We start from the raw sequence: 57,137 nt of genomic DNA on the forward strand, positions 1-57,137 counted from the left end.
CATATGTTCTCTGACAGGTTATCCCGGTGTAACCACAAAACCATACAAGATGTTTTACTGATAAGTTTAATTTGGAGGCTGGTAAACGAGTTTACAAGGATAACTGTATGTTTGCCAAACGTTGCTAAGCGTGTTCAGAAAGCCTATGCCTAAGCGCTACCTGATTGCTTTTTTGTTGGGATTCATTACGCCGTTGACCTGGGCGCAGTCGGTCCGGGATAGTACTGCGATTCGATATTCGGTAGAGATAGGCGGCAGCACAGCCGCTTCACAGAATCCCTTCTGGCTGCGCACCAATCAGTACAACATTGTTCCCCTTCGAGGTTCATTCGGAACGCTTCGGGTAGGTATACTACGCGATTACAAAACCCACTCCGATTCAGCCGCAAGGCGTAAATCCCGCTTCGATTGGGGATTTGGTTTATATTCAGTGGGTAATATAGGGTCACGGTCAACGTCGGATAACCCGGCCATAATACTCCCCGATGCCTTTGTTAAACTACGGTTTGGTCAGTTCGAATTGTTTGGCGGTAATCGACGGGAAGTGGCTGGCCTGGGCGATACACTCCTGACGTCAGGCTTTGTGGCCTGGTCGGGCAATGCGCAGCCTTTTCCAAAAATTCAGCTACACACCCCCGATTTCATTCCCATTGGATTTACCAAAAAACTACTGGCTTTTCGGGTTGGTTACGCACACGGCTGGCTGGTAAATTCTTATATACAAGATAGTTACCTCCATCAAAAGTATTTATATGGGCGACTTGGTAAGCCTCACTGGCGGTTTCAGTTTTATGCGGGGTTGAACCATCAGGTGCAGTGGGGAGGTCATGCCGATTACCTGATCGGAACGCCGTTGGCCGTTAATGGAAGTTTGTCCACCTCCTTTCAGGACTACCTCTCGCTCGTGACCGGACGATATCCTGATGCCTTACAAAATGATCGGTTTACAGACTTTGATGGGACCAATCGGCTGGGCAATCATGTCGGGAGCTATGATTTAGCGCTGGAATGGAAAGGGCAGACACAGAACTGGCTGTTGTACCACCAGCACATGTACGACGATGCGTCGGGACTGGCTCTGAAGAATCTGCCGGATGGATTGACAGGATTGCGTTTTTTGAATCATTCACCAGCAAAAACGACGTTTCGGTTTCAGCGGCTTGTACTCGAATGGTTGACGACGACCAACCAAAGCGGCCCAATTTTCGATCCATATGCGCGGTGGCAGGGAGCTGATAACTACTTCAATCACAGCCAGTATATTCAGGGGTGGTCGTATAAGGGGCGTACGCTTGGCACTCCGTTTATTGTACCTCGGACCGATTTCAAACCAGACGTTAACAATGCTTACACCGGCAATGGGTATTTTCCGAACAACCGGGTCGTAATGTGGTATATGGGCGCCGTGGGTTCTTTTCGGAATGGACCCTCATTGACGGCTCGCATCTCGTACAGCCGGAATTTTGGTTCGTACAAACAGCCTTTTTTAGATGTACTTCATCAGTTTTCAACCTTCCTTGGAGCGCAGTGGAGCCTAGGAAAATCGTCTCGAACGATGTTGAACACTTCTCTGGCGCTTGACCGTGGAGAGCTTCTGCCTGATTCGTTTGGAGGGTATCTGAGCCTAAAGAGATCCTGGTAAGACGACAGTCGAGATAGTTTGAAACGAAAATTTTTTAATCAATTTTTAATTTCCTTAAATCCGTTTTTGGGCCTGCATCGTATAGGCATTGACTGATTTCTCAATGTCTTTCTATTAATACGACTATGACTCATAAAACACTACTCGGACGTTTAGTTGCCCTACTGACGATTATCGGTTTAGTTACACTCAACGGTTGTCAGGACCACCGTATGGTGCCTGATCTGAACCTTCTGCCCGATGTTAACATCTACGTATTGACAGACGCCAACCAACTCTGGCGGGTAAGCGTCAGAACCCCATCGGCTCCTTCGAACTTTGTTTCTATTACCTTTCCGGCTGGTGGTCCACAGGGCGAGCGGATTCTATCGATCGATTTTCGACCGGCTACTGGTCAGTTATATGGCGTGAGTAACATGAAGCGCCTGTTTGTCATCAACCCAACCACAGGAGCAGCTCGTCCGCTGACAGATACCCCATTTACATCAAGTGATATTGGTACGGTTATGGGGCTGGATTTCAACCCGACCGTCGACCGGATTCGACTGGTAACCAACACCGGTATCGATTTGCGGCTGAATCCCGAAACAGGAACTATAGCCGCTACGGATATACCCATCAACGGTGTACCGGGCGCGGCAATTTCTGAAGTTGCCTACACCAACAACCGGGCCGGAGCCACCACGACAACATTGTATGACATAGATCCAGCTACGGACCGGCTATATATTCAAAATCCGCCGAACAATGGCACATTAGTGGACGTTGGTTCGCTGGGTCTGGACATAACCGGCGCGGCTGGGTTTGACATTGCACCTACTGGCGAAGGACTGGTGGCTGTGACTTTTAACGGTAAATCCGAATTGCAGCAGATCAATCTGTCGACCGGGCGTTTGCAAAAGCTGGGCGATTTGCAGAATAATGTCATCGGCCTGGCTATCCCAACCGAACCAGTTGCCTATGCGCTGGACGGTTCCAACAACCTGCTGATCTTCAATCCGCAAAATGCAACGGCTGTCACGTCGAAAACCTTGTCGGGTTTGCAACCGGGCGAAACGCTGCTTGGGATGGATACGCGTCCGGTCAATGGTCAGCTGTATGCCTTAGGTAGTTCGAACCGACTTTATACCATTACAGTAGCGGCTTCAAACGCCTGGAGTCTTGTTGCAGTAGGTAATGCTGGGTTATTTACGCTGTCGGGAACGGATTTCGGTTTCGACTTCAACCCAACGGTCGACCGGATTCGGGTAGTGAGCAATACGGGTCAAAATCTGCGTCTGAACCCAATCGATGGTACATTGACCGCCACCGATGGTACACTGGCCTTTTCGCCACCGGGCAGCACACCCAATGTATCGGCTGCGGCTTATACCAACAATTTTGCCGGGGCTGGCTCGACAGTGCTCTATGATATTGATGTTCGTCCGGGTGGAGCGTTTCTCTTTCAGCAAAACCCGCCCAACAACGGTGTTCTGGTGAATGTAGGAGCTTTAGGGGTGGACGTAGAAAGTACCAACGGATTTGATATTGGTGGAACCAGCGGTACGGCCTACGCTTTGTTGCGCGCTGGTGGCATGACACGCGTGTACACGATCAATCTGGCAACGGGTGCGGCCACGGCGGGTACAAGCCTTAGCGGCAATCCAACGGTACGGGGCTTTACGCTTGGCTTAGGGTTTTAATCAATCTGATATATAGCCCATCGGCCCGCTTTGCTTCACGTAAGGCGGGCCGATGGACTTTAGTGATAACTGAAACCCTATTTTATGGCCACCGTTCCAACCTTTTTGTTTCAGTATGTATCTTAATCAAAAAATTGGTATGATACATCATGAAACGGTTGAGATTATTAATGTTTATACTTTCGGTGTCTACCCTGCTGACTGGCTGCCATCCCGATGGCGTTCCGGCTGGATTAGTAGGTGATTGGCTATGGCAGGGTACTACGGGCGGTATTGCAGGAGGGGGTTATAAAGCTAAACCTGGCGAAAAAGTCACCCTGCACTTATCGACTGATAATCATTTTGCGCTGTATCGAAATGATTCTCTTCTTATAAGTGGTGCATTTCAGATAAAGCAGACAAAAAGTATTTATTCGGGTAAAGATGGCCCCGATCTTGAGCCAGTAGGACCAATTGTTTCAAATTTGAACGGAACCAACTCTGTACCCGTTGCCTTTTGGGGTATCATATCTGTGACAGCTATGAATACATTGACGATTAGCGAAAATGCTGCTGATGGGTTTACCAGTCAATTTATACGAAGATGATGAATCCGTCAAGGCTTGTTGTACTTACGTTTTTAGTTGTTGCTTCATTACTGAGCGGATGCCATAAAGACACGGCATCACCAGAATATGTAGGGAACTGGACATGGCAGCAGTCAACCGGGGGAATTGCAGGTAAAACCTATAAGCCTCAACCGGGTGAACAAGTTCTGTTACGGCTCAATGAGGTCGGAAAGCTGACAATTACACGCTCCGATACGGTCTTTTTTTCGAGTGATTATACCGTTCAGAAAGCCGCCAAGAACGATGAGTATGTATTAGTGATCAGTAACAAAAAGTCCTATACGGGATCGTATCAAAAATATGTCCCAATTCTGTATGGAAGCCAGGGAATGGTTTTTCAGACTGATAAATTGACCTTATACGACATCAAAATCACGGACGGATACAGCCATAGCTTCGTTCGCTAAGAAACAAACCGCCCCAATCGTCTGACGATTGGGGCGGTTTGTTTCTTAGCGACTCAGGTACAGATTCCGTTCGGAGTAGACCTTCTGGAAGTAATCGTCGGTGAGGTCATCGATGAAGTAGATGCCTTCGCCAGTCGATTTCATTTCGGGGCCAAGCTCCTTGTTGACGTTCGGGAATTTGCTGAACGAGAACACCGGTATTTTGATCGCGTACCCTTTTTTAACAGGTTTGAAGTTGAAATCCTTCACCTTCTTATCTCCCAGCATTACCTTGGTCGCGTAGTTGACGTACGGTTCCTGATAGGCTTTGCAAATGAACGGTACAGTCCGGCTGGCACGTGGGTTGGCTTCGATCACATATACCTGCTCATCTTTGATGGCAAACTGGATATTGATCAACCCTACGGTTTTCAGTGCCACGGCTATTTTCTTCGTGTACTCCTCAATCTGGTTGATTACGTTCTCGCTCAGATCAAATGGTGGTAGCAGCGCATATGAATCGCCTGAGTGAATGCCCGCCGGTTCGATATGCTCCATAATGCCGATGATGTACACATCTTCACCATCGCAGATGGCGTCGGCTTCGGCTTCAATCGCATTTTCGAGGAAGTGGTCGAGCAGGATGTTGTTATCAGGAATATCTTCCAGAATTTTCATCACGTGTGCCTCCAACTCGTTCTCGTTGATCACGATTTTCATGCTCTGTCCACCCAGTACATAGCTCGGGCGAACCAGCAGTGGGAAACCCAACTCACGCGACAGGTCGATAGCGGCTTCCGATTCCCGAACTGTACCAAATTTCGGATAGGGAATGTCCAGTTTGCGGAGCATTTCGGAGAAATGACCCCGATCTTCGGCCAGGTCGAGGGCTTCCCAACTTGTACCAATAATTTTGATGCCATAGCGGGTCAGCTTCTCGGCCATTTTCAGGGCCGTTTGACCACCCAACTGCACAATGACACCCTCGGGTTGCTCGTGCATGATAATGGCATGAACGTGCTCCCAGAAAACCGGCTCAAAGTAGAGCTTATCGGCAATATCGGGGTCAGTCGATACGGTTTCGGGGTTACAGTTGATCATGATGGTTTCATAACCCGCTTCTTTGGCCGCCAATACACCGTGTACACACGAATAGTCGAACTCAATACCCTGTCCAATCCGGTTCGGCCCCGATCCGAGTACAACCACTTTTTTGCGGTTGCTCCGAACCGATTCATTGCCCGGCAGATCTGAAACCGGCTCGGCATGATCGGTCGTGATGGGTACCTGGTTGTTGAAGGTTGAATAGTAGTAAGGCGTTCTGGCCTCAAACTCAGCCGCGCAGGTATCCACACACTTGTACACCCTACGAATGTTGTGTGCCTGACGATACTGATACACCTTACTTTCTTTTACCTGAAGCAGGTGAGCCAGTTGTCGGTCGGCATAGCCTTTCTGTTTGGCCGTACGCAGCAGTTCGGGCGGAAGGTCTTCCAGATCGTACTGCTGAATTTCGCGTTCCAGTTCAATCAGTTCTTCGATCTGGTGCAGGAACCACGGATCGATACGCGTCAGTTGCTGAATGGTCCGGAACGACATCCCCGCTTTAAACGCATCGTAGATATGGAATAGTCGGTTCCAGCTTGGGTGTTTCAGGCTTTCGGTCAGGGCAGCCCGGTCGGTTAGTTCGTGACCATCGGCACCCAGGCCATTACGTCGGATTTCGAGCGACTGACAGGCTTTTTGCAGCGCTTCCTGGAAGTTCCGGCCGATTCCCATCGTTTCGCCTACCGACTTCATTTGCAGACCCAGCGATCGGTCGGCACCCGGAAACTTGTCGAAGTTCCAGCGCGGTACTTTCACGATCACATAGTCGATAGCAGGCTCGAAGAACGCCGATGTAGTGCCCGTAATGGGGTTGATCAGCTCGTCGAGATTGTAGCCAATGGCCATTTTAGCCGAGATCTTGGCAATCGGATAACCCGTTGCTTTCGACGCCAATGCCGACGACCGGCTTACCCGTGGGTTTACTTCGATAACAATAATTTCGTCGGTCTGCGGATTGACCGAGAACTGGATATTACAACCACCCGCAAACTGGCCAATGCCCTCCATAACCCGAATCGACAGGTCACGCATTTCCTGATATAGCGTATCAGGCAGAGTCATGGCTGGCGCTACCGTAATGCTGTCGCCCGTATGGATGCCCATCGGGTCGAAGTTTTCGATGGAGCAGATAATGATGAAATTACCATTGCCATCGCGTAGGAGTTCCAGCTCGTACTCTTTCCAGCCCATCACGCTCTGCTCAACCAGCACTTCATGAACGGGCGAGGCATGTAAGCCGTGGGTTAGCGCCTTATCGAATTCTTCGGGAGTATTCACAAAGCCACCACCGGTTCCACCCAGGGTAAATGAAGGCCGAATAACGAGCGGGAAGCCAATTTCCTGAGCAATTTCTTTGCCTTCGAGAAACGAGCGGGCGGTACGTCCTTTACAGACACCTGCCCCTAGTTTGAGCATCAGCAGCCGGAATTTCTCACGGTCTTCGGTCGTTTCGATCGCTTTAATGTCAACACCGATGATCTGAACGCCATATTTCTGCCAGATACCGGCTTTTTCGCAGTCGATAGCCAGGTTCAGAGCGGTCTGTCCACCCATGGTTGGCAGAACAGCATCGATGGGCTTACCCATTTCCTGATGTTTTATCAGGATTTCAATGATGGACTTCTTCTCCAGCGGCAACAGGTAAACATAATCGGCATTGATCGGATCAGTCATGATCGTAGCCGGATTGGAGTTGATCAGGGCTACTTCGATGCCTTCGTCGCGGATGGAGCGTGCTGCCTGCGATCCGGCATAATCGAATTCACAAGCCTGGCCGATCACAATGGGGCCTGAGCCGATAATCAGAACTGAGCGAATGTTGGTATTTTTAGGCATTTTTCAGCAGGGCAATGAACCGCATGAGCACGTCCACCACACGGATGGGTTGGCCGGGCGGCCCCGAATGAATAATAAGCTAAGCGCAGTATCTGGCGACCCCTGGTAGGAGGGGGCGGTCAAAAATCCTGCAAAATTAGGGGTTTACCGGGGAATGGAAAAGGAGAATTTTAGAATAAAATCAGATGTAAGCATTTTTAAGCTATAAGTTCACCTATTTTACGAGCTATTAATAGCAGTCAATTGAACCGCAAAGACGCGAGGAGGCAAAGAATGTATTAGCTTTTGAGCTATTGCGTTCTAGCGGTTTAACAGAAGGTACTGATGGCTTGATTACAACCGTTTCACAAGCAATTGAATCACAAGGACAGCAATCTAATTGCGATTGGTAGCTGAAAACACTGGATAAGTTCTGTTAGAAAGCGCTGCCTATACGGTCACTTTTTACTAATTTGGATTCGAAACGTCGATACGTTATGACACGATATTATTTACTTATAGTTTGCGTTTTGGTTAGTTGCCTGGCTGTCACCTGCGTTCGGGATTATCCATCCACAGACCCACACAAAGCACCCGTGGTGACCAATCCGGCCGGAGGTGGATTGCCTTCTCAGACGCAGGAGTCATCGCAGAAACGATTGTATCTGGCCAATGATAAAGTTCGTATGGCCATTGATCTTAATGCAGGAGGGGCCATTACGTATCTGTCGGAGGCTGGTAGCAATGTAAACATAGTTAATAATAACGACCTAGGCCGACAGATACAGACCTCGATGTATGCAGGGCCTTATCCGTACAGCGTAAACGGCAAAGACCCAGTTTATCAATGGCGGAACCTGGGGTGGAATCCGGTTCAGACGGGCGACTATTTCAATCATCCTGCCAAAGTGGTTAGTTACCAGCAAGGGCAGAATACGTTGTATGTCAAGACCGTTCCCTTGATCTGGCCCCTTTTTAATGAACCCGCCGAGTGCTCGTACGAACACTGGATTGAACTGAAGGATAATACCATTCATGTCCGCTGTAAGATGACTGTTTTCCGAGCCGACACCACCCAGTATGAAGCCCGAACCCAGGAGGCTCCCTGTGTATACCTGACGGGCCCTTATTACCGGATCATTACGTATAACGGGCCGAAGCCGTTTACGAACGACGCTGTTTCTGAGTTCACCAATCAGGATGTGGTCAATCGGTTTGGTAGCGAAAACTGGATTGCCTTATTGAATACAGAAGGTCGTGGTGTGGGTCTGTATAAACCGAAAGGGGAAGTACGCTTTGGGTCGGCGGGTTTTGGGACAACCCATACCGGGGGCGAGTTCGATGTGTCGAGCGGCTACGTAACCAGCCAGCCCTACCTGCTGATCGATCACAATGGAACCTACGAATTCGAGTATACGCTGGTCGTGGGTTCATTGGCCGATATTCGGCAGTTTGCCTATAATCAGCCACGAGGTCCGTCGGCTCCTAATTTTAAGTTTGTTGCTGACCGGCAGGGATGGTATTACTATCACACTCGCGACAAAGGATGGCCTATCCAAAACGAATTGAATGTTCGCTGGGCTCGTGACGATTCATCATCGAAGGATTTTCGGATTCTTAGCCCGCTGGCGTTCTGGCAGGCATCGGATATACCCAAGCTATACATACAGGCTGCTTTTCAGACAAAGGGGAGTACGGCCCGGTTAATCTGGCGAAAATTTGGCGATCAGGATCTGCACGAAGAGCCCGGTCAGTCTGTCGATTTTCCGATTATTGGTGACGGACAGTTCAGGACTTACGAAATAAATACAAGCCAACTGAACGGCTGGAATGGCGTCATTACTCAGATTTCGTTAGGCAGTCCGTCCAGTCAATATGCTTATGAAAAAGGATCGTCCGTAAGGATACGGAGCATTACGACAATGCCTTAAAAACGACTTTTGAACCGATTTTTCGTAAACAATTACCCGTACATCAAGTTGTAAATTCGATTAATAACCAATCGAAAATCAACTATTATGATTACGAACGACGAAATTGTTGATGATCTGAACGAACTGGTCAAAATTAATAATGACCGGATTCAGGGATACGAAAAAGCAATTAAAGACAACGAAGATGCTGGGCTGGACGATCTGTTCCGCCATTATGTAGTACAAAGTCAAAATTTCCGTAGCCAACTGGCCGATCATATTGTTCGAATTGATGGTATGGCCGTATCGGATGCTACATCAACCGATGTGACGAGTAAAATTCACCGTGCCTGGATCGATATCAAGTCGGCCATAACGGGCAAGGACCGGGACTCTATCTTAAGCTCGGTTGAGTTTGGCGAAAATGCAGCCGTTGAAGCTTATCAGGATGCGATTGATAAAGACCATATTCCGGCTTACATCAAGGAGGATCTGCAGAAACAACTGACCGAATTGCAGAGTGCATTGAATCGGATTAAATCGCTTGAAAAAGCAGCGTAGTGCTAGCTTTTGTCATTCCGACGCAGGAGAAATCTCAATGGTGCTTATTAGTCAAGCTTGAGATTCCTCCTGCGTCGGAATGACAAAAAAGTTATATATCAATTTATTAGCGTGACTGAGCTGCCTTGCCCGATAGCTCTTCAAGTACCTGAGCCAGTTGCGTTAACTGACCAACCAAACCTACGTCTGACACTTCACTAGCCGCTCGCTTTGTCAATTTACTGAGTGTATGCAGCGACCCGGCAATTTTCGGGGATTTTCCTTCTTTGAGGGCCTGTTTCAACGAAAATAATTCATCGGCAACATTCTCAAGGGTCAGATTCCCTTCACCAAGGGCACCACTCCACTGATTGATCAGCTCATCGACCGGACTGATATGCTCAGCATCCTGCTGCAATCGACGCAGAGTGTTGGCCAACAACTGCTGCGGGTCTTGTTTAGTTTGAGTCAGCATATTGGTAATTGGTTATGTTTAGGATTGATGGTCTACGGTTGGCTGACGCAGGAATAGGTGAAGCATTAGCCAACAACCGTGTGCTACTTCGGCAAAGGCATATCGGCCAAGTCCTCTTCTGTTAGCTTAATGGTAGATGCTTTTACGTTCTCTTCCAAGTGCTTGACAGATGAGGTTCCGGCAATGGGGAGCATAACGGGCGAGGCTGCTAAAAGCCAAGCCAGCGCAATCTGGTAATCGGTAGCGGGTTTGCCGTCAACCTGATGGCGGGCCGCTACTTTCTGGATCACCTGTTGAGCCGACACATCACCGGCATTGAGGGGGAACCAGGGGATAAAGGCGATGCCATTTTGCTCACAGTATTTCAGCACATCGTTCCAGGTCTGATCGCCAAAATTGTACTTGTTCTGTACCGAGACCACATCAAAATACGTTTGGGCTGCTTCAATCTGATCGATACTCACTTCCGACAGGCCAATGTGCCGAACTTTCCCCTGTTGCTGGGCTTCCTGTAGAAAACTCAGATATTCGTCGGACGAGACTTTGGAATCGAAGCGGTGAAGCTGGTATAAGTCGATTCGATCCAGTTTTAACCGTTTCAGACTGCCATTCAATGCTTCTTCCAGATGCCGACGGCTGCCATCGACTGGCCACTTGTTAGGCCCTGTACGGAGTAAACCACCCTTGGTAGCAATCACTAGCCCATCAGGATAGGGGTGAAGAGCTTCGGCAATCAGTTCTTCCGATACATAGGGGCCGTAACTGTCGGCGGTATCGATGAAATTGATGCCCAGCTCCAGCGAGCGCTTTAGTACACGGATGGCTTCGTCATGGTCTTTAGGCGGTCCCCAGATGCCATCGCCCGTGATGCGCATCGCGCCATACGCCATTCGGTTGACGGTTAGGTCGCCACCGATCGTTATTGTTCCGGCTTGAGCGGCTAGTTGTGATTCAGCGGATTCAGTTGCTTGCATAGGTTTTGCAGATCATTCAGGTTCAACACTCCAGATGTGGAGGCTTTACCTTAAAACCATTTAAACCCGATTTTGTGTCAGCAACCTGATAAAGTTTTGTTTCCTTACCGTTTTTCAATGCCGTCCAGTACCCGCCGGATTACGTTAGCGCGCTGCATGAATTCGAGGGAGGTGTTGATGTCCTGCTCGTCAATGACTTCCTTGAATTTTTGTAAGAACTCAATATAAGCGGCCAGCGCATCCGAAACGTTGACTCGGTTCTGGTCGAAAATGGGGGCCCACATTTGAGGTGAGCTTTTGGCAAGACGGACCGTCGAACTGAAACCGGTGCTGGCCATGTCGAAAATTGCTTTTTCGTCTTTTTCTTTTTCCAATACCGTAAGGCCAAGGGCAAAGGCACTGATATGACTCAGGTGCGACACGTAAGCCAGATGCAGGTCGTGCTCCTGTGGAGTCATGTAAAACAGCTTCATGCCGATGTCACGGAACAGGCTTTCGGCCAACGTTACACTATCAGGATTACTTTTCTCTCGGTCGCAGATGATGAGGTTTTTACCTGGCAACAACTCCCGGAAAGCAGCTCCTGGACCAGAATTTTCGGTACCTGCCATTGGGTGAGCCGCTACGAACTGTGCCCGTTTGGCATGGGCATCGGCCACCGCACAGATGGTTTCCTTCGTTGATCCCAGATCGACAACCGTAGCACCTCTGGGCAGTAGGTCAAGTACGGTTGGTAATAAGTTGATGATGGTATTGACGGGTGTAGCCATAACCACCAATGTACTTTGCGCGACGGCCTCCGGCAGCGGCAATACATCATCGACAATGCCTTTGGCCAGCGCCAATTGGCCATTTACGGCCGATGTATCAACGCCAATGAAGCGCATTTTGGGGTATTTTTCGCGTACGGCCAGAGCAAACGACCCACCTAACAAACCAATACCTACTATAGAAACTGTCATCTGAACCGGGATTTTTATGATTGAACTGACAGACTTTGATTATTCATTTATCAATTATGAATGTTATATAATCATTATATTGCCGTTCAGTTACTTTTTAGACAATGATTAACTCGAAATACAAATACTCGGAGTTAACTGGTAAAGTAATAGGATGTGTTTTTGAAGTGCATAAGATACTGGGCAACGGATTTCAAGAAGTTATATACCAAAGAGCACTGGCGATAGAACTGGAAGAGTGTGGAATTACCTATGCTCGTGAATTTGATATGCCAATCTATTTTAAAGGTAGGCATATTGGTTCTCGCAGAGTAGACTTTCTGGTAGAAAATACCTTGTCTATTGAATTAAAGGCTATAGCTGCCCTTACTGATGATCATCTCGCGCAGGCAATTAATTATTTAGAAGCTTACAATCTTGAGATCGGAATGCTCATTAATTTTGGAAGCTCTAGCTTACAATTCAAACGCCTATTGAACAAAAAGTTCAAATAGTGAAATCAGCGCCTAAAATAGTTTCTCTTCATTAATCAAGGTCTGTCAGTTCAATCCTAAAAATCCTGGTTCAGACGGTCAACTGCTGCTGTTATTCGTTCCTTCGGCATACACAACGACACCCGTACATATCGATTACCCTTCGGACCGAAAATGAAGCCGGGCGCAATGAAAATATGCTTGTTAATAAGCAGGTCATCCACAAAGGCTTCAGCCGATTCTACACGGTCGGGGAGCTTTGCCCAGATAAATAGTCCTTCCTGATCGGTGGTGTAGGTACAACCCAGCGCATCCAGAAAGGCGTGAACCGCGTCGAGTCGTCCCTGATACACTGCATTACGTTCCTGATGCCAGGCTTCAGAATTGGTCAGGGCTTCGGTGGCTGCATCCATCAGGGGTTTGAATTGCCCGGAATCCACGTTGCTTTTGATGGTCAATACCGCATCGACATATGGTTTACTACTCGCCAGCCAGCCAATGCGCCAACCGGCCATGTTATGCGATTTGCTGAGGGAGTTTAGCTCAATGCCCACTTCGTTCGCACCATCTACGGCCAGCAGGCTAATGGGCTTCTTTTTGTTGAGAATCAGGCTGTAGGGATTGTCGTGGCAGATGAGTACCTGATGATCATGGGCAAACCGAACTGCTTTTTCGAACAGCGCATATGTTGCCGGAGCGCCTGTAGGCATGTGCGGATAATTCAGCCAGAGGATTTTTGTGCGGGAACCCTCAGGCGATGCTTTTACCAGATCGGTCATTGCTTCCCAGTCGGGTTGCCAGCCGCCCTGTTCAAGGAGTGGATACTCGCTCACCCGCGCTCCAACCATCTGACTCACGGCCCGATAGGCCGGATAACCTAATTCGGGTACCAATACGCCGTCGCCCTCATTCAGAAACGTAAGCGAAATGTGCGTGATGCCTTCTTTCGAGCCAATCAGGGGAAGTATGTCTGTTTCGGGATTTAACCCCACACCGTAGGTTGCTGCATAGAAGTTGGCTATACCCTGACGTAGGCCAGCGGTGCCTTTGTAGGGTTGATAACCATGAGACGTCGGCTGTTGGGCGGACTGAATCAGCGCATCAATGGTATTGGCCGACGGCATCAGGTCGGGGTTGCCGATACCCAAATTGATAATATCATGACCAGCTGCCTGAAGACGGCGAACTTCGGCCAGTTTAACGGAAAAATAATATTCCTGCGTCTGATCGGCGCGGTGAGCAAGAGGGATAATCACTTCTTAACCAGGATTTTTGTGATTAAATTGACTGTCCTTGATTGTATTTGACATTCAGTGGCTGCCAATTTGGACGGCAAAGATACTTGTCTAAGCAATGCTAAAGGGCATCAACCATCTAATAATACAATCAAAGTCGGTCAGCTTAATCATAAAAATCCCGGTTCAGACAGGTATTTCAGCAACGGGGCCAGGTGCAATGACTGCATCATTTCGCCCGAATCGATGATTTCCTGCGCCCGTTCCCGCGATACAATATGGACGGTGATTTCTTCTGTTTTTTCCAGATGTTGCGCCTGCTTCAGTTCGACCCCCGTAGCCAGAAAGGAGTGCGTCAGGTTAGCGTGGGTACCGGGGTTAGCCGATAAGGTCATCAGATGCTGCCACGTACCACCCCCAAAACCAGTCTCTTCCAGTAGTTCACGCTGGGCGGCTACCAGAGGCTCTTCGCCAGGGTCGACAACGCCCGCGCAGAGTTCATAGTGAACGTCGCCAATGCCATGTCGGTACTGCCGGATCAGAACCAGTTGCCCTTCGGTCGTGACGGCAACGACATTGATCCAGTCGGGATATTCGAAAATAAAATAGTTGGGAATAGAGCCTCCATTCTCCATCCGAATGGCGTCTTTTCGGACCGTAAACCACGGTAATTGGTGGATATATTCGGAATTTTCGACCTGCCAGGGCCGGGGATCGTTCTCTGGTTTCATGGGGGCAAAGGTAGGCTTTTTCGGCGGAGCCATATTAACCGACCCGTTTGATTCGTTGTAGAGGGGACTTTGGCGTTGGCCGGTCAACCGTACAATCCGCGACCTGATGAAACAGTATAGTCTTTTTTTGCTAGCCGTTTTTTGCCTATTCCTATCGTCCTGCCACCGGCCCGCTGCCTACTTTCAGCGGACAGCATATCCCGCAGCTACCCGATTAGCCGTTGACAAACAGGCCGTTCCGGCTAACGATATACTTCCGGCAGTCGATTCCTTGGTTGAGCAACCGGCGTCTCCTGCGCCTACCGTTGTGCCGGAGCCGGTAGCGAGTCTGAAAAATGAGCCTGTCCACAGTAAGCGTGTTGAACAGCGAATGCATCGGGTCGAGCGTATGCTGGCAACAGAAAAAGAAACGAGCACACAGCAACCCGATCCTCGGCCTAAACCTAAAAATCAACTCAAGCTAGGCAACCGGATTCGGCAAAGTCTGGGGATGCCACTTCGGAAAGAGCTAAACTGGTGGCAACGGATTAGCTGGAAGTTGAAAGCATCCATTATTGTGATTTTGGTGGCCGTTGTGTTTGCCATTCTGCACATCACCACCCTCGCCATTATCTTTGGCTTATTAGGTGCTTTCCTGATGATCAGTGGGTTGAAACGCTCCTTTAAAGTGAAGCGACCGTGGTTTTAGGTTTTCGACAGGATTAACAGGACTGACAAGATTGTTACTTATGCTGTAATCTTGTCAATCCTGTTAATCCTGTCGAAAAATAAATCTATGGTAACTTCTGCACGGCGTCGTAGATCAGATTGAGGTAGCCTTCCCGATCAATGTCGTGTACGAATTCGACATTTGGTGTCTTTTTCAGGACATTAAAGAAGTCAACGACGGTGGTGCCGGTAGTAAGTTTTCCTGCTGTTTCGACATCTACAAAGCAAGCTTTCGACTGGAATAGTGACGGGTCGATCAGCCAGGCAATGGCGCACGGATCGTGTAGCGCAGCTCCTCCGTTCAGTTCCGGGCGTTCCTGCCGGTAAAAAATCGAGAAGAAGTCCATCAACTCAGCCACTACCTTCCCCGACTGATTACCCATTGCCCGAAATCTTTCGATATCTTCCTGGAAAACCAGCGCCTTGTGGGTTACGTCGAGGCCGCACAGGGTGATCGGCACACCTGAACTAAACACAATCGCTGCGGCTTCTGGATCGACATAGATGTTGAATTCGGCCGTAGGAGTCATATTGCCTCGAAAAGCCCCGCCACCCATGATCGAGATACGCTCAATTTTTGATTTTAGGTGCGGGTAGGCCAACAGAAACGTGGCAATATTGGTCAACGGGCCGGTGGGTACGAGGGTAATGTTTTCGTCGCTCTCGGTCAGAATCTTCGCAATGGCTTCAACGGCCGATAAGGATTCGGGTTGAAGTGTTGGCTCGGGCAAACTAGGGCCGTCCATTCCCATTTCGCCGTGTACATAGTCAGCAATGATCAGCTCACGAAATAACGGTTTATCAGCGCCTTTGTAGACGGGGATGTTGGCACCGGTCAGCGCCATAATTTTCAGGGCGTTCTTGAGAGTCTTAGCCTGCGTTTGATTGCCAGCCGAGGTGGTGATGGCTTTGATATCGAATAAGTCGCTGCCAATGGCCAGCATGAGCATCACGGCATCATCGTGACCGGGGTCGCAGTCAATTAGTATCGGGCGTTTCTTCATGGTTTGTCGTTTGCGTCGTGTTCGTAAGCCTTTAGACGGGCTTTCTTAAAATTAGGGTCTCAAATATATCACCCTTTGTAAATCCTCAACCGAACGAAGTCATTTCTGGTAAGAATTCCAATTGGTTCTGCTAAAATGGCGACTTATCTTAGCCAATCGTTTCGTTCACTCTGTTGCCAATGCGCTCAATTGCTACAACACTTCTCAGCTCATGCCTGACTCTCTGCGGGCTAAGTTTTTCATTCGGACAGTCCAGCGCCATTCCTGCCGATGTTCAGGAAGCCGTAAAAACAGCTCGGCCCGATGCAATCAAAACACACATGCGTATTCTGGCCAACGACTCGCTGAAAGGTCGAAAACCCGGTACGCGTGGTTTTGCAATGGCCGCCGATTATGTGATTGCCCAGTTTAAAGCGCTCGGCTTACAGCCAGCGGGGGAGAATAAATCGTTCCGGCAGGCTGTGCCTTTGCGTCGTTGGCAGACAAACGAAGCGAGTAGCTCGATGACGCTGGTGGCTAATGGCCGTGAACAATCGCTGCAATACGGTAAACAATTTATCCTGAACCCAACCCCCGACCATCCAACCAATGACGTGTCGGCGCCCGTCGTTTTTGTCGGCTATGGGGTTTCGGCTCCCGAGCTCGATTATGACGACTATACGGGTATTGATGTAAAAGGAAAGATTGTCGCTTTTCTGAACGGTGCTCCGGCCAGTTTCCCGTCCAATCAACGGGCGTATTATTCCTCATCGAAGGCTGAGAATGCGGTAGCGCATGGAGCTGTGGGAACCATTGCCTTTAGCATGCCTACCGACCTTCGCAATCGCATCGAAACGGCCGCACCCCGCAATCGGCAGGGTATTTATCGCTGGGTCGATAAACAGGGAAAACCTCAGCGCACATTTCCGGCCATTAAGTGTGCGGCTTCGCTGGGTGATTCAACGGCTCGGCTGCTCTTTGCCAATGCCCCTACATCGTTTGCCGATGCCATAAAACAGGCGAATAAGAATCGTCCGCAGGCGTTTCCGTTGAATGTTTCGGCCCGGATGCGAACACAGACCGATCTGGTTGAAGATGTGGCTGGTTTTAACCTGGTATCGATGCTGCCCGGCACCGACCCTGTCCTGAAAAATGAATACGTTGTGTATGTAGCTCACCTCGACCATCTGGGTATTGGCCGAATAGTTAAAGGTGATTCCATTTACAATGGCGCTCATGACAACGCATCGGGGGTGGCCATCAACCTCGAAACGGCCCGACTGTTTACGGCGTTACCCAAAGCTCCCCGGCGGTCGGTGCTTTTTGTGTGCGTTACGGGCGAAGAAATGGGCTTGCTCGGCTCCGATTATTTTGCCTCAAACCCAACCGTGCCCAAAGAAAAAATTGTAGCAAATCTGACGCTCGATATGCCCTTCTTTTTTCATCCACTGCTCGATATTGTTCCTTATGGAGCCGAACATTCGAGCCTGAGTAAAGAAGTAAAACAGGCCGCCAGCTTTCTGGGCGTGGCAATTAGCCCTGACCCGATCCCTGAGCAAACGGTATTTATGCGGAGCGACCACTTTAGTTTTGTGCGGCAGGGCATTCCAGCTTTGTTCATCAAGAGTGGTTCGCAAACCGGAAACCCGAACCTCGACGGCACCAAACTCAACCTCGACTGGCGGGCGTCCATTTATCACTCACCCCAGGACGATATGAACCAGCCGTTCGATTTTAAATCGGCAGCTAAACACGCTCAGCTACAGTTTTTAGTCGGCTATCTAACCGCGCAGGACGATCAGCGCCCAACCTGGAACAAAGGCGATTTCTTCGGAACGAAGTTTGGAAAAAGTGAGATCACTAAATAAGAGTCTACTGTCTTCTATTGCACCAGCGTTGGCAAATCAAGGGGGTTAGCCTCGCGTGGGCTTCCTTTTAAGTGTAAATCTTTGACCCGGTTTCTGACTTTTCGCATAAACGGCTTGCCTGGATCCTGCTTGCTGGTCAGGTAGTTGGGGTCTGTTTCCCGCCAGAGTGAAGTGCCTATGAAATCCGTATACTCATAATGACCGATCAGGTAGTCGATACCCTGATAGTGTCGTTTCAAATACCGAACCAGTTGCACATTGGCTTTCATCTGGGCTCGGGTCAGGTCGTTATTGCCAATATTTTCGATTCCGATGGCGCAGTAATTCAGACCAATACAATGCCGGGCGAAGGTCGTATCGGGCAATAAGCGAAAAATAGTACCATCCCGGTCCACCAGAAACGGTACGGATGTATTCAGAGGACTGGCGGCCTGAAGGTCAGGGCGGTCCGGTAATACAGAAGGATTAAAGATTTTGAAGGTTGCTTCCAGCGTTGGTACGGCCGTCCAGTGCAACACAATCATTTTGGGCTTGATGTAGGGGGATGCCTGCTCCAGACCATGTCGTTTGGCCAGATAGTCGAGCGAAAGTTGTCGCCGTTGTTCATCAAAGACAATCGGTTTGTCAATGATTCGTAGTGACCGCTGGCTACAGGACGTGAACAGAAATAAGCCAATACAGAGATAAACCAGAAATTTCATTGTCAAGTAAAGCCGGTAGAGCTACCGATGCATTAGTTACGGATCCTTTTTTTACTATTCATCACGTTGCCTATTTAATATGGGTATAGGTATTTCTTCTAAGTAATCGCCTTTCTAAAGACCTGGGTGCACTGCCTAGGTTTTAACAGTTTGTAAAAATAGCCATAAGTACATTTAACTACCTTTTAATTCTGATTCTTCGGTAATCGAATGGATGAAGCGTTATTTTGTTAAGGCATTTCTAAGCGGATGAGGTTAAAAATTGCATCATATTCTCTGTTGTTTGTTGGATTCCTTTCTTTGTCAGCCTCGGCCCAGGTCACGCTAAACTTACGACAGACGCTTCAACAAGTACGCACCAATAGCCCGGCTCTTCGAGTCGAACGGCTGAACATCAATGCGGCCCAGGCCGATCAGGTGACTGCAAATCTTCGGCCAAATCCGGTCCTGAATAATCAGACGTTGTTTCAATTGAATCCGACGCCCGGAGCCGAAGCGGTCGGGCTGTTGAATCGGCAACGGCGGCAGTTCTGGCTACAGGCTACCAAGGAGTTTGATATATATAATAAACGTACCTACCGGAACCGATTTGCCGAAGCCAATACGAATCTGGCGATACGGAGTGTTGCAGAAACTGAGAGGAATTTATTGTTCGATGCGGCCAACCGATACCTAGATGCCTGGTATGCCCGTATCCAACTGGCTTTATTGCAGCGGGCTAAAGCCAATGTGGATACGCTGGTCCAATTGAACAAAGTACGGCTGAAAGACCTGGTCATTACCACAACCGATCTGACCCGAACGCAGCTGATTTCGGATCAATATGACCTCCAGACCCGAACGGCTCAGCAGGATCTTCGTAATCGTCTGAATGAATTGCAGCTCGTATTAGGGATTGCCGACAGTGTGAATGTGGCAATGAATGATTCGATCATTCATCCGGCCTTTACCAACCCATTGCGATTGTACCCAACCATCAACGCAACGGCTGATAGCCTATTGCGATTGGCTACGGCCAACCGAACGGATGTGCTGGCGGCTGAAGCGAACATTGAGTCGGCCAAACGAAATGTAGACTTACAGCAGGTGTTGGCTAAGCCGCGCAACGAAGCAGGCTTGATCTGGAACCCGCAGAATGCCATTCCGTATGCGGGTATTTTTCTGACCATTGAGTTGCCTTTTTATAGCCGCAATCAGGGCGAAATTCAAAAATCGAGGGTATTGCAGGAGCAGGCAAGTCAGGCGGCTACGCTGGTACAGGCCCGAATCCGATCGGAGGTACAAACGGCATATCAGTCGTTTATGACCAGTCGTCAGAACATCGACCGGTATGTAAACATTCGGCGCGATGCCGACCGAGTATTGGCATCTGTTCGGTATGCCTACTTGCGAGGAGCCACCACTCTGATCGACCTGCTTCAGGCCGAAAGCTCGTGGTTTGATACGCAAACGGCTTATTACCAAAATCTTTACACTTACCGTCAGAATTACGTCCGGCTGTTGTACGTCACCGGACAGATCAACTTGTACTAACCATGACCTTTCGCTATATCCTTATTGCCTTGACGCTTTTGACGGCGGCTTGTAAAGAAAAACCTAAATCGGTTGTCAAAGCTATACCCCGCCCAACTATTAGTACTGATGGGAGCCGAATTGCCTTTCCCGACGCGGTGATGATGCGGGCCTTCGAAACCCAGGCGGTTCATTCGTCGGCTGTTCGCACCGATTTTTCGGCACCCGGCCATATAGCCGCTATGGTCGTTCGCTCGGTCGAGAATCCGGCGGAACATCTGGTGCTGTTCGACGACCCTGGCCTGTCGGATAATTACACCGCCATTCTACAACACCGGATCAATATCCAGACGCAGAAAGGTAACCTCGAACGGATCAAGGATCTGCAGGCGCATGGAGCCGCATCGGGCAAAGAAGTTATAGAAGCCCAAACGCAACTGGCTAATGAAGAAGCGGCTATTATTTCGGACGAAGCTACGCTGAAACTGGCCGGTTTCGACCCGAAAGCCCTACGACAAGCCCGACCGAATACCATTCTGGTTGTTTGTGAAATTCCTGAGAATCAGTTTGGTAGTATTCGGAGCGGTCTGAAGTGTACACTCAATTTTACGGCCTTTCCCAACGAGCGGTTCCTGGGGGTGATCGATAATGTCAATGATTATGTCGATAACACCACCCGCCAGATCAAACTTCGGATTTCTGTGGCTAATCCCGATGGCCGATTGAAGGCAGGTATGTTTGCCACGGTTCAGTTTGGGGTTGTCGATGGCAATTTTATGACTGTTTCGCGCGATGCGGTCGTAACAGTGCAGGGGCGCGATTATGTTTTTGTGAAAACCGAACCGCAGGTTATTGAACGGCGAGCTGTTCAATTAGGTCAGCAACGGGCCGACCGGGTTGTGGTGCAGGGTGGTCTTAAAGAAGGAGAAGCCGTCGTGTCAGCTAATGTGCTGCAATTGAAGGGCTTGAGCTTTGGGTATTAAATAAAACAGGAGAAAGGGAGAAAGAAAAAGGGGATTTGCCTGTCTGAACCTCCCTTTTTCTTTCTCCTTTTTCCTCGTTCCAATATGATTCAGAATCTGATAACATTTTCGCTCAAGAACCGCTGGATAGTCGTCGGACTGGCCATCGCGCTAATGGGGCTGGGACTATGGTGTTTCAAGCTGCTCAAGATTGAAGCCTACCCGGATATTGCCGATACCAACGTCATCGTGATTGCCAAGTATGATGGGCGGGCCGCTGAAGAAGTCGAGCAGCAGGTAACCATACCCATTGAGCGGGTTCTCAACAGCGTTCCACACGTAACCGACCGTCGATCACGAACCATCTTCGGCCTCTCGGTCGTACAATTAAATTTTGACGAAACCGTTACCGACTATTTTGCCCGTCAGCAGGTGATCGAGCGGCTTACAGGAGCACAATTACCCGATGGCGTATCGCCCGAACTGGCTCCGCTGACGACGGCCGTTGGCGAAATTTACCGGTATGTGATCGAAGCCCCGCCGAGCATGACGCCCATGCAGCTGCGGGATTTGCAGGACTGGGTCATCATTCCGCAGTTGCTACAGGTGCCGGGCCTGGCCGATGTAACGACCTTCGGCGGACCGATCAAACAGTTTCAGGTGATTCCTGACCCGGCCAAGCTGCGTAAATACAGCCTGACCTTACAGGATGTGATCGATGCCGTTCAGAAAAACAATCAGAACACGGGCGGTAACATTATTGCTCGCGGAGGACAGGGTTTTGCGGTTCGGGGACTCGGTGCGCTGAAAACGCCTGAGGATATTCAGCACATCGTATTGAAGGCCAACGAAGGGGTGCCGGTCCTGTTGCGCGATGTGGCCAGCGTTGAGATTAACCCGCCGTCGCCGTCGGGCATTCTGGGCTATCGAATTCCTGACGAGAACCTAGATGTGATCGGGGCTACAGAAGGGATTGTGCTGCTTCGTCGGGGTGAAAACCCCAGCGAAGTGCTCGAATTACTGAAAGAGAAAATAGCTGATCTGGAAGCGCGTGAGTTACCAAGAGGAGTGCATTTGCGGGTGCTATACGACCGGGGCTTTTTAATCGACCATTCGCTCGAAACGGTGGCTCATACGCTGATCGAAGGCATTTCGATAGTCGCCATTTTGCTTGTTCTGTTTTTGGGGAGCCTGCGGGCGGCTCTGGTGGTTACGGTTACGATTCCGTTTTCACTGCTGTTTGCCTTTATTCTGATGAAACTCGTCGGGATTCCGGCCAACCTGCTGTCATTAGGGGCTATCGATTTCGGTATCATTGTGGATGGCGCCAGTGTGATGGCCGAACACCTGATTCGAAAATACCGATCATCGGGCCCGGCCGAACGAAATCAGGGCATTGTCAATGTTACATCACGCTCAGCCGGTGAAGTGGCGCGGGAGATTTTCTTCTCCGTTACCATCATCATTCTGGCATACATGCCTATTCTGCTGATGCAGCGGGTAGAAGGAAAGCTGTTTAGCCCAATGGCCTTGACGTTGTCATTTGCCGTAATCGGCTCGCTGATCTGCGCCTTAACCCTGATTCCGGTGTTGATTTCCTTTGCGTTTCGGAAAGCGCTGGCTCCTGATGGCAAGCCGCTGAAGGAACATAAAAACCTGTTGCTTTCGCCCCTTGAGCATGGCTATCAGTGGCTGCTGAAATCAGTCCTGTTTCGCGTACCGCGTCTGGTGGTAGGTGTAGGAATGATCGTAGTGCTGATCATGATTGGGTTTGGTCTGAAGTTAGGAACTGAGTTCCTGCCCGAACTCGACGAAGGTTCCATTTTCATGCGGGCGTTTATGCCGTCGGGGATTACCATTCAGGAAAATGCCAAGATCTCTCCTAAAATCCGGGACATCATCAGCACCTATAAACCGGTCAGTTTTGTGATTACCCAAGCTGGCCGCAACGACGACGGAACCGACCCATTCCCGACTGATCGCACTGAGATTTTGATCGGCCTGAAAGATTACAGCACCTGGTCGGATACAATTTCGAAAAAAGAGATTGTCCGTTCGATGCAGAATCAATTGCAGGAGGCTTTTCCGGGAGCTTTCTTCTCATCAGGTCAACCGATTATCGACCAGGTGATGGAGATTGTGACGGGTAGTGCCGCCGACCTGGCCATTTCGGTAGTGGGTAGCGATTTGACCTTGATGCGGAGCAAAGCCGATAGTATAGCCGCATTGGTACGAGGAATGAATGGAGCCGTGTCGGTCAATATTGAACAGGAAGGGCCACAGGATCAATTGGCTATTCGCATCAACCGCCCGGCCGCTGCCCGCTACGGTATCAACGTAGCCGAGATTGAAAGCATGATTGAAGCTGCCATTGGCGGAAAAGCCATCGGTTCCATTTATGACGAAGCTAAACGGTACGACATAGTTGTACGGTTCACGCCCGAAAGTCGCGGGAGCATCGATGCCATTCGACTGTTGCAGGTTCCATCGGCTTCGGGGGCATTGATCCCCATGAACGAACTGGCCGACATCCGCTATGTACAGGGACAAACCAATATTTACCGCATCAATGGTAAGCGGATGGTCACGGTGCGGACCAATATTCGGGGGCGTGATCAGGGGGGTTTTGTACGAGAGATTAGTCAGAAAGTCCGTCAGCACGTTAAAATCCCGGAAGGCTACAGTGTCATTTACGGCGGGCAGTACGAAAACCTCGAACGAGCCGGTGGCCAACTGGTCATCTCGATTCCACTGACGATTGTAGTTGTTTTCCTGTTCCTGTTTATGCTCTACGGCAATGCGCGGGATACATTCCTGACCCTCACCTGTTTGTTGTTTGCCATGGCGGGTGGTATCGGAGCCTTGTTGCTGCGAGGGTATAACTTCAACGTGTCGGCAGGGGTAGGATTCGTCTCGATTTTTGGGATTTCGGTTATGGCTGGTGTACTGTTGGTGTCGGCGCTCAATCGCAATCTGGTGAATAACCCGAAGTCGCTGAAGGAAATTACTATCGACACTGCGCAGGAGCAGTTTCGGGCCATTATGGCGATTATGGTGGTGGCCATTATTGGTCTGGTACCGGCGGCTATTTCAAGCGGTATCGGTTCCGATGTGCAGCGCCCCTTGGCAACGGTGATCATCGGTGGGCTAACGACTACCTTACTCTTTACACCCCTGATTATTCCGCCCTTGTTCTACATCGTCAACCGACGACGGCCCAGACCGACACCACTCGATTCTACCGGACACCACATTCCCGAACCCATCGAGGAAGGAACGGAGATTTAAATAATGAAAAATGGATAATGCATAATGAACAATGAATCCAGCTGGAAATCATCCTCCATTATGCATTATCCATTTTTCATTATACATCAAGTCTGCTTTACGCAAACTTTTCCAATTGTTTTACCAGTACATTGAAATCTTTCGGGTAAGGCGCTATAAAGGTTTGCTCTTCGCCGTCCAATAGACTGAACGTTAGCGAATAGGCATGGAGGGCTACGCGTTGAATAAGGGGTAATTCTTCAGTGCCCTGTTTCAGATTGAATTTGCGTTTCAGGTCCGACAGGTATACGGGTTCTCCACCATAGGTCGCATCGTTGACAATCGGCGCTTTCAAACACATCAGGTGGACCCGAATCTGGTGCATCCGACCCGTTATGGGCATGCATTCCACCAGCGTTGTGGTCCGAAAAGCCTGTAAGGTGTTGAAAATCGTTTCGGCTACCTTACCCTTCTCCCGGTCGATCCGAACGGCTGTACCATCTTTAATGGGCGAAATGGGCAGATAGACGGATACGCTGTCGAAATCATGCACGCCATTCGTGACCGCATGGTAGCGCTTGGTAACCTCCCGATGTTCGAATTGCATGGCCAGATGCCGGTAGGCTTCAGGGTTCTTGGCAATCGCCAGAATGCCCGATGTTTCTTTGTCCAGGCGGTGACCCAACTGCGCGTCGGCATGGTATTCCCTGGCCATCCGCAGAATGCTAACGCCGGTCCGGTCGGTTGTTCGTTCGTCGAGCGAGGCTACGTGGGGCGGCTTATTGATCAGTATATAGTCCTCATTTTCAAATACAATGAGGTCTTCAAAGTTGAGTTTCATTTGTTAGGTCATTTGATAGTCAGTAGTGGTCATTTATTGTCATTTACAGGGTTTATCGCTAAAAACAATCAATGGCAATAAATAACCACTACTGACTATCAAATGACAATAATAACAAACACAAAAAGCCTCCTCCTAACCGGAAGAGGCTTATAGGTAAAGATCTTTGTGAACTAAGCGGTCAGCGTACCGCGCTGAGCTGCTTTGCGAATGGTGGCTTCCAGACCGTTTTTGTTGATGGTCTTGATAGCAGACGTAGCCACTTTCAGCGTGATCCACTCACCCGTCGATTCAACGAAGAACCGCTTCTTTTGCAAGTTCGGATAAAATTTACGCTTGGTTTTATTGTTAGCGTGCGAAACGTTGTTTCCGACGCGGGTGCGCTTTCCTGTGATTTGACAAACTCTGGCCATTACCGTACTCGTTTTCCGTATGAGGGCGCAAAATTCGCTAAATAATTCATAATCTGCAAGTCATTGCTCTTTTTTTTTGAAACCATAGGGGCAATGTCGACAGCCATTTCGGCAGCAGTAGCCGCGTTTGAGGTGATAAGATGCCGTAAATACGAGATAGCCTTCCAGCGTATAGTAATAATCGTCGTCGGCCAAATCTACTTCTTTCTTCTTAGAGGGCTGAGGAGGCATGGGGGTTGTAGGTCTGCCTAATTCCGTGTATTTTTGGAAAGTAACGGCCAATAGAGCCGCTTAGTTGCAACCTGCCCAAAAAGCCTTCATCAACGTTTTCACTTTAACCGTTTGTTGCTATGACGATTGAACCAATCACCCCGACATCGCCCGCTGATAAGGCCATGGAACTGGAATGGCACTATGGGGCGCACAACTATCATCCTATCCCGGCGGTACTGACGCGGGGCGAAGGTGTCTTCGTGTGGGATGTGGAGGACAAGCGTTATTTCGATTTTTTGTCGGCCTATAGTGCCGTCAGTCAGGGCCATTGCCATCCCCGGATTATCAATGCCCTGGTCCATCAGGCGCAACGACTTACGCTGACCTCGCGGGCGTTTTACAACGACCAGACCGGTATCTGCGAAAAATTCCTTTGTGACTATTTTGGCTACGACAAAGCCCTGATGATGAACTCCGGGGCCGAAGGTGGAGAAACCGCGCTCAAGCTTACGCGCAAATGGGCCTATAAAGTAAAAGGGATTCCGCAGAATCAGGCCAAAACGGTGTATGCAGCCGGAAACTTCTGGGGACGGACCCTGGCGGCCATCTCGTCGTCGACTGATCCCAGCAGTACCAATGATTTCGGTCCGTTGCTACCGGGCTATATTGTCATTCCCTACAACGACCTCAACGCTCTGGAAGATACCTTCAAAAGCGATCCGAACATTGCCGGATTTATGGTGGAACCGATTCAGGGCGAAGCGGGCGTAGTTGTGCCAGATGAAGGTTACCTGCGTGGTGTCCGTGATCTGTGTACCAAATACAACGTACTGTTCATTGCCGATGAAGTTCAGACGGGTATCGGACGGACGGGTAAACGAGTAGCCTGCGACCACGAAGGTGTGAAACCCGATTTGCTGGTGCTGGGTAAAGCGCTTTCGGGAGGTACGATACCCGTATCGGCCGTATTGACGTCGGATGAGGTAATGCTGACCATCAAACCGGGCGAACACGGTAGTACATACGGCGGTAATCCACTGGCTTGTGCGGTTACCATGGAAGCTTTACGAGTTGTTGAAGACGAAAAACTGGCTGAGAACGCAACAGCGATGGGTGAGGTTTTCCGGGCTCGTATGACAGCGTTAAGTCAGAAAACGGACTTGGTAAAAACGGTTCGGGGCAGGGGTTTGCTCAACGCCATTGTGATTACTGAACGCCCGGAATTCGGAGATAAAACAGCCTGGGAAATCTGTTTGAAGCTGAAAGACAATGGTTTATTGACCAAACCAACGCATGGTGATAAAATTCGATTTGCGCCACCACTCGTGATCAACGAAGAGCAGCTTCACGAAGCGTGTGATATTATTGAGAAGACAATACTCGCTTTTTAAGCGATCAATACCAGACGAGTAAAGAACAAGGACAGAGGAATGGTAGGGACCAATCACTCTGTCCTTTGTTATTGAAAAACTCTGTGTTTTCTGCGTCTCCGCTTCGGCGGTCCGATGTGTTGAATACTAAGCCGAATGCAACCACTGAGCGATAAATGGATGCGTATGCTGGGGGTGCCGCTGCTAGCGCTGGCGGGCCAATGGGCGATGTATGGCTATACAAACGTGCCATACCCTGATGATTGGCGCATTCCATTTTTTTTCGTGCTGGGAAGTGTACTGGTCTGGGAGACAAATCGCTGGGGAATCATTTTTTCCCGTCGACGGTATCCCGAACAGGCACAGACCTGGCAGCGGGTACTGTACCAACTAAGCTGGTTTATTGTCTTTGCCAGTTTTATTCGGATTACTCAAACCTGGTTTTATCAGCAGATTGGCCTTTGGCATTCGGCTCAGTTATTTGAGTTCAAGCCCTATTTTTTTAATACGCTGGTGTCGGTGGTAGGTACGGTTCAGATTGCAGCCGTGTATGAAGGTATTTATTTGTACCAGCGCTGGCGAATAAGTTATGACGAAGCCCAAGAACTGAAAAAGGTAAATCTGCAAAGCCAGCTAGACTCCCTCAAGACTCAGATCAATCCCCATTTTTTGTTCAATAACCTGAATTCACTGTCGTCGCTGATCACGAGTGACGCCCAGCAGGCAGAGCAGTTTCTGGACGAACTGTCGTCGGTTTATCGGTATTTACTGCGGCAAAACGACCGGGACCTTTGCCCTTTATCCGATGAAATTCAATTTATCAACGCTTATTTTCATCTACTAAAAACCCGCTTTGGTGATGGGATTTTTATGGAAATGGATGTAGATGAGCGTTCCTTGATCTGCCTGATTCCGCCCCTTACGCTTCAGCTTCTGGTTGAAAATGCGATTAAGCATAATATCATATCGGTAGGCCAGCCACTGACAATTCGGCTATATACACAGCAGGAAAACCTGTACGTAGAGAATAATCTTCAGGTCAAGAAAGTAGCCGTTGCTTCGAATCAGGTTGGTTTGCAGAACATTATGATGAAGTACAAACTACTTGATCACCCATCAGTAACCGTATACCAGGACGAAACCACCTTTCGGGTTGGCATCCCGTTGCTTACTCCGTCTACTGAATTGCTACCCGTATAAGTAGATGGCCATTAGTTTTTATTGAGCAACCACTGTTTTACTTCATTGAGCATGAGTAGTGCTGAGTTACGGGTGGCTGCTACGTCGCTATTGAGTTGGTTGAGTCGGGTATTTACTGCGTTGGATAAATTGAAAAAAACGCTGAATTCGTTAATGTGCTGAGGGCCAGTGGGTAGGTCGCGGCCCGAGAAAAAATCGATTAGGTCCTGGTGTTCGCTATTGGGGTTCATAGCGCGAAGGTAGGAAGCCCAGCATATATTTCATCGCCAGACGAAATACATTCGGCTCAAAAATTGCAATTACTTCCAACGGTGTTTGAGAAAACACCGTTGGAAAGTGCAACACGCTGGTTCCTTTGGAGCCAGTGTGTTTGCCTTATTTGTAACCAACAGTTGGCTTAATTGTTGCTGGTAAAAAATAACCTGATCGGGAACGGTTTAAAAATCACTCTTGATAGTCAGAAGGGATCTCCTACTGACCTACCAAAGCCAATTTTTTTCCTTGCGGATCGATTGCTAATCGGGTGATTTGCTTGATGCCTACCGAACTAAAATCGGCAACCGGCTGCCAACCAGAGGTGGTTTTGGGGTTGTACTGATACAGCACGGGGCCGCGACCCATCAGAATTGTTCCATCAGGCGTCCAGATAAAATCCTCGCTGCCCTCCAGAGTAGGTGCAATAATCGATGACTGACGAGTACGTAGGTCAAACTGTTTTATTACCCAATGGGTAGCATCCTGTTTATGAACGTAACTCAAAACCGGCTTACCAGGAATTTTTAGTAATGTTCGGCCAATGCTGTTATCCACGCGAAGGGTATCGCCTGTGCTTGGTTTAGCTAACTGGAGCGAATTAGGTGAGCCCAGAATAAACAGGGCCAGCCAGTCTGAATCCAGCCAGCAGTGATAGCCAACCGGCTTTACATGCGGAAGCACTAAAGTGGGTTCGCCTGCACCCGACAACGGGAATTTCCACAGTCGTTGTGTTTTATCACCTTCAACGCGAATGACGGAGAAATAGGCGCGGTCGGGCGTAACAGTAGGAGAGTATTCACCTTCGGCTGTTCGGGTTAACTGCGTTGTGATTTTGGAATCGAGTGCGTATTGGTAAATGTCGGTTTGCCCATCTGCCTGCATGGATGTGTACAATAGGCTTGTGCCATCAGGCGAAAAAGACGGCTGATTGTCGTACCCCTTTCGCTGTGTAATATTCTGTGGAGTTCCTACCTTGAGTGGCGATAACGTAACGTCGACCAGAAAGATGTCGGTATCTGCCTGGGCTATTGCTGGAAAAGTAATCCGTAGGGTACAAACAATACAGATGACGACGCCAATAACGTATCGGGCAAAGCGCTGGTTGGTCAGCGCTGAGGTATAATAGTTCATGAGGAAGTGTAGGTTGTAACGATGTTTGCCAGCAATATAAGGCAATCCTAATTACAAGGTCCTCAATATGAAGCTTTAGATGGTATTCAAAGCCAGCCTATTTGGGCCAATACATGCATTTATGGCAGTTGAGCCAATAAACTGGCACGTTATATGTACGACTCGACATGGTTTCCTGCTAGCTACAAACGATAACGTTATGATGAAAAGCTCTACACTTCAGGAGAGTTTATTTTTTACAATCGAATCAGCAATTTCGGATCAGCGTGTCATTCAAATCTGGTATCAGGGCTCCTGGCGGACACTGGAACCGTATCAGCTAGGGTTTCCTAAACAAGGCCCCCGTAAGCTGACCGTGTATGGATATTGCCGCGACCTGACCTGTGTGTCGTTAACGAATAGCCGATGGCAACTTTTCGACATAGAACAAATCTCGAAGATTGAACTGACAACGTATAGCTTTCAACCGCACTTCAGCTACAACGAACAAGTCGAAGTTTTACAACCTGTTTTTGTTCAGGTTCCGGCACCTATTAGGTTTCCTACGAAACGGGTTAAGCAGTAAGTCTGGAGCGTTTTAACGCGTATAGCTATCAAGAAACGCAATGACTTGTTTATGGAAATGAGCAAAACTGCGGGACTGTTTAGCTAGCTTGGCAAAATCTGCTTTGACTACTGTTTCTCGCACTACTTTTTCGATGCGCTGGCGATCAGGATTTTTTTCGCCATACACCTTTTTCTTTACCTCATCCTTGCCTGTAGATTCCAGACTATTTGCGGTTGAATTGTGTTGAACATAGCACACCCAGCAGTCAATGGCCTGAATCGGTACATACAAGATTATTTTATCTTCATAAATCTTGAAGACCTTCCCCATTTTATCTTTTAGCTCCTTAAGACGTTTGCCGTATAGCTCTAAATCATCCGTAAAATCGGATTGATCCAAGTCAATGCCGGCAATGAATAGGTCTGATGGATTTTTGTCATCAGCAAATGAACGAGCGCATAAAGTAGCAGCTTCCTGCAATACTTTGGAAACGCTAGGTTGTTTGGTTATAGCTATCTGAATCTTTGTTCGGACTATTTGTATGAGTTGAGGATAATTTGAACCAACCCAATTTATATAAGCCGGAATGAATTCATATTCAGCAAAGCCTTCACCGACTAACGTGTAGACTAATTTGGCTTTACTCATGGAATTGCCGGGACTCCTCCTAATAGTCCATAAAGCCAGTTTTCACTGAGATTGGTGGTTAAGTCAATTTCGTCAAGTCCTAATTCGCGATTTCGTTGATTAGTAGGTTCGATAATGTCTGTTTGTAGATTCCGCACGTACGTAGCACCTTCTTCGTCTTTATCAAAAACAAATACGGCTTCTGGACGTGTCGCAAAATCATCCAGGACATGCTCATTATGAGACGTCAGAATAATCTGTACATCTTTTTCTTCAGCCAATCTGAAAATAAAATCCATTACTTCCCGAATTCTACGAGGATGAATCCCTTTTTCCGGTTCTTCAAGAAGCAGAAGTTTTGGTGGATTGGGCTGGTTAATAATACAGAGAAGTGCGAGAAAGTACAGTGTTCCTTCTGAAAGCTCGTCTGCCCAGTACGTTATACCTTGTTTGCTATTTGTTAAGCCGATACGCTTAAACGATTTATCTCCAAATTGTTTCCTTTGTTGTTCGGAAGGAATTACATCGTCTAGATTAATTTCGTCAAATTCGGGGATACATGTAGATAAATCTGTTTCTATTTGATGAAAAGTAGTTCTACGATATTTGCTAAGCATTAGATCCAAAAAGCCCACAATATTAGAGACATCTGCATTTACGGCCTCTTCGCCTATTCCTACTGGACCCGGCTGTGTAAGTTTAGTTGGGTCTGGCTTATAGATATTAATAACTTTTGATTCCAGATAGTTTAATTCAGGTATTGATACATTACTGGCACTTATATTATCTGGCTCAATCGCTCGGTAATAACCTCTTACTGTAGCAACTTGACTAGCGTCAAAGTAAAATTTGACTGCTTTATAGTCAAACTCTTGCTTATCAGATGGCCAAAACAACTTTATACTAATCTCTCCGAATAACTTTTTCCCGAAAGCTATATTATGAATATCATATTTGACTTTTTTTCTGTTTTGGCCGATTAACTCCAGCGCCTTCAAAAAATTGGTTTTGCCTGAATTGTTCGGGCCGATGAGGAGGTTGACTTTTTGAAGGTCGAGGGTGACGTCTTTCAGGCTTTTGAAATTCTGAATGGAAACGCGCTTGAGCATGGCGGTAAAGCGGTTAGTGGGGAGCAAATTAACAAATTAGTTGCCCATTTGCGTAGTCCGCATCAAGACGGTATTGTCAGGGTCGATGACGACAGCGTCTGGTTTAGATGCGACTGGAACCGTGAAGGTCTGGCTTTGTTGCGATAAGGTTAGACGCGATGAACGGCTTAGTTCACGTCCGCGAGCGTCGCGAAGACTGAACGTAAGCGGAATTGTAAACAGATTGCCCGTGCGTTGCGCCTGTCGTACGTCGATGACCAGCGATTTTTTTGCCGCATCATAGCTCGAACTCCAGACAATTTCGGGGAAGCCGGGTTGGTAAAGCCATTGCTGGAAAAACTGTCCCAGCTTTTTGCCTGATTCTTTTTCCATGATGGCCTGTAAATCGCTGGATTGGGCGTTGCGGTTGCGGTAGGCTGCATAATAAGCCCGAATGCCTTTCCAGAATACATCGTCGCCTAATTCGCTTCGAAGCATATGCAGCACCCAGCCGCCTTTCTGATACGAATTCGGATTCAGTAAATCCATCAGGTTCGAGGCCGTCGAATCAACGATAGTGCCTTTGGGCTTTAGAGCCGCGAACCGAAAAATCTGGCCTTTGTTCTGGTTCAAAACAGCGTTGAGTGTGTCTTTGCCGTAGGCATGTTCCAGATATAGAGCTGAGAAATAGGTGGCAAATCCTTCACTCAGCCACAACTGCGACCAGTCGGATTCGGTAGCCGAGTTGCCAAACCACTGGTGGGCAATTTCGTGCGCCAGCAGGGCTTCCACATCCGAATCTTTATGCCCTACGATAACCTTTTCGTTGTAGAAAATGCAGCTTGCGTTTTCCATACCTCCGAAAATGGTGGTTGATTCCACATTCGCCAGCTTCTCATACGAATACGGTCCAACCCGATCGATAAAGTATTGCAGGATTTCTTTGGCAGGACGATAATCCACAAAACCTTTCTGGCTATCGTTGGGGTATAGCCAACTTTGCACTGGCACGCCATTGACCGAACCTACTTCATCGACCGCAAATCGGGCGGCACCAATCACCATCACTTTGGTGGGAATGGGCGTGCTCTCCTGCCAGCGGGTAAGTTTACGCCCATTGGGCAAGCTACTTTCGCCCATAAAATTGCCATTGGCAATAACCCGATAGGTCGCTGGTGCATTTACAGCAAACGAGCAGGTCGCTTTATCGGATGGGTGGTCAACGACGGGCAGGTAATTTCGGGCATTGTTGGGCCAATTGTCGCCGAAGAAGGTACGCTCGCCAAATTTGTTTCGACTGATGATCAACCCTTGTTTTGGTATTCCGTCGTAGCGGATCGTTACTTCAGTGGCCTGATTGGGTTGGGCGGGTAAGTTGATAAATACTTTATCATTTCGCTGGCTGAATGGGGCTGTTTTGCCATCCGCCAGACTTACGGAGCGAACCGTCATACCCGTTTGTAGGGTATCCGATTTGCCGCCAATCAGATCGAACCAGACGGTTTGCCGGTCGTCGGCGCGGGTAAACCGGATGGTCGCTTCGCCACGGATGAGGTTGGTCGAATCACTTAATGTGAGTGAAAAGGCATAGTTTTGAACGTCGACGCCCGGTTGAGTATACCGAGCTAAGTAGCCAGGTGATTGCGAACAGGCAGAAGTGGTTACCAATGCCAATAAACCAATCAGAAATTCGATACTGTTTTTTTTCATTCTTAAGACTCCTTTATTTCCTGACACAGTTCAACCAGCACGCCATTTGTGCCTTTGGGATGCAGGAAACACACTAATTTATTATCGGCTCCGCGTTTAGGAACCTCATTCAATAACGTAAATCCTTCGCTTTTTAGCCGCTCCATTTCCGATAGAATGTCATCGACCTCGAAGGCAATATGATGGATACCTTCGCCTTTTTTCTCCAGAAACTTGGCAATAGGGCTATCGGGGTTCGTTGCTTCGAGAAGCTCGATTTTGGTCTGATTTACTCGAAAAAACGACGTAGTTACCCCTTCTGTCGCTACGACTTCGGACTTGTAGGGAGTTACATTGAGCAATTTGGTAAATAGATCATTAGAACTGGCTATATCCCGAACGGCAATGCCGATATGTTCGACGTTAGTAAGCATAGGTAAAGAACTTTTCCGTTTGGCCGAAAGTTATAGAGAAAGCATGTATATGCGTCAAAATAGATTCGATTACCACAATGGTTACGGTTTCAGATATCGCTAAAAATAAAATTATCGAACTGCGTCAGAAAGATGGACTGGCTGACGAGTATTCCATCCGGGTGGCTGTTCAGGGTGGCGGGTGTTCGGGCCTGATGTATGATCTTCAGTTCGATGCTACCCAGCAACCTACCGACCATGTTGTTGAAGATAAAGGCATTAAAATTCTGGTCGATCGCAAAAGCCTGCTGTATCTGGCTGGTACAGAGCTTGATTTTTCGGATGGCCTGAACGGAAAAGGATTCCAGTTCAAAAACCCAAATGCAACCCGTACCTGCGGTTGTGGCGAAAGCTTTTCCGTCTGAACTGCGTCCGCAGCCCGGCAGGATTTAACAGATTAAACTGATTTTCAGGATTTTGTTTATATTAATAAAGAAGCCGGTTTTACTAAAACCGGCTTCTTTATTACGGGACTTTGTCATTTCGAGGAACGAGAAATCTCAAGCTTGACCAATAAGTAACGTTGAGATTCCTCGTTCCTCAGAATGACAAAAATCTTACTTCAGTAGATTCAATAAATACGCGCCATAACCACTTTTAACGAGCGGTTGGGCGATTTTGGCTAACTGATCGGCATCAATGAACTTCATCCGATAGGCGATTTCTTCAGGGCAGCCGATTTTCAATCCTTGCCGTTCTTCGATGACGTGAACAAACTGGCCTGCCTGAATCAATGATTCGAAAGTGCCCGTGTCGAGCCAGGCCGTTCCGCGGTCCAGTACACCCACTTTTAGCTTGCCAAGCTCCAGATACACTCGGTTTACGTCCGTGATTTCCAACTCGCCACGGGGAGACGGTTTGATATTTTTGGCAATTTCAACCACATCGTTGTCGTAGAAGTACAGACCCGGCACCGCGTAGTTTGATTTCGGCTTATCCGGTTTTTCTTCAATCGACAATACGTTGAAGTTGTCATCGAACTCAACAACGCCATAGCGTTCGGGATCATGTACCTGATAGGCGTACACCACCCCGCCTTCAGGGTCGTTGTTGGCCTGGAGTAATTTCGACAGCCCTGAACCGTAGAAAATATTGTCGCCCAGTACCAGGGCAACTTTATCGTTCCCAATAAATTCTTCGCCAATGATAAAGGCTTGTGCGAGGCCATCGGGACTGGGTTGAACAGCGTAGGTGAACTTGCAGCCTAAGCGTTCGCCATCGCCAAGTAATTTCTCAAAATGGGGCAGGTCGTGCGGTGTTGAGATGATCAAAATCTCGCGAATGCCTGCCAGCATCAGAATGGACAGTGGGTAATAAATCATCGGCTTGTCGTACACCGGCATCAATTGTTTCGATACGGCCAGTGTAAGCGGATGAAGGCGTGTGCCGGAGCCCCCGGCGAGGATGATTCCTTTCATAGTTTTGAAACGAGCGAGAAGTGAGGAGCGAGGAGTGAGAATGGCTGGCGCAAGCTAAATGCGACCGGATGGATTCTCACTCCTCGCTCCTCGCTCCTCACTCCTGTTATCGATTCGCGTACATTCCCTGATAATAACTCTGATAAGCACCGGAGGTCACGTTGTCCAGCCATTCCTGATTGGCCAGGAACCAGTCAACGGTTTTTTCGAGACCTTCCTCAAACTGGAGCGAGGGTTGCCAACCCAGTTCGTTCATAATTTTATTGGCGTCGATGGCATAACGCAGATCGTGACCGGCACGGTCGGTAACGTATGTAATCAACTTGGCCGATGTACCCTCTTCCCGACCGAGTTTACGGTCCATAATCTGGCAAAGCAGGTTCACCAGATCAATATTTTTCCATTCGTTAAAGCCACCAATATTATAGGTTTCGCCCATTTCGCCCTTGTGGAAAACGGTGTCGATAGCACGTGCATGGTCAACTACGAACAGCCAATCGCGAACGTTTTCACCTTTACCGTACACCGGCAGCGGTTTGTTGGTCTGAATGTTGTGAATCATCAGCGGAATCAACTTCTCGGGGAAGTGATTGGGGCCGTAGTTATTCGAGCAGTTAGTCAGAACAACCGGTAATTTGTAGGTATTGCCGTAAGCCCGAACGAAGTGGTCCGAAGCCGCTTTGGAGGCTGAGTAAGGCGATTGCGGATCATACGGGGTTTCTTCCGTGAAGAAATCTTCCGGGTTGTGCAGCGAGCCGTATACTTCGTCAGTCGAAACGTGGTAGAACCGTTTGCCTTCAAAGGCCCCTTTCCAGCTATTTTTAGCCGCGTTTAGCAGGTTTACCGTACCGACGACATTGGTCATCACAAACGACATCGGATCGGTGATGGAGCGGTCAACGTGCGATTCGGCCGCCAGGTGAATCACACCATCGAAGCTCATCTCGGCGAACATGTCCTCCAGAAACTTGGCATCGGTAATGTCGCCTTTAATAAAGGTATAGTTTGGCGCGTTTTCGATGTCGGACAGGTTGGCCAGGTTACCGGCATAGGTCAGTGCATCGAGATTATAGATTTGGTACTCTGGATATTTCGTTACGAACAGGCGCACCACATGCGACCCAATAAAACCGGCTCCACCGGTAATTAATAGTTTCATAATTGAAGTTGTAAAGTTGTACCGTTATAAAGTTGTAGCGTTGTTGAGCAGCAGGATATTGACCTGCCAACTTGACAACATTATGACTCTATAACTTTAGAACTAATTTTTTGCTGCCAGCGCCAGGCATCCCGCAACGAGTCGGCCAACGAGCGTTTGGCTGTCCAGTCCAGAACCCGATTCGCTTTGGATACATCGGCATACACCTGCTCCACATCGCCGGGTCGGCGGGCCCCAAGTACGTAGTTTAGTTTGACCCCCGTTGCCTGCTCAAATGTTTTGATCACGTTCAGCACCGTTTCGCCCCGGCCTGTACCGATGTTGATGACGTCGTAGCTGGATGGTTCGTCACTTTCGATCAATTTGCGTAGTGCCTGCACGTGTGCATCCGCCAAATCCATTACATCGATATAGTCACGAATGCAGGTGCCATCGGGTGTATTGTAATCCGACCCATGCACAGTCAGGCTCGGACGAATACCGGCAGCCGTTTGGGTAATAAACGGAACCAGATTGGCTGGAACTCCTAGCGGCAGTTCACCAATTTCGGCCGATGGATGAGCGCCGATCGGATTGAAGTACCGAAGGGCAATGGCTTTAACGGGTGCTTGTGCACGAACGGTATCGCGAATGATGTCTTCACCGATGGATTTGGTGTTGCCGTATGGCGATTGAGCCGGAAGCCGTGGCGTTTCTTCCGTAACAGGCAGATGCTCAGGTTGACCGTATACGGTGCAGGACGACGAGAATACGAAGTTGCGTATGTTGTACTTCGGCATCAACTCCAGCAGGAGCATCAGTGAGTCGAGGTTATTTCGATAATATTTCAGCGGTTTGGCTACCGATTCGCCCACAGCCTTGAAAGCGGCAAAATGGATGACGCCCAGCGGAGCTTCTTTCTGAAAAATATCGGCCATAGCGGCTGCATCATTGCAATCGACCGGATAGCAGGTTACATCCCGACCCAGAATAGCTCGCAGACCATCCAGTGCGGAACGCTCAGAGTTCGAAAAGTCGTCGACAATAACCGGTTCAAAACCAGCTTCGACCAACGAAACAACCGTGTGAGAGCCAATAAAACCCGCTCCACCGGTAACCAGGATTTTGGAGGAATTATCTGTAGGAGTCAAACCGTTTTTTATGAAAATTTTGTTACTATAGTAGCATAGCAACTCGTAAAACCAGACAAAAGTAGTATATTCAGGAGGTTTACGAAAGCAGTTTTTATTGTGAGGTTATTCTCTCTGGCGATATAAACGAATGAACGACAACGAATTGAAGGCCTTGATTTCGCTCCTGGACGATGAGGACCCGGAAGTAGTGGAGCATGTCGAACAGCGAATTCGGCAGATTGGTGGGCAAATGATTCCGCTTTTAGAAACAGAATGGGAGGGAAGTTTCAACTCTGCTCTGCAAAAACGGATTGAAGAACTGATTCACGATCTTCAATACGAATCGGTTCTGGAACGAATGCGCGACTGGAAAAATGCAGGGGCCATGGACTTGTTGGAAGGACTGTGGATCGTGGCTACCTATCAATATCCTGATCTGTCGCTGGCCAAACTTCGCCAGGATGTGGAGCAGTTATTCTATGATGTCTGGGTCGATTTTAAGATCGATATGCATCCCGATGAGCAGATTAAGGCAATGAATACAGCTTTTTTCTCGAAACTGAAATTTGCCCCAAATACCAAACATTTCCATTCGCCAGCCAATTCGATGATCAACCAGGTACTCGAATCGCGTCGGGGTAATCCCATCACGCTGTGTGTCCTGTATATGCTCATTGCCCGTCGGCTGAATCTGCCCGTGTATGGTGTAAACCTGCCCAACTTGTTCGTACTTACGTATAAAAACAATGGCGTTCAGTTTTATATCAATGTGTTCAATCGGGGACTGGTTTTTACCACCAAAGATATTGATCAGTACATCGATCAACTGAATATCCAGCGATTAGACGCTTTCTATCAGCCTTGCACCAATACCGATATTGTTCGGCGGGTATTGAGGAATTTAACCCTGGCTTTCGAGAAAAATGGCGATACGGAGCGAGTTCAGGAAGTTGAAAAAATACTGGCCGCCGTCCGTGATGAGGGCGATGGCCTGCCCCTGTCGGATTATACACAGCGATAGCATTTGAATGAATAATGGTAAATGAGCAATGGATAATGACCTTCGGATCCTGATTATTCATTTAAAACGCTACCGCCAGTAATCCGGGACCGGTTTTAAAACATCGGATGGTTAGTTGTTCCTCGTGATCGGGTAGGCGAACATAGCCTGTGAGATGACTGGCGTCGTCAGCAAACGGCTCGACGTGTAGGTGTTCACGAAAGGTGAGCTGTCGTTTTCCGTAGAGTTTGTAAAGCGCTTCTTTGGCGCACCAATATACCGCCAGCCGATTGGGATTTCCAGCAGCATGAGCAATTTCTTCGGTGGATAAAACACGGGGGACTACGCGCGTGAACTGCTCGCGAATGGGCTCAATGTCGATACCAACGGGACGAGTACGGTGTAGGACCGCAGCCGCCCAGCCACTCGTATGCGATAGCGAAATATGCCAGGCCGATCCAATCAGATGAGGTTTTCCAAATTCATCTTTTTGTAGACCAACGTACGATAATCCCTGGGCTTTTGTCAACTGCTGAATAGCCACACGACAGGCCAGCCACTCCACCCGTTGCGCTGGATGCGTAACACTGTCCAGTTCGATCTCTTCCGCAACCGTAAGCGGCAGGTTTGCCCTTAGCGTTTGCTCATCCTCTGTGATGGGCCTGAGCGTGGCGATGCAGTCGCTATTAATGTTTAGTTGAAAAGTCACGAATCAAAAATCGGAAGTAGCTGGACAAAAAGAAAGGTTTACGACCTTTGATTCATTAGTTTGACCTTGAATAGTTCAATACGAAGTGGTTGTAGAAAAAATTGACACATTTGGTGGGCACCGCGACTGTGTCTACACCCTTGAACATAGCTCGACGCCTAACCAGTTTTTTTCGGCCGGGGGCGATGGGCAAATCGTAGAATGGCGTCTGGACCGTCCCGATTTAGGAAAACTGGTTGCCAATGTTCCTGCGTCGGTCTATGCCTTAGCCTTTCAGCCTGCAAGTGGGTTGCTGTGGGTTGGACAGAATTACGAGGGCATTCACTGGATCGACCCAGTTCGGAAACAGCAGGTAAATTCGCTTAAAATCACCTCGGCAGCCATCTTCGATATAAAGATTTATAAGCAGGATGCCTTTGTCGCCCTATCGGACGGCGTGGTTGTTGTACTGGATGCCGATCAGTTAGCTATACGAAAACACCTGAAAGCCTCAGACCAGTCGGCACGGTGTATGGCGGTGAATCCTGTAGAACGGGAGTTCGCGGTAGGGTATAGCGACAATAGCGTTCGCATTTTTGATCTGGAAACGTATCAGCTCAAACGAACAATGGCAGCACATACAAACTCCGTCTTTACAGTAACCTATTCCCCCGATTTTCGGTACCTGCTTACAGCCGGGCGCGATGCCCATCTCAAAGTCTGGGATGTAGAGAAGGAGTATGCCTTACACCACGATATTGTTGCTCATATGTTTGCTATCAATCATATGCTATTTAGTCCCGATGGTCGTTATCTGGCTACGGCTAGTATGGATAAATCCATTAAAATCTGGGATGGCGAAACGTATCGTTTACTAAAAGTGGTTGACCGGGCTCGTCATGCTGGGCATGGCACATCGGTTAATAAGTTACTGTGGGCCAATTCGAAACAATTGATGTCGGCCAGTGATGATCGGACAATTTCGGTATGGAAATTGTCTGAATAAGTAACGATTAACTAGGAATCACCTATTTTTCAGGCTAATTTTTGTAAAATCCGTAGAATGGCTGTTATTTCACCCTTATTGGTATCAATAAATCCTAAAATCGTAGCGCACCGATGAAAATTACGCCTATTGAAATCCGGCAGCACACATTTGAAAAAGGGTTGCGCGGCTATAGACCCGAAGACGTTGACGCTTTCTTAGTTTCGTTATCTCAGGAATGGGAACGTGTAACTGGTGAATATAAAATGCTAAAAATGCAGCTTGAACTAGCCGAAAAAGAATTAGGCAAGCTGAAAGAAATAGAAATGACCCTCTTCCGAACGCTGAAAACAGCGGAGGAAAATAGCGCCAACATTACGGAACAAGCTAATAAGGCAGGTGAACTTTATATTGCCGAAGCCCGCCAAAAAGCTGACGAAATTGTGGCTGATGCGCGCAAACGTTCGGCCTTGATGGTGCAGGATGCCGAGAACCAGGCCCGGTACTTAAAGGATAATATCCTTAATGATTTAAAATCGCTGGAGCATGATTTTAAAGCTCTGGAAGGCTATAAAGAAAACCTGGCTTCTCAGATACGACTGCTGGCAAGCAATGCGGTAGATAGCGTGGATCGATTTGAGAAGAAGTTCAGTAAGCAAAATCTGAAAGGCAAAATCGAAGATGTTTCCGTTCAGATTAAAGAAGAATTGAAACCGGCTGACGATCAGGTTAAAGATGAGCCAGCCGCAGAAGCTGATTCCCAATCTGTTGAGACTAGTAATGCGGCAGATTTACCTGCCCTTGTTGAACGGGAAGAGTCAGTTCCCGAAGCGATTCCCGAAGACAAAGATGTTTTAGAGAAACTGGACGATGCCATCCAGGAAACTCAATCAGAAGAACATATCGAGAAGTCTGTACCCGAATCTATTCTGGCTGAGGCTACAACACCTGAACCTGAGGAAGCTCCTGTTAAAAAGGGTGGCTCCTTTTTTGACCAGATTTAATATAATACGGGTGGAAACCCGCTACGAACTACGCGGGCTTCCACCCGCATCACATGATGGGAACAATCGCGTTAGAGGGGCTTGAGTTTTTTTCCTATCACGGATTTTACGACGAAGAGCAGAAAATTGGGAATAAGTATTCCGTTGATATTATCGTCACAACTGATTTTTCAGAGGCAGCCCGTCGGGACCGTTTGAGCGATACGGTTAGTTACGAAGATTTGTACAAGATTACAGCCGATGTGATGAAGCAGCCAGCCCGGCTGCTGGAACACATTGCTCACCAGATTATTCAGGAAATAAGGGCCCGATACAGCAGCATTGAAGCTGTTGAAGTAAGTGTCTCGAAGTTTAATCCACCCATCGGTGGCGTGTGCCATCGAGCCCGAATTACAATGAAAGGGTGATTTTCAGTATTAGGAGCGAGGAGTTAGGAGTGAGAATGCTGACGCGTAATTTTTGCTTTTGCGTCCGCCATTCTCACTCCTAACTCCTCGCTCCTAATACTAACATCTTAAACGGCTTGCTGCAATCCTGCGAAGGAGATTGACATGTGCGAGGCATCGTAAATGCAGGCGCCGTTCTTGATCAGCAACACCTGCGGTGACTCGTGTTCAATACCAAAATCATGCTCTATTTTATTGGAGAGAGGCTTATTGGCCAGTAAGTCGAGATAGTAGGCTTTAACCCCAAGTTGGTCGTTCCAGTTGCGTTCCATCCGGCTGAGGGCCATGTGGCTGATAGAACAGCTCGTACTATGTTTGAAAATCATTACTGGACGCTTAACTGACTCTTCTTTGATGGTATCAAGTTGAGCTTCACTTGTTAACTTATTCCAATTCATTGTATCAACATACATTCTGTTGACATAAAATTAATATATTTAATAAAAAGTTCGTTAATTCTCGGGCGTATACCGCAACTTTTCCGCCATCTCGGGAGAAATGGCCTCAGAATAGGCCCCGTAGGCATCAACGAGTGTTCCTTTATCACCATTTTTTGCTTCGATAGCATAGACAACCGCTTCATCACTGGGGTCAGTCATGCCCTCAAAACGGTAGACCTCTACAATGTCGAAGTCGGCGGGTTGTAGTTCAATACTGTCCGTCTGGCAATACAGGCAATCGGGCTTCAGGTTGTAATCTTTCGTAAATCCTTGTTGGCGAAGTCCATTTAGCGCATCGGTCAGTGTGTCGTATGAAGTCATAGTTCAGGAGGTTTGAGTAGTAGTTTGTAGCTTTGTTTGTGTAATCAAACGCATATTAGCTTGTTTTCGGGACTTTATAACGCAGGTATTCTTGTTTTTCAACAACTGGCGCAATGGGTAGCCTTCTTTAATCCCAAAGCACGGCAGTGGACCGAGGGCCGACGCGATTGGGCCGATAGGTTGACTGCAAAACTGGCCGATAATACGAGCCCTATTGTCTGGTTTCATGCCGCTTCGTTGGGTGAGTTTGAGCAAGGTAGGCCCGTAATAGAAGCGTTTCGGGCGACCTATCCGACGTATAAAATCCTGCTGACGTTTTTTTCGCCTTCGGGCTACGAAGTGCGCAAGAATTATGATGGTGCCGATTATATCCTCTATCTTCCGGCCGACACACCGGGTAACGCTCGTCAGTTTGTACAAATCGTAAAGCCTAAACTGGCATTTTTTATCAAATATGAGTTCTGGTACAACTATTTGCGGGAACTGAACCTGGCTTCTGTACCGACCATTTCGTTTTCTGCGATTTTCCGGCCCAGCCAGCTTTTTTTTAAGCCGTATGGCGGTTTTTATCGGTCCATGCTTCGCTACTTCGACCATATTCTGGTACAAAACCAGGAGTCGCTGGACTTGTTGAAACAAATCGGCCTAACGCATGTAACACTTGCGGGGGATACACGCTTCGATCGAGTAGCGCAGGTGGCTGCAGCGAAACAGGAAATCAGTTTGGCGCAAATTTTTAAAAATAGTCAGCCGGTTCTGGTGGTGGGTAGTGCCTGGCCTGAGGATATGAATGTGTTGATTCCGTTTCTGAATGCATTCGATAAACCGTTAAAAGCAATTATTGCCCCGCATGAGATTCACGATGCTGAAATTGAACACTGGCGTACATTGTTGCCAAAGCCATCGATCCGTTTTTCGCAGGCAAGTGAAACTGATGCCCGGCAGGCAGAAATTCTGTTCATTGATAACGTAGGCATGCTTTCGTCGCTGTATCAATATGGCGAATTTGCCTTTATTGGTGGTGCGTTTAAGCAGGGCTTGCATAATAGTCTGGAAGCGGCTACGTTTGGTATGCCTTTGTTTTTTGGGCCAGTATATGACAAATACCAGGAGGCCGTGGATTTAGTAGCTGAAGGGGCTGCTTTTCCGATCAGCAATACGGATGAACTGATGGCGGCATTTGCCCGGCAATACGACAATCCGACAGAAGCATCGCGCAGTAGCCGTCAGTATGTGGAACGGAACATTGGCGCAACCGCAAAGGTTATGCAGGTGGTAGAAAAAATAAAGAGCGAAAGAATGAATGTGTGAAAGACTGGCGTTTACAGCCAACTCGTTCGACGGTTACTCTTTCGCTCATTCACTCTTTCGCTCTTTAGATATTGCAACACGGATTAATTATTCGCTCGACAGGTTCCTGGTACGACATTCGTGCCAATGACGGCCACGTTTATCAGGGGCGGCTGAAAGGTAAATTCAAGATTATGGGCCTCAAGGTTACGAACCCTATTGCCGTAGGCGATAAAGTGACGTTTGAGGTTGAAGATGAAGCCGAAAATACGGCTGTCATTACCGATATTGAGCCCCGTGAAAATTACATAATTCGACAGTCGGTCCATAAAACGGCTCACGGGCATATTCTGGCGGCTAATATTGATCAGGCTATATTGCTGGCAACGCTGACACTCCCTCGCACATCACTGGGATTTATTGATCGTTTTCTGGTTTCGGCAGAGTCGTTTCGGATTTCGACCACCATCGTTTTCAATAAAACGGATATCCTGAACGACGAAGGGTTAGCTTATCAGCAGGAGATAATGGACATGTATGAGCAAATTGGTTATCAATGCCTGGCTACGTCGGCCACCGAAGGCGAAGGTGTTGATGCATTCCGGCAGTTGCTCGATCATAAAGTAACTCTGCTGTCGGGGCATTCGGGGGTTGGGAAATCATCGCTCGTAAACGCTATTGCGCCTGACCTGAACTTACGCACCAACGAAGTGTCGACCTTTGCCAATAAAGGTGTCCATACAACGACCTTCGCCGAAATGTTTGAACTAGCGCCCGATACGTACATTATCGATACACCAGGTATAAAGGAGTTGGGGCTGATCGATACCGAAAAAGAGGAAATTGGCCATTACTTTCCCGAAATGCGCGATCGGCTGAACCAGTGTCGGTTTCATAACTGTCTGCATATCAACGAGCCCGGTTGCGCCATTAAAGACGCCGTTGCCGAAGGTGAAATCGCCGAAAGCCGCTATCTGAGCTACCTGAGCATGATGGAAGGTAGTGATAATCGAAGATGATCAGGGGATGTAGGATGTAGGATGTATTTGCCAGTCATACATCATATATCCTATATCACATATACTATATCACTTCTTCGTCGGTGAGTAAATCCGCGACGTTCAGCGTTACGTTGTCCAATACAGGAACCGTAGCGTCCCAGTTGAGAGTAAGCCAAGTTTCGCCCTTGGTGGCCACAAAAATTTTGCGCGATTTGGTGGTGATCCAGATAACCCGTTCGGTGCCGAAATCAAGCATGGCCTGGGTTTTTTCGTAGATATAATCCTGCTCTCGGGCGGGGAATGCTTCCAGGTCAATTTTAATGTCGACTTCTACCACTACTTTCGGCGCTACATCGAAAAATTTACCTTTGATGGTCACCTTTTCTTTCTCATAGATCGCGATATCGTTAGACAAGTTATCGCCTAACTGAATGTGTAAGCCGGGTTCATTCGTAACGATCCAGTAAGCTTTACGATTGGTCTGGTTTCCCAGGTATAAATGCAAAGTAGACACAATAATGGCCTGAAGGTCGCTGCAGCCCATAATTTCGCCGGGTGTTTTTTGTTTGGCTAATACTTCCTTATACCCTTTCCGATAGAGAGGGCGTCCATTGAGTGTTTCATAGATCAAGTAGGAAGGTATTGGCTGTTGGCTTGCCAGCTCCTGGGTTGCTGTTTCCGTCACCATAGCTTTGTCGTTTTATGCAATCTACAAAAATCAGTTAGTTTGTCATAGCGGCCAGTAAGTCAGCCTGGGTGATGATATGAACCTGTTCTTTTTCATCCCGGACGAGCAGCGCTTTATTATCGCGGTCGATTAGCGACGAAAGCGCATCGATGGTATTGTCGAGGCCGACAAACTTAAACGGCTTGTCCATGATCTCACTGACTGGATGGTCTTTCACAGTTGGTTCTTCAATCAGTTTATTCAAAATCGCTGAATCAGTTAAACTACCAACGATGTGTCCGGTATCATCCGTTACTGGAATCTGCGAGATGCCGTACCGATTCAATACATGAATGGCCTGGCTAACTGATACGCCTGAGCCAATGGTGGTAAGTTGCGAACGCCGATCGGCCGGACCACCGTTTTTGTGATGGATAATGTCGCGGGCTGTTTTAAACGCACGATCTTCCAGAAAGCCGTGATCTTTCATCCATGTGTCATTATAAATTTTGGCCAGGTAGCGAGTACCGTGGTCGGGCAGGAGAATAACCAGCACATCGTCGTCGGTCAGGTGTTCTTTAGCCCATTCCAGTGCCCCATGCACCGACGTTCCACACGACCAGCCGACAAACAGACCTTCTTCGCGGGCCAGCCGACGAGTCATAATGGCGGCATCTTTATCAGTAACCTTTACAAAATGGTCGATCAGACTGAAATCAACATTCTGGGGCAGAATGTCTTCGCCGATTCCTTCTGTCATATACGGATAAATTTCGCCTTCGTCGAAAATGCCCGTTTCCTTATATTTCTTGAAAACCGAGCCGTAGGTGTCAAGACCTATCGAGGTAATAGCCGGATTCTGTTCTTTCAGAAATTTTGACGTCCCGCATATGGTACCACCAGTACCAACGCCCGCTGCAAAATGAGTGATTTTGCCATCGGTATCGCGCCATATTTCGGGGCCAGTAGTTTCGTAATGAGCAGCTGTATTGGCCAGGTTATCGTATTGATTCGGGTAAAGCGAGTTTGGAATATCCCGATTGAGTCGTTTGGCAACCGAATAATACGAGCGTGGGTCATCCGGGGCAACGTTAGTGGGGCAGACTACTACTTCGGCCCCTACAGCCCGTAGAATATCGATTTTTTCCTTCGACTGTTTATCGGCCATTGTGAAGATACATTTGTAACCTTTGCCGATAGCAGCCAGGGCGAGTCCCATGCCCGTGTTTCCGCTTGTACCTTCAATGATAGTACCGCCCGGTTTAATTATACCACGTGCTTCAGCGTCTTCAATCATACGAATAGCGATTCGGTCTTTGACCGAGTTGCCCGGATTGAAATACTCAACTTTGGCCAGAATAGTGCCTCTAACCCCTTTGGTCACCTTGTTGAGTTTTACCAGCGGGGTATTGCCAATAGTGTCTATGATGGAGTTGTGATAATTCATGAGTGTTTCGTTTTGTTGTACTGATGCAACGGTCTTATGATCTAGTAAGCCGGTGAAAAATAAGATTGTTTTTCTTATTTTCAATAACTTCTTATTTAGGTGACTTCCTGCTTCGGAACGGACTATCAATTGAGGCTATACGGTAGGTATTGGTATAACAAAAGTCTATTGGTCTGAGCGAATCATTCCGCGACGGTTTACTAACTAGGTTGCCATTTGGTATTGATCAAGCTAGTTGGAAATCATAATTTATTCCAATGCCTGTATAGCTGATATTATCCGGAAATGATTTTTAATTTTTTGTTACTGCTTTTATTGTTAGTTGTATAATTTGTTTATTATTGTGCTATGTAGGTGGGTATGGTTGGTTCTTGTGAGTTATTGGTAAACGCTGGTACTTATAGCACCAGCGTTTTTGATAAGCCTGATGAGTTGCTGCACAAAGGTGATCTTTAATCTAAATAGTACTATACAGTTAATTCACTCTCTGTGTATCGGAAGACACGACTATTCTATGCCCGTGCTTACTAGCTAACGATACATTGATGGCTATTCTATTTGTATTAATTGCTTATTATTCAACAAGATGACTTTTCGTTTCGATTCATCAGTAGTGAACGCTTCCGAGTTACAGTGCTGGCCACCTATGCGCGTTTATAATGCTGATCGGGGTGCTCAATGGCTATCTGTGGCTAATCTGGTTTACTTAAAAGGGGAGGAGAACTACACATGGTTACATTGGTCCGACGGCCAGCGGGTTCTGGTATCTTACACGCTCAAGCGAGTAGAAGCTAAGTTACCACCTGCCTGGTTCATTCGATTACATCGGCACTATATGGTTAACCGTCAGTTCATAGACCGTATAGAGTTCACTCCTACTGGAGCAGTGGTTCATTTGTATACAGGGCTTGCGTTGCCGATCTCGCGTCGTCGCTGGTCATCCATTCGTCGGGAATGGGCTCTCGAGTAAGTCTTTAAATTGAAGGATAATCGTAAGCCAGCCTAAACCGATCTTACGTAGGCTCATTGTTTGAAAGCAAAAGCCCGGCTGAGAACCGGGCTAGAAAGTTTACTATAATGTTCTGTATACTATGCTGTTAGGTTTGCAGGTAGTAGCTGCATAATCGCTGAACTCGCTCCCGACTGCGTTTAAGCCGCATTTTGACCGCGCTGAGTTTAATATTATACAGGTCGGCAATTTCCTCGTTGCTCATACCATCCTGGTATTTTAATCGCAGCAGACTGCGCTCTTCACTTGTTAGCCGGTCCATTGCCTGGGCCACGAGCTGTAGCATATCCTCATGTACGGGAGCCTCAGCCAGTTCGCCCCAGGTTTGTTCAAGACCATCGCCAATTGCTATTGTTGGAAGCCGTTTGGCTAAGCGAAGCTGGTCGGCGCAGTAATTATACGCAATGGCATAAATCCAGGTAGAGAAACTTGATCGTTGTTGAAAGGCCTCCAGTTTATTGAACACTTTTAGAAAGATATCCTGAGTAAAGTCTTGAGCCTGTTCACTGTCTTTCGTCATTGAAAGGCACTGCTTATAAACTTTACCTACATAGCGATTATAGAGTGTTTCAAAGCATTCACTAGGTTGATGAGGTAAATGATGACGAATCATTTCTTCGTCACTTAATGGTATATTCATAGTATTGTAGTAACAATAGGTTAGGTTTTATAAGCAAATATAAATTGTATTGTATATAAATAACTGTTCTATAGCTTGTTGTTAAGTTTTTATTTTTCAATCCTATCAAATGGTGTAAATATTTACATTAAATCTTCTTTATGTTAGCCATTATTAGTAGATAGTATATGAATATTAGCTCTTGTGTAACCTTTTATTTTGCAAACGATCCTTATTGGCGTTACTTGCTTCTCATATCTATAAAGGCGAGGAGGCTAAAGGCAAAGCTGGATGGTAAGCAAACTTCACTCCTGCCGTATAATCAATAAGTTACTATTAACACTTATTTGTACCTATTTTGTAACCAAGTCGATGAGAACGACTGGAAAAAGGATACTAGAAACGCTGATTCTTCTAGGGTCGGCGTTTTTTGTTGATATATAAAAAGATGTAAATGACTTACTGTCAGTTTGTTATAAGACGTATAGGCCTATGTGCATGCTACTAGTTGGTAAGTGCTGATTGTATGTATTTGTATAATAAGCTAAAAAAATAGCATCATTTAATCATGTATTGTTACTTAAAACTTAACGAATAATAGATATTAAGAACTTATGATTTCCAGGACTGTATCTTTATTTTCTATTAGATTAATTCGTTAACAATATGCCTTTTCCACTCAACGAAGATAAACGACTGGAAGCCTTACATCGTTATCAAATTCTTGATACGCTGCCGGAAGAAGCATTTGACAGATTGACTGAACTAGCTTCATTGATTTGTCAAACACCAATTTCATTGGTATCCTTAATTGATAAGGATCGACAGTGGTTTAAAGCGAAAGTGGGGCTGGATATGGATGAAACCAGTAGGGATGTTGCTTTTTGTAGATACGCAATTCTGGATAGTTATTTATTTGAGGTAGAGGACGCCAGGCTGGATGATCGATTTAAAGAGAATCCCTTAGTCTTAGAAAATCCCAATATTCGATTTTATGCCGGGTACCCAATGACAGACCCGGACGGCCACGCCTTAGGTACGCTTTGTGTTCTGGATCGTACTCCGCGAAAACTGACCGATGAGCAGCAAAAAGCGTTGAAGCTATTGGGCGAGATGGCCATAGCGCTCATTGTAGAACATCGGCAAAAACAAGAACTGATCTATTTCGAAAACCTATTCACTCTTTCCAATGATCTGATTTTTGTGGCCGGCACGGATGGTTTTCTGAAGAAGATCAATCCGGCATTCCGGCAAGTATTAGGATGGAGTGAAGACTATTTATTAAATACATCGCTGTTCGATTTGGTCCATCCCGACGATCGACTGGCAGCTCAGCGGGAGATCAACCAATTGGCGGCCGGTAAGCCAACCCTGAATTTTACATATCGATTTCGCTGCCAGGATAATACGTATCGGCATTTGCAGTGGGTTGCTACGCCTGAATCGGCAACAGGTTATTTATTCGCCATTGCCCGTGATGTAACGGAGGAAAAACAAAAAGAAATCCGGCTGTTTCAGTCTGAAACAAAATTCCGTTCCTTCTTTGAGAACTCTCAGGGACTTATGTGTACGCATGCACTGGATGGTACATTTTTAAGCGTGAATACAGCAGGTGCTAATGCGCTTGGGTATAGTCCGGACGAAATTGTTGGTCGACGATTGCAGGATATTGTTCCAAACGATCAGCACGAAGGGCTCGAAGCGTATCTGAAAAGTATTCAGAAAGCGGGTAAAGTAAGCGGAATCATGCACACCCGCCATAAAAACGGGTCATTACACATCTGGCTGTTTACCAATATTCTTGAAAATGAACTGACTGGCGAACCCTATGTCATTGGAAATGCTATCGACATCACGCGCCGTCATCAGCTTGAAGTCGATCTGAAAACCACCAAGCAGAAGTTGGAGCAAACCAACGAGGTGGCTCGGATTGGTACCTGGGAGGCCGACATGATCCAGAAAACTATGCATTGGTCAGCCGTTACCAAGGCTATTCACGATGTGCCGGACGACTATGCTCCTTTGATCGATACGGGCGAAACGTTCTTTCGGGGAAAAAACTATGATCTGATCGTATCGGCTGTTGACCGGGCTATTGACGAAGGTGCCCCGTTCGATATCGAATTACAAATTGTTACGGCTCTTGAGCGCGAGATATGGGTGCGTGTGGTCGGAACGCCTGAGTTTGAAAATGGTCTATGCAAACGGGTTTACGGCGCTTTTCAGGATATAGATGATAAAAAGAAGGCCGAGCAGGCATTGATTAATGAAAAACTGCGGTTGGCCGCCTTTGTCGAACATGCACCAGCGGCCGTGGCTATGTTTGACCGAAACGTCAACTACCTGGCTGTCAGTAAGCGGTGGATGGAGGATTATCGACTGATCGATAGTGTGATTGGCCTGTCACATTATGATGTGTTCCCCGGTTTGCCAGATAAATGGAAGGGTGTTTTTGACCGGTGTATCAACGGGTCTGTAGAGCGCCAGGATGAGTATGTTTGGCGCCCCGAAGGCTGGAACCACGATCAGTATCTATGTTGGGAAGTAAGACCCTGGTATCAGTTTGATGGCTCTATTGGAGGGGTTATGATGTATACACAGGATATTACCGAAGCCTGTCAGCAGCGTGATGAACTCAAAAAAGCAAAACAGCAGGCTGAGCAGGCCAGTGTCGCTAAATCCGAGTTTCTGGCCAATATGAGCCACGAAATCCGAACGCCCCTGAATGGCGTCATTGGTTTTACGGATCTGCTGCTGAAAACCTCCTTAACCGAAACCCAGCACCAGTATCTATCCATTGTTGATCAGTCGGCCAATGCCTTGTTGAGCACGATCAACGACATTCTGGATTTTTCGAAAATTGAAGCAGGCAAACTGGAACTGGCTATCGAAAAAATAGACATCTACGAAATCAGCAGCCAGGCCGCCGATATTATTACCTATCAGGCGCAGAACAAAGGTCTTGAGATGCTTCTCAATCTGACGCCCAATTTGCCTCGGTTTATATATTCTGATTCTGTTCGGCTAAAGCAGATATTGGTCAACCTGCTTGGGAATGCTGTGAAGTTTACCGAAAAAGGTGAAATCGAATTGAAAATAAAGCCAATGTCTGCTCTGTCGGAAGAGTGGATTACGTTCCGGTTTGAGGTAAGAGATACCGGTATTGGCATAAAGCCTGAGATGCAGGAGCGAATCTTCGATGCTTTTTCGCAGGAAGACCCATCGACTACCAAAAAATACGGCGGTACGGGTCTCGGCTTAACCATCTCCAACCGATTGCTGGGTCTGATGGGGAGCCGCCTTCAATTGGTTAGTACCCCTGGCGAAGGAAGTTGCTTCTTCTTCGATGTAACCCTTAAAACAGAACCCGGCGATCCCATAATCTGGCGGGATATTAGCCTGATCAAAAATGTGCTGATCGTCGATGATAATGAAAATAACCGCACCATTCTTCGGCAAATATTTCTGTTAAGGCAGATCAATGTGGAGGAAGCCGCTAACGGATTTGAAGCGCTCCAGCTGTTGGGCCGAAACAAACATTTTGACGTCATATTGATGGACTACCATATGCCGTTTATGGATGGTCTGGAAACGATTGAAAAGATTCGCACTCACTTCTCCTCAACCGCCGAAGAACAGGTCGTTATTTTGCTGCATAGCTCATCCGACGATGAGCGAATCATCCGAAGCAGTGAGTCGTTGGGTATTAATCAGCGGTTGGTCAAACCCGTTAAAATGACCGAGCTGTATCGGGCCTTATCACGGATAGTACACCATGAGGAATCGACAATAATCGAAGCACCGAACCCGCCCACGCAGGTTGGTTCGGGGACAGTTAAGATACTTCTGGCAGAGGACAATATGGTGAATCAACTGTTGACCAAAACCATCATTGGACGAATTATGCCCGATGCCCAGGTTATCGAAGCGGTTAATGGTCAGGTAGCTATTCAGGCTTATAGCCTCCATCGGCCAGACCTGATTCTGATGGATATTCAGATGCCGGTCATGAATGGCTACGAAGCTACCCGGCAGATTCGCGACCTGGAGAATGGAGAACATATCCCAATTATTGCGCTGACAGCTGGTACGGTAAAAGGTGAACGCGAAAAATGCCTCGACGCCGGTATGGACGATTTTATCACGAAACCAATCGTTGAGGAGTCGATTGTGACTCTATTTCAGAAGTGGCTTGGAACCCAAACGGACCGTAAATCAGTGGAGAAGCCGGCCGAAGAGCAGCCTGTACACTTCGACCCACAAGCGATCAGGATGATGGCTGGTGACGATCCGGAATTTGTAAGCATATTGATTGAAGCGGCTGAAACCGAATTGCAGGGATCTCTGGAGGCTCTTTTACAACATGACAGCGACCAGAATTTAGCCGGAATGAAAGCAGCGGGGCATAAATTACGCGGTACTGCACTGAGTGCAGGCATGCCAGCGCTGGCTCAACTAGCCTATGCAATAGAGCATCTGGAACACCTTGAGTCTGAATCGGCGCATGCGTTAATTGACCAGGCACAGGCTGAAATACAACTCGTATTTACACTACTGTCAGAACTGCAAAAGCCAACGGTTGATTCAGGGAATAGATAAAGCTTCAGGAAGGGTGCTCTAATCAGTCTCGTCATAAGCAGGCGTCTAACTGCCAGTGCTGCCGAATTTTATGAACTATAGTGCCCAATAAATCCAGATTCATCGGTTTTGTAATAAAATCATTTGCGCCTAACTCGAGTGCTAGCTGGCGTTCACGTATAGAATTTGATGTTGTTAATATGATAACTGGAGTAGATTGATAGCTTGGGTTGCTACGCAAAACCGTCAGGGTTTCGAAGCCATTTAAGCGGGGCATATTTAAATCCAGAACAATCAGACAGGGTGTCAACGGGCTCTGAGCCAACGCATCGATTAACGCCATACCATCTTCTGCAAAAACTAACTGACATTCAGGGCTTTGTTCCTGAAAGGCGAGCTGTAGCAAAAAACGGTCGTCTTCGTCGTCGTCGGCGATAAAGACCGCCTGAGTCACCTGTTGAATCATCAGTTAATGGACCTATGCCCAGGGCTTGCTTGTGGTTTCTGATCCGATCCTATATTCAAGGTGAATATAGAAAATCAATGTACATAATTCCTATTGGAAAGCAAGATTAAATTCAGATAAGCCGAGTTTTCATATGATGAATTTCTAAACATTATTATCCTTATCGAAGTTTATAATCAACAGGACGCAATTGTATATAACGTTAGTTAATGGGTTACATACTATGGCACCAATACTACCCAGTGAATGGATTGCTTTTTTAGATGCAGACGAGGAAGATTTTTTGTTTTGGCAGTTTGGCTTCAAAAAATGGGCAAATACAATCGAGCTTCAATGGTTTCCTTCGGCTCAGGCTTTTCTCTCGGTTGTTCATCAAAATGAGCGCAAGCCCCGCGCTATGATTCTGGACGGAATTGTGCCTCACGGTGAAGAGCGGGACTGGCTAACCACCTTTTTAAGCCATGCCTGTTGTCAGCATATACCTATTTATCTACTGGCCGCTGAATATAACCCGGATGAACAGAAAGACTATATTGACTTAGGCGCTACAGAGTACCTTACTAAACCAAACACGACGGTCGAGCTTGAGCAGATAGTGCAAAAAGTAATCGGTTGTCTGGATGTCTGATATCGTACGGAGTAGAAATATTCTTCAGGTGGTCTGTATAATCACATTTTGTATACGGAATTTCATATTTGCAAACATTGATATAGAGCTGTTGGTTGTTGGTTTATTGCGGTCGATTATTTCGTCAATACTATCAACGTTCTATGACAACTTTTTACAAACCAGTTGGCCTTGTTGCGGAGCCTCATCGGTCAGCCTTTTTTCATCAGAAAACGAATCTGATCCCTTTTATTGTCGGTTTATTCCTGATGACGTTCGGACGTCTTTGGGCGCAGACGTTTCCTGCCAGTTTTAGTCAGGTACAGGTAACCAATGGGCTAACGAATCCGACGGCTATGGCGTTTGCACCCGATGGACGCGTTTTCGTGACCGAACAAAGTGGCGCTTTGCGGGTGATTAAAAATGGAACATTGCTGACAACGCCATTTATTCAATTGACGGTCGATGACACAGGGGAGCGGGGACTGATTGGGCTAGCATTTGACCCAGGTTTTACAACGAACCACTTTATTTATTTGTATCATACCGTTCCGGGTACGCCAGCCCATAATCGCATTAGCCGGTATACGGCTAATGGCGATGTTGTACAGACAGGTAGTGAAACGACAATTCTGGATTTAGATAACTTAAGTAGCGCTACCAATCATAATGGGGGAGCTATGGTCTTTGGGCCCGATGGAAAACTGTACGTTGGCGTTGGTGAAAATGCCAACGGTACCAATGCCCAGAACCTGGATAATTATTTGGGAAAGGTTCTGCGAATCAATGCTGATGGAAGTGCTCCTTCTGATAACCCGTTTACCACCGGATCAGAGTCGCGGAAGCGGATATGGGCCTATGGTTTGCGAAATCCTTATACGATAGCTATTCAGCCGGGAACGGGTCGAATCTTTGTGAACGATGTTGGGCAAAGCACCTGGGAAGAAATTAATGATGCCACCACAGGAGGGTTGAACTTCGGCTGGCCTACTGCCGAAGGAACAAGCAGTAATGCTGCTTTTACGAATCCGGTGTTTGCCTATCCACACTCTGGGAGCGGAAGCGGGTGCGCTATAACGGGTGGCACGTTTTTTAACCCGACCAGTACAACCTATCCGCCCAGCCTCGTTGGCCGATATTTCTTTCAGGATTTATGTAGCAACTGGATCTACAGCATCAATCCGTCGGCTTCTCCCGTTACATCGTCATCATTTGTTACTGGCCTTCCGGGCAATTCGCTGAGCCTGTCGACAGGCCTTGATGGAAAACTGTATTATCTGAGCCGTAATACCGGGGCTCTGTATAAAATAATCTACCTGGCTCCCGACCTGAGCCCAACGTTGGTTTTGCCAGAGGCCAATTTTGAAGCGGGTAGTTCCCGCAATTTTGCCGTAAATGTTTTTGAGGCAGAAGGGCATGCCACACCACCGGGCAGTGTGACCGTTACGATTTCGGCTCCGACAGGGTATACACTTTCGTTCAATCAGTCGTTGACCAGCATTGATGTGTCGGGTGGCTCAACCACACCCGTCAATAATAGTCAATGGACCCTCAGCCGGTCTGTTAACAACCAGCAACTTTCGCTGCGGATGAATACCGGACAATCCATTGGGGCTGGGGGAACCTCTGTACTAGGCTTAACACTCACCCGTACCTCGGCCAATGCGGGCAGTACATCGAATGTGACCATCAATGTAACTGATGATAGTGGGCGAACGTACGATACCAACCCCGCCAATAATGTGTATGCTCGTATTATTAGTGGATTGTAGCGACAGTAGTCGATTTATGGTTTTACAACATATGGCCTCGACTTTCGTCGGGGCTTTTGTTTGGTGAGATCTGTCCGCTTTGTCCGTCACCGAACAACGCTTGTCCACTAGCGGACAGTAAGCCAGACTGGCACAAAAGTTAAACTTTTGATTATCAATAGCTATCCTCAATTGGCACAGGGTTTGGATTTAAGATGGCATACCAGTAAACAACATCTTAAACGCTAAACACATTACGACCATGTTACCATTCATGACCAACCTTGCCGCTTCTATCCTAATCAGTGCCTCTACGCTGCTCAATCCAACCACCCCTAAAACCCTTTCGTTTGATGCCAGTGCCTATGTAACGGTCAACCACGAAATTCGGGTAGCTGTCCAGAAATCGACCGATACGCCGGTGGTGCTCCTGCTGAAGAACAAGAACAACAAAGTACTCTATGAGCAAAACATCGGTCGCAAAGAAGCCAAATATGCTGTCAAGCTGAATGTAGAAGAACTGGCCGATGGCGAGTATGAGCTGGAGATCAAATCATCGGAAGGGAGCATCATCAAGCAGTTGAACCTATCCACTCAACCGGTACAGAAAACCAATCGCACCATTGCTATGCAGTAGTACCCGATAGAAATTAAGTGAAGAGTAATGCGTAACGAGGCCTGGCTTATGTCGGGCTTCGTTTGTTTATACATAAGTCGACAGCTTGGTCGATATGTTTA

55 protein-coding genes (1 of these 55 only partly in view) are annotated in these 57,137 nt (G+C 47.6%); 27 read left to right on the forward strand and 28 right to left on the reverse strand.

The window, feature by feature from the left end; translation table 11 throughout:
• Nucleotides 1-3, reverse strand: partial view of an aldo/keto reductase gene (locus ACYVFD_RS23845; protein WP_461093011.1) — the start only. The gene continues 813 nt to the left of window position 1, outside the view; only the first 3 of its 816 coding nucleotides appear in the window; its start codon is at nt 1-3; the stop codon falls past the left edge of the window.
• Between the two features lie 142 nt (nt 4-145).
• Between ACYVFD_RS23845 and ACYVFD_RS23850 the strand changes: the two genes are divergently transcribed.
• From ACYVFD_RS23850 to ACYVFD_RS23865, 4 genes are all read left to right on the forward strand, one after another.
• Entirely contained in the window at nt 146-1,642 is a 1,497-nt protein-coding gene (locus ACYVFD_RS23850; protein ID WP_461093012.1) for a capsule assembly Wzi family protein, read from the forward strand.
• A gap of 125 nt (nt 1,643-1,767) precedes the next feature.
• Nucleotides 1,768-3,324: a DUF4394 domain-containing protein gene (locus ACYVFD_RS23855; RefSeq protein WP_461093013.1), complete on the forward strand. Its 1,557-nt coding sequence runs from the start codon at nt 1,768-1,770 to the stop codon at nt 3,322-3,324.
• Between the two features lie 149 nt (nt 3,325-3,473).
• Entirely contained in the window at nt 3,474-3,911 is a 438-nt protein-coding gene (locus ACYVFD_RS23860; RefSeq protein WP_461093014.1) for a hypothetical protein, read from the forward strand.
• Nucleotides 3,908-4,339, forward strand: coding sequence for a hypothetical protein (locus tag ACYVFD_RS23865; protein ID WP_461093015.1), 432 nt, complete (start codon nt 3,908-3,910; stop codon nt 4,337-4,339). The genes ACYVFD_RS23860 and ACYVFD_RS23865 overlap by 4 nt, the downstream gene beginning before the upstream one ends.
• Nucleotides 4,340-4,384: 45 nt before the next feature.
• On the opposite strand, the gene carB is transcribed toward ACYVFD_RS23865, so the two are convergent.
• Nucleotides 4,385-7,261: a carbamoyl-phosphate synthase large subunit gene (carB, locus tag ACYVFD_RS23870; RefSeq protein ID WP_461093016.1), complete on the reverse strand. Its 2,877-nt coding sequence runs from the start codon at nt 7,259-7,261 to the stop codon at nt 4,385-4,387.
• A gap of 476 nt (nt 7,262-7,737) precedes the next feature.
• On the opposite strand from carB, the gene ACYVFD_RS23875 reads away from it, so the two are divergent.
• Both ACYVFD_RS23875 and ACYVFD_RS23880 read left to right on the forward strand, forming a co-directional pair.
• A complete protein-coding gene (locus ACYVFD_RS23875) occupies nt 7,738-9,171 on the forward strand; it encodes a hypothetical protein (protein ID WP_461093017.1) in 1,434 nt (477 codons plus the stop codon).
• 87 nt (nt 9,172-9,258) lie between these two features.
• On the forward strand, nt 9,259-9,714 hold the full coding sequence (locus ACYVFD_RS23880) for a ferritin-like domain-containing protein (protein WP_461093018.1): 456 nt from the start codon (nt 9,259-9,261) through the stop codon (nt 9,712-9,714).
• A gap of 106 nt (nt 9,715-9,820) precedes the next feature.
• Here the strand turns inward: ACYVFD_RS23880 and ACYVFD_RS23885 are convergent, their stop codons facing one another.
• The 3 genes from ACYVFD_RS23885 to ACYVFD_RS23895 all read right to left on the reverse strand — a co-directional run bounded on the left by ACYVFD_RS23885 (nt 9,821) and on the right by ACYVFD_RS23895 (nt 12,104).
• Nucleotides 9,821-10,168, reverse strand: a complete 348-nt coding sequence (locus tag ACYVFD_RS23885; RefSeq protein ID WP_461093019.1) for a hypothetical protein — start codon at nt 10,166-10,168, stop codon at nt 9,821-9,823.
• A gap of 83 nt (nt 10,169-10,251) precedes the next feature.
• Entirely contained in the window at nt 10,252-11,142 is an 891-nt protein-coding gene (locus ACYVFD_RS23890) for an aldo/keto reductase (protein WP_461093020.1), read from the reverse strand.
• Nucleotides 11,143-11,246: 104 nt separating this feature from the next.
• Complete coding sequence (locus ACYVFD_RS23895; protein ID WP_461093021.1) at nt 11,247-12,104, reverse strand: prephenate dehydrogenase; 858 nt, start codon at nt 12,102-12,104, stop codon at nt 11,247-11,249.
• A gap of 104 nt (nt 12,105-12,208) precedes the next feature.
• On the opposite strand from ACYVFD_RS23895, the gene ACYVFD_RS23900 reads away from it, so the two are divergent.
• Nucleotides 12,209-12,598 carry a GxxExxY protein gene (locus ACYVFD_RS23900; protein WP_461093022.1) on the forward strand — a complete coding sequence of 130 codons (390 nt, stop codon included), beginning with the start codon at nt 12,209-12,211 and terminating at the stop codon, nt 12,596-12,598.
• A 56-nt stretch (nt 12,599-12,654) separates the two neighbouring features.
• Here ACYVFD_RS23900 and ACYVFD_RS23905 read toward each other — a convergent pair whose 3' ends face one another.
• Together ACYVFD_RS23905 and ACYVFD_RS23910 are read right to left on the reverse strand one after the other, a co-directional pair.
• Nucleotides 12,655-13,833, reverse strand: a complete 1,179-nt coding sequence (locus ACYVFD_RS23905) for a pyridoxal phosphate-dependent aminotransferase (protein ID WP_461093023.1) — start codon at nt 13,831-13,833, stop codon at nt 12,655-12,657.
• 149 nt (nt 13,834-13,982) lie between these two features.
• Nucleotides 13,983-14,543: an NUDIX hydrolase gene (locus ACYVFD_RS23910; RefSeq protein ID WP_461093024.1), complete on the reverse strand. Its 561-nt coding sequence runs from the start codon at nt 14,541-14,543 to the stop codon at nt 13,983-13,985.
• 106 nt (nt 14,544-14,649) lie between these two features.
• Between ACYVFD_RS23910 and ACYVFD_RS23915 the strand changes: the two genes are divergently transcribed.
• Entirely contained in the window at nt 14,650-15,231 is a 582-nt protein-coding gene (locus ACYVFD_RS23915; protein ID WP_461093025.1) for a hypothetical protein, read from the forward strand.
• Between the two features lie 85 nt (nt 15,232-15,316).
• Here the strand turns inward: ACYVFD_RS23915 and rihA are convergent, their stop codons facing one another.
• Nucleotides 15,317-16,255 (reverse strand): pyrimidine-specific ribonucleoside hydrolase RihA, encoded by a 939-nt coding sequence (gene rihA, locus ACYVFD_RS23920; RefSeq protein ID WP_461093026.1) that lies wholly within the window; start codon nt 16,253-16,255, stop codon nt 15,317-15,319.
• A gap of 179 nt (nt 16,256-16,434) precedes the next feature.
• Here rihA and ACYVFD_RS23925 point away from each other — a divergent pair, with 179 nt between their 5' ends.
• Complete coding sequence (locus ACYVFD_RS23925; RefSeq protein ID WP_461093027.1) at nt 16,435-18,102, forward strand: M28 family metallopeptidase; 1,668 nt, start codon at nt 16,435-16,437, stop codon at nt 18,100-18,102.
• 14 nt (nt 18,103-18,116) lie between these two features.
• Here the strand turns inward: ACYVFD_RS23925 and ACYVFD_RS23930 are convergent, their stop codons facing one another.
• Entirely contained in the window at nt 18,117-18,803 is a 687-nt protein-coding gene (locus ACYVFD_RS23930; RefSeq protein WP_461093028.1) for a peptidoglycan recognition protein family protein, read from the reverse strand.
• 300 nt (nt 18,804-19,103) lie between these two features.
• Here ACYVFD_RS23930 and ACYVFD_RS23935 point away from each other — a divergent pair, with 300 nt between their 5' ends.
• The 3 genes from ACYVFD_RS23935 (at nt 19,104) to ACYVFD_RS23945 (ending at nt 24,565) form a co-directional block, all read left to right on the forward strand.
• Nucleotides 19,104-20,336, forward strand: a complete 1,233-nt coding sequence (locus ACYVFD_RS23935; RefSeq protein WP_461093029.1) for a TolC family protein — start codon at nt 19,104-19,106, stop codon at nt 20,334-20,336.
• A gap of 2 nt (nt 20,337-20,338) precedes the next feature.
• The gene (locus tag ACYVFD_RS23940; RefSeq protein ID WP_461093030.1) at nt 20,339-21,298 is read left to right on the forward strand and encodes an efflux RND transporter periplasmic adaptor subunit; all 960 of its coding nucleotides are present in this window, start codon (nt 20,339-20,341) and stop codon (nt 21,296-21,298) included.
• 84 nt (nt 21,299-21,382) lie between these two features.
• Entirely contained in the window at nt 21,383-24,565 is a 3,183-nt protein-coding gene (locus ACYVFD_RS23945) for an efflux RND transporter permease subunit (RefSeq protein ID WP_461093031.1), read from the forward strand.
• 97 nt (nt 24,566-24,662) lie between these two features.
• Here ACYVFD_RS23945 and ACYVFD_RS23950 read toward each other — a convergent pair whose 3' ends face one another.
• The 3 genes from ACYVFD_RS23950 to ACYVFD_RS23960 form a co-directional block, all read right to left on the reverse strand.
• Nucleotides 24,663-25,385: an RluA family pseudouridine synthase gene (locus ACYVFD_RS23950; protein WP_461093032.1), complete on the reverse strand. Its 723-nt coding sequence runs from the start codon at nt 25,383-25,385 to the stop codon at nt 24,663-24,665.
• A 173-nt stretch (nt 25,386-25,558) separates the two neighbouring features.
• Nucleotides 25,559-25,798, reverse strand: a complete 240-nt coding sequence (rpmB, locus tag ACYVFD_RS23955) for a 50S ribosomal protein L28 (protein WP_020601072.1) — start codon at nt 25,796-25,798, stop codon at nt 25,559-25,561.
• A 60-nt stretch (nt 25,799-25,858) separates the two neighbouring features.
• Nucleotides 25,859-26,029, reverse strand: a complete 171-nt coding sequence (locus ACYVFD_RS23960) for a DUF5522 domain-containing protein (RefSeq protein ID WP_461093033.1) — start codon at nt 26,027-26,029, stop codon at nt 25,859-25,861.
• Between the two features lie 119 nt (nt 26,030-26,148).
• Between ACYVFD_RS23960 and rocD the strand changes: the two genes are divergently transcribed.
• Both rocD and ACYVFD_RS23970 read left to right on the forward strand, forming a co-directional pair.
• Nucleotides 26,149-27,402 (forward strand): ornithine--oxo-acid transaminase, encoded by a 1,254-nt coding sequence (gene rocD / locus ACYVFD_RS23965; protein ID WP_461093034.1) that lies wholly within the window; start codon nt 26,149-26,151, stop codon nt 27,400-27,402.
• A 135-nt stretch (nt 27,403-27,537) separates the two neighbouring features.
• Nucleotides 27,538-28,581: a sensor histidine kinase gene (locus ACYVFD_RS23970; protein ID WP_461093035.1), complete on the forward strand. Its 1,044-nt coding sequence runs from the start codon at nt 27,538-27,540 to the stop codon at nt 28,579-28,581.
• A gap of 11 nt (nt 28,582-28,592) precedes the next feature.
• On the opposite strand, the gene ACYVFD_RS23975 is transcribed toward ACYVFD_RS23970, so the two are convergent.
• The gene (locus ACYVFD_RS23975; protein WP_461093036.1) at nt 28,593-28,811 is read right to left on the reverse strand and encodes a DUF6965 family protein; all 219 of its coding nucleotides are present in this window, start codon (nt 28,809-28,811) and stop codon (nt 28,593-28,595) included.
• 241 nt (nt 28,812-29,052) lie between these two features.
• Nucleotides 29,053-29,967 (reverse strand): TolB family protein, encoded by a 915-nt coding sequence (locus ACYVFD_RS23980; RefSeq protein WP_461093037.1) that lies wholly within the window; start codon nt 29,965-29,967, stop codon nt 29,053-29,055.
• A 199-nt stretch (nt 29,968-30,166) separates the two neighbouring features.
• On the opposite strand from ACYVFD_RS23980, the gene ACYVFD_RS23985 reads away from it, so the two are divergent.
• Nucleotides 30,167-30,532, forward strand: a complete 366-nt coding sequence (locus ACYVFD_RS23985; RefSeq protein WP_461093038.1) for a hypothetical protein — start codon at nt 30,167-30,169, stop codon at nt 30,530-30,532.
• A gap of 12 nt (nt 30,533-30,544) precedes the next feature.
• Here the strand turns inward: ACYVFD_RS23985 and ACYVFD_RS23990 are convergent, their stop codons facing one another.
• From ACYVFD_RS23990 to mce, 4 genes are read right to left on the reverse strand one after another with little or no spacing between them, the layout of a single operon-like run.
• Nucleotides 30,545-31,162: a hypothetical protein gene (locus ACYVFD_RS23990; protein ID WP_461093039.1), complete on the reverse strand. Its 618-nt coding sequence runs from the start codon at nt 31,160-31,162 to the stop codon at nt 30,545-30,547.
• Nucleotides 31,159-32,250, reverse strand: coding sequence for an AAA family ATPase (locus ACYVFD_RS23995; RefSeq protein ID WP_461093040.1), 1,092 nt, complete (start codon nt 32,248-32,250; stop codon nt 31,159-31,161). Before ACYVFD_RS23995 ends, ACYVFD_RS23990 begins: the two co-directional genes overlap by 4 nt.
• Before the next feature lie 36 nt (nt 32,251-32,286).
• Complete coding sequence (locus ACYVFD_RS24000; RefSeq protein ID WP_461093041.1) at nt 32,287-33,939, reverse strand: M1 family metallopeptidase; 1,653 nt, start codon at nt 33,937-33,939, stop codon at nt 32,287-32,289.
• A gap of 2 nt (nt 33,940-33,941) precedes the next feature.
• The gene (mce, locus tag ACYVFD_RS24005; protein ID WP_461093042.1) at nt 33,942-34,352 is read right to left on the reverse strand and encodes a methylmalonyl-CoA epimerase; all 411 of its coding nucleotides are present in this window, start codon (nt 34,350-34,352) and stop codon (nt 33,942-33,944) included.
• Between the two features lie 77 nt (nt 34,353-34,429).
• Between mce and ACYVFD_RS24010 the strand changes: the two genes are divergently transcribed.
• Entirely contained in the window at nt 34,430-34,756 is a 327-nt protein-coding gene (locus tag ACYVFD_RS24010; RefSeq protein ID WP_461093043.1) for a HesB/IscA family protein, read from the forward strand.
• 192 nt (nt 34,757-34,948) lie between these two features.
• Here the strand turns inward: ACYVFD_RS24010 and rfbA are convergent, their stop codons facing one another.
• From rfbA to galE, 3 genes are all read right to left on the reverse strand, one after another.
• Nucleotides 34,949-35,809, reverse strand: coding sequence for a glucose-1-phosphate thymidylyltransferase RfbA (rfbA, locus tag ACYVFD_RS24015; protein WP_461093044.1), 861 nt, complete (start codon nt 35,807-35,809; stop codon nt 34,949-34,951).
• Nucleotides 35,810-35,915: 106 nt separating this feature from the next.
• Nucleotides 35,916-36,968, reverse strand: coding sequence for a dTDP-glucose 4,6-dehydratase (gene rfbB, locus ACYVFD_RS24020; RefSeq protein ID WP_461093045.1), 1,053 nt, complete (start codon nt 36,966-36,968; stop codon nt 35,916-35,918).
• Nucleotides 36,969-37,048: 80 nt separating this feature from the next.
• Complete coding sequence (galE, locus tag ACYVFD_RS24025; protein WP_461093046.1) at nt 37,049-38,098, reverse strand: UDP-glucose 4-epimerase GalE; 1,050 nt, start codon at nt 38,096-38,098, stop codon at nt 37,049-37,051.
• A 130-nt stretch (nt 38,099-38,228) separates the two neighbouring features.
• Here galE and ACYVFD_RS24030 point away from each other — a divergent pair, with 130 nt between their 5' ends.
• Nucleotides 38,229-39,101: a transglutaminase-like domain-containing protein gene (locus ACYVFD_RS24030; RefSeq protein ID WP_461093047.1), complete on the forward strand. Its 873-nt coding sequence runs from the start codon at nt 38,229-38,231 to the stop codon at nt 39,099-39,101.
• A 61-nt stretch (nt 39,102-39,162) separates the two neighbouring features.
• Here the strand turns inward: ACYVFD_RS24030 and ACYVFD_RS24035 are convergent, their stop codons facing one another.
• Complete coding sequence (locus ACYVFD_RS24035) at nt 39,163-39,789, reverse strand: 4'-phosphopantetheinyl transferase family protein (RefSeq protein ID WP_461093048.1); 627 nt, start codon at nt 39,787-39,789, stop codon at nt 39,163-39,165.
• Between the two features lie 85 nt (nt 39,790-39,874).
• Between ACYVFD_RS24035 and ACYVFD_RS24040 the strand changes: the two genes are divergently transcribed.
• From ACYVFD_RS24040 to folB, 3 genes are all read left to right on the forward strand, one after another.
• On the forward strand, nt 39,875-40,774 hold the full coding sequence (locus ACYVFD_RS24040; protein ID WP_461093049.1) for a WD40 repeat domain-containing protein: 900 nt from the start codon (nt 39,875-39,877) through the stop codon (nt 40,772-40,774).
• A gap of 113 nt (nt 40,775-40,887) precedes the next feature.
• Nucleotides 40,888-41,757, forward strand: a complete 870-nt coding sequence (locus tag ACYVFD_RS24045; RefSeq protein ID WP_461093050.1) for a DivIVA domain-containing protein — start codon at nt 40,888-40,890, stop codon at nt 41,755-41,757.
• A 56-nt stretch (nt 41,758-41,813) separates the two neighbouring features.
• Nucleotides 41,814-42,164: a dihydroneopterin aldolase gene (folB, locus tag ACYVFD_RS24050; protein WP_461093079.1), complete on the forward strand. Its 351-nt coding sequence runs from the start codon at nt 41,814-41,816 to the stop codon at nt 42,162-42,164.
• A 107-nt stretch (nt 42,165-42,271) separates the two neighbouring features.
• On the opposite strand, the gene ytxJ is transcribed toward folB, so the two are convergent.
• Both ytxJ and ACYVFD_RS24060 read right to left on the reverse strand, forming a co-directional pair.
• The gene (ytxJ, locus tag ACYVFD_RS24055) at nt 42,272-42,601 is read right to left on the reverse strand and encodes a bacillithiol system redox-active protein YtxJ (RefSeq protein ID WP_461093051.1); all 330 of its coding nucleotides are present in this window, start codon (nt 42,599-42,601) and stop codon (nt 42,272-42,274) included.
• 54 nt (nt 42,602-42,655) lie between these two features.
• Complete coding sequence (locus tag ACYVFD_RS24060; protein WP_461093052.1) at nt 42,656-42,964, reverse strand: phosphoribosylpyrophosphate synthetase; 309 nt, start codon at nt 42,962-42,964, stop codon at nt 42,656-42,658.
• Between the two features lie 60 nt (nt 42,965-43,024).
• Between ACYVFD_RS24060 and ACYVFD_RS24065 the strand changes: the two genes are divergently transcribed.
• Complete coding sequence (locus ACYVFD_RS24065; protein ID WP_461093053.1) at nt 43,025-44,275, forward strand: 3-deoxy-D-manno-octulosonic acid transferase; 1,251 nt, start codon at nt 43,025-43,027, stop codon at nt 44,273-44,275.
• A 71-nt stretch (nt 44,276-44,346) separates the two neighbouring features.
• Entirely contained in the window at nt 44,347-45,273 is a 927-nt protein-coding gene (rsgA, locus tag ACYVFD_RS24070; RefSeq protein WP_461093054.1) for a ribosome small subunit-dependent GTPase A, read from the forward strand.
• 64 nt (nt 45,274-45,337) lie between these two features.
• Here the strand turns inward: rsgA and ACYVFD_RS24075 are convergent, their stop codons facing one another.
• The gene (locus ACYVFD_RS24075) at nt 45,338-45,943 is read right to left on the reverse strand and encodes a Uma2 family endonuclease (RefSeq protein ID WP_461093055.1); all 606 of its coding nucleotides are present in this window, start codon (nt 45,941-45,943) and stop codon (nt 45,338-45,340) included.
• Nucleotides 45,944-45,977: 34 nt separating this feature from the next.
• Nucleotides 45,978-47,369, reverse strand: coding sequence for a cystathionine beta-synthase (locus ACYVFD_RS24080; protein ID WP_461093056.1), 1,392 nt, complete (start codon nt 47,367-47,369; stop codon nt 45,978-45,980).
• A 586-nt stretch (nt 47,370-47,955) separates the two neighbouring features.
• On the opposite strand from ACYVFD_RS24080, the gene ACYVFD_RS24085 reads away from it, so the two are divergent.
• Entirely contained in the window at nt 47,956-48,339 is a 384-nt protein-coding gene (locus tag ACYVFD_RS24085) for a LytR/AlgR family response regulator transcription factor (RefSeq protein WP_461093057.1), read from the forward strand.
• 127 nt (nt 48,340-48,466) lie between these two features.
• On the opposite strand, the gene ACYVFD_RS24090 is transcribed toward ACYVFD_RS24085, so the two are convergent.
• Nucleotides 48,467-49,018 (reverse strand): RNA polymerase sigma factor, encoded by a 552-nt coding sequence (locus ACYVFD_RS24090; protein ID WP_461093058.1) that lies wholly within the window; start codon nt 49,016-49,018, stop codon nt 48,467-48,469.
• A 645-nt stretch (nt 49,019-49,663) separates the two neighbouring features.
• On the opposite strand from ACYVFD_RS24090, the gene ACYVFD_RS24095 reads away from it, so the two are divergent.
• A complete protein-coding gene (locus ACYVFD_RS24095; protein WP_461093059.1) occupies nt 49,664-53,596 on the forward strand; it encodes a response regulator in 3,933 nt (1,310 codons plus the stop codon).
• Nucleotides 53,597-53,627: 31 nt separating this feature from the next.
• Here the strand turns inward: ACYVFD_RS24095 and ACYVFD_RS24100 are convergent, their stop codons facing one another.
• Nucleotides 53,628-54,041 (reverse strand): response regulator, encoded by a 414-nt coding sequence (locus ACYVFD_RS24100; RefSeq protein WP_461093060.1) that lies wholly within the window; start codon nt 54,039-54,041, stop codon nt 53,628-53,630.
• Nucleotides 54,042-54,264: 223 nt separating this feature from the next.
• Between ACYVFD_RS24100 and ACYVFD_RS24105 the strand changes: the two genes are divergently transcribed.
• From ACYVFD_RS24105 to ACYVFD_RS24115, 3 genes are all read left to right on the forward strand, one after another.
• Nucleotides 54,265-54,669 (forward strand): hypothetical protein, encoded by a 405-nt coding sequence (locus ACYVFD_RS24105; RefSeq protein WP_461093061.1) that lies wholly within the window; start codon nt 54,265-54,267, stop codon nt 54,667-54,669.
• Nucleotides 54,670-54,812: 143 nt separating this feature from the next.
• Nucleotides 54,813-56,420: a PQQ-dependent sugar dehydrogenase gene (locus ACYVFD_RS24110; RefSeq protein ID WP_461093062.1), complete on the forward strand. Its 1,608-nt coding sequence runs from the start codon at nt 54,813-54,815 to the stop codon at nt 56,418-56,420.
• A 241-nt stretch (nt 56,421-56,661) separates the two neighbouring features.
• Nucleotides 56,662-57,036 carry a hypothetical protein gene (locus tag ACYVFD_RS24115; protein WP_461093063.1) on the forward strand — a complete coding sequence of 125 codons (375 nt, stop codon included), beginning with the start codon at nt 56,662-56,664 and terminating at the stop codon, nt 57,034-57,036.
• The last annotated feature ends 101 nt before the right edge of the window (nt 57,037-57,137 follow it).

The organism is Spirosoma gilvum (genome assembly GCF_054776815.1).

What these genes read in the sequence shown, in the direction of transcription:
- ACYVFD_RS23850 (WP_461093012.1), top strand. Translation starts at nt 146, where the DNA reads ATGCCTAAGCGCTACCTGATTGCTTTTTTGTTGGGATTCATTACGCCG.
- ACYVFD_RS23855 (WP_461093013.1), top strand. Translation starts at nt 1,768, where the DNA reads ATGACTCATAAAACACTACTCGGACGTTTAGTTGCCCTACTGACGATT.
- ACYVFD_RS23860 (WP_461093014.1), top strand. Translation starts at nt 3,474, where the DNA reads ATGAAACGGTTGAGATTATTAATGTTTATACTTTCGGTGTCTACCCTG.
- ACYVFD_RS23865 (WP_461093015.1), top strand. Translation starts at nt 3,908, where the DNA reads ATGATGAATCCGTCAAGGCTTGTTGTACTTACGTTTTTAGTTGTTGCT.
- carB (WP_461093016.1), bottom strand. Translation starts at nt 7,261, where the DNA reads ATGCCTAAAAATACCAACATTCGCTCAGTTCTGATTATCGGCTCAGGC.
- ACYVFD_RS23875 (WP_461093017.1), top strand. Translation starts at nt 7,738, where the DNA reads ATGACACGATATTATTTACTTATAGTTTGCGTTTTGGTTAGTTGCCTG.
- ACYVFD_RS23880 (WP_461093018.1), top strand. Translation starts at nt 9,259, where the DNA reads ATGATTACGAACGACGAAATTGTTGATGATCTGAACGAACTGGTCAAA.
- ACYVFD_RS23885 (WP_461093019.1), bottom strand. Translation starts at nt 10,168, where the DNA reads ATGCTGACTCAAACTAAACAAGACCCGCAGCAGTTGTTGGCCAACACT.
- ACYVFD_RS23890 (WP_461093020.1), bottom strand. Translation starts at nt 11,142, where the DNA reads ATGCAAGCAACTGAATCCGCTGAATCACAACTAGCCGCTCAAGCCGGA.
- ACYVFD_RS23895 (WP_461093021.1), bottom strand. Translation starts at nt 12,104, where the DNA reads ATGACAGTTTCTATAGTAGGTATTGGTTTGTTAGGTGGGTCGTTTGCT.
- ACYVFD_RS23900 (WP_461093022.1), top strand. Translation starts at nt 12,209, where the DNA reads ATGATTAACTCGAAATACAAATACTCGGAGTTAACTGGTAAAGTAATA.
- ACYVFD_RS23910 (WP_461093024.1), bottom strand. Translation starts at nt 14,543, where the DNA reads ATGAAACCAGAGAACGATCCCCGGCCCTGGCAGGTCGAAAATTCCGAA.
- ACYVFD_RS23915 (WP_461093025.1), top strand. Translation starts at nt 14,650, where the DNA reads ATGAAACAGTATAGTCTTTTTTTGCTAGCCGTTTTTTGCCTATTCCTA.
- rihA (WP_461093026.1), bottom strand. Translation starts at nt 16,255, where the DNA reads ATGAAGAAACGCCCGATACTAATTGACTGCGACCCCGGTCACGATGAT.
- ACYVFD_RS23925 (WP_461093027.1), top strand. Translation starts at nt 16,435, where the DNA reads ATGCGCTCAATTGCTACAACACTTCTCAGCTCATGCCTGACTCTCTGC.
- ACYVFD_RS23930 (WP_461093028.1), bottom strand. Translation starts at nt 18,803, where the DNA reads ATGAAATTTCTGGTTTATCTCTGTATTGGCTTATTTCTGTTCACGTCC.
- ACYVFD_RS23940 (WP_461093030.1), top strand. Translation starts at nt 20,339, where the DNA reads ATGACCTTTCGCTATATCCTTATTGCCTTGACGCTTTTGACGGCGGCT.
- ACYVFD_RS23945 (WP_461093031.1), top strand. Translation starts at nt 21,383, where the DNA reads ATGATTCAGAATCTGATAACATTTTCGCTCAAGAACCGCTGGATAGTC.
- ACYVFD_RS23950 (WP_461093032.1), bottom strand. Translation starts at nt 25,385, where the DNA reads ATGAAACTCAACTTTGAAGACCTCATTGTATTTGAAAATGAGGACTAT.
- rpmB (WP_020601072.1), bottom strand. Translation starts at nt 25,798, where the DNA reads ATGGCCAGAGTTTGTCAAATCACAGGAAAGCGCACCCGCGTCGGAAAC.
- ACYVFD_RS23960 (WP_461093033.1), bottom strand. Translation starts at nt 26,029, where the DNA reads ATGCCTCCTCAGCCCTCTAAGAAGAAAGAAGTAGATTTGGCCGACGAC.
- rocD (WP_461093034.1), top strand. Translation starts at nt 26,149, where the DNA reads ATGACGATTGAACCAATCACCCCGACATCGCCCGCTGATAAGGCCATG.
- ACYVFD_RS23970 (WP_461093035.1), top strand. Translation starts at nt 27,538, where the DNA reads ATGCAACCACTGAGCGATAAATGGATGCGTATGCTGGGGGTGCCGCTG.
- ACYVFD_RS23975 (WP_461093036.1), bottom strand. Translation starts at nt 28,811, where the DNA reads ATGAACCCCAATAGCGAACACCAGGACCTAATCGATTTTTTCTCGGGC.
- ACYVFD_RS23980 (WP_461093037.1), bottom strand. Translation starts at nt 29,967, where the DNA reads ATGAACTATTATACCTCAGCGCTGACCAACCAGCGCTTTGCCCGATAC.
- ACYVFD_RS23985 (WP_461093038.1), top strand. Translation starts at nt 30,167, where the DNA reads ATGATGAAAAGCTCTACACTTCAGGAGAGTTTATTTTTTACAATCGAA.
- ACYVFD_RS23990 (WP_461093039.1), bottom strand. Translation starts at nt 31,162, where the DNA reads ATGAGTAAAGCCAAATTAGTCTACACGTTAGTCGGTGAAGGCTTTGCT.
- ACYVFD_RS23995 (WP_461093040.1), bottom strand. Translation starts at nt 32,250, where the DNA reads ATGCTCAAGCGCGTTTCCATTCAGAATTTCAAAAGCCTGAAAGACGTC.
- ACYVFD_RS24000 (WP_461093041.1), bottom strand. Translation starts at nt 33,939, where the DNA reads ATGAAAAAAAACAGTATCGAATTTCTGATTGGTTTATTGGCATTGGTA.
- mce (WP_461093042.1), bottom strand. Translation starts at nt 34,352, where the DNA reads ATGCTTACTAACGTCGAACATATCGGCATTGCCGTTCGGGATATAGCC.
- ACYVFD_RS24010 (WP_461093043.1), top strand. Translation starts at nt 34,430, where the DNA reads ATGGTTACGGTTTCAGATATCGCTAAAAATAAAATTATCGAACTGCGT.
- rfbA (WP_461093044.1), bottom strand. Translation starts at nt 35,809, where the DNA reads ATGAAAGGAATCATCCTCGCCGGGGGCTCCGGCACACGCCTTCATCCG.
- rfbB (WP_461093045.1), bottom strand. Translation starts at nt 36,968, where the DNA reads ATGAAACTATTAATTACCGGTGGAGCCGGTTTTATTGGGTCGCATGTG.
- ACYVFD_RS24030 (WP_461093047.1), top strand. Translation starts at nt 38,229, where the DNA reads ATGAACGACAACGAATTGAAGGCCTTGATTTCGCTCCTGGACGATGAG.
- ACYVFD_RS24045 (WP_461093050.1), top strand. Translation starts at nt 40,888, where the DNA reads ATGAAAATTACGCCTATTGAAATCCGGCAGCACACATTTGAAAAAGGG.
- folB (WP_461093079.1), top strand. Translation starts at nt 41,814, where the DNA reads ATGGGAACAATCGCGTTAGAGGGGCTTGAGTTTTTTTCCTATCACGGA.
- ytxJ (WP_461093051.1), bottom strand. Translation starts at nt 42,601, where the DNA reads ATGAATTGGAATAAGTTAACAAGTGAAGCTCAACTTGATACCATCAAA.
- ACYVFD_RS24060 (WP_461093052.1), bottom strand. Translation starts at nt 42,964, where the DNA reads ATGACTTCATACGACACACTGACCGATGCGCTAAATGGACTTCGCCAA.
- ACYVFD_RS24075 (WP_461093055.1), bottom strand. Translation starts at nt 45,943, where the DNA reads ATGGTGACGGAAACAGCAACCCAGGAGCTGGCAAGCCAACAGCCAATA.
- ACYVFD_RS24080 (WP_461093056.1), bottom strand. Translation starts at nt 47,369, where the DNA reads ATGAATTATCACAACTCCATCATAGACACTATTGGCAATACCCCGCTG.
- ACYVFD_RS24085 (WP_461093057.1), top strand. Translation starts at nt 47,956, where the DNA reads ATGACTTTTCGTTTCGATTCATCAGTAGTGAACGCTTCCGAGTTACAG.
- ACYVFD_RS24090 (WP_461093058.1), bottom strand. Translation starts at nt 49,018, where the DNA reads ATGAATATACCATTAAGTGACGAAGAAATGATTCGTCATCATTTACCT.
- ACYVFD_RS24095 (WP_461093059.1), top strand. Translation starts at nt 49,664, where the DNA reads ATGCCTTTTCCACTCAACGAAGATAAACGACTGGAAGCCTTACATCGT.
- ACYVFD_RS24100 (WP_461093060.1), bottom strand. Translation starts at nt 54,041, where the DNA reads ATGATTCAACAGGTGACTCAGGCGGTCTTTATCGCCGACGACGACGAA.
- ACYVFD_RS24105 (WP_461093061.1), top strand. Translation starts at nt 54,265, where the DNA reads ATGGCACCAATACTACCCAGTGAATGGATTGCTTTTTTAGATGCAGAC.
- ACYVFD_RS24110 (WP_461093062.1), top strand. Translation starts at nt 54,813, where the DNA reads ATGACAACTTTTTACAAACCAGTTGGCCTTGTTGCGGAGCCTCATCGG.
- ACYVFD_RS24115 (WP_461093063.1), top strand. Translation starts at nt 56,662, where the DNA reads ATGTTACCATTCATGACCAACCTTGCCGCTTCTATCCTAATCAGTGCC.